Source organism: Kocuria sp. KH4 (assembly GCF_053711175.1).
Map to the genome: position 1 here is coordinate 106,899 of NZ_JBSJYX010000007.1, position 44,281 is coordinate 151,179.

47 protein-coding genes (1 of these 47 running past the window's edge) are annotated in these 44,281 nt (G+C 69.3%); 23 read left to right on the top strand and 24 right to left on the bottom strand.

Going from position 1 to position 44,281, the window contains the following annotated elements:
- Positions 1–271: the 5' end (the start) of an IclR family transcriptional regulator gene (locus tag ACWCOM_RS07620; RefSeq protein WP_454548140.1), read on the bottom strand. 527 nt of this gene lie to the left of the window's left edge; the window shows 271 of its 798 coding nt (coding positions 1–271); it begins with the start codon at positions 269–271; its stop codon lies beyond the left edge, outside the window.
- 257 nt (positions 272–528) lie between these two features.
- The gene (locus tag ACWCOM_RS07625; RefSeq protein WP_454548141.1) at positions 529–1,269 is read right to left on the bottom strand and encodes an alpha/beta fold hydrolase; all 741 of its coding nucleotides are present in this window, start codon (positions 1,267–1,269) and stop codon (positions 529–531) included.
- A 73-nt stretch (positions 1,270–1,342) separates the two neighbouring features.
- Between ACWCOM_RS07625 and ACWCOM_RS07630 the strand changes: the two genes are divergently transcribed.
- Entirely contained in the window at positions 1,343–2,041 is a 699-nt protein-coding gene (locus ACWCOM_RS07630) for a helix-turn-helix transcriptional regulator (RefSeq protein WP_454548142.1), read from the top strand.
- 294 nt (positions 2,042–2,335) lie between these two features.
- Here the strand turns inward: ACWCOM_RS07630 and ACWCOM_RS07635 are convergent, their stop codons facing one another.
- Complete coding sequence (locus tag ACWCOM_RS07635; RefSeq protein WP_454548143.1) at positions 2,336–2,983, bottom strand: NAD(P)H-dependent oxidoreductase; 648 nt, start codon at positions 2,981–2,983, stop codon at positions 2,336–2,338.
- 469 nt (positions 2,984–3,452) lie between these two features.
- Entirely contained in the window at positions 3,453–3,833 is a 381-nt protein-coding gene (locus tag ACWCOM_RS07640; protein ID WP_454548144.1) for a GNAT family N-acetyltransferase, read from the bottom strand.
- A gap of 89 nt (positions 3,834–3,922) precedes the next feature.
- On the opposite strand from ACWCOM_RS07640, the gene ACWCOM_RS07645 reads away from it, so the two are divergent.
- Complete coding sequence (locus ACWCOM_RS07645; RefSeq protein WP_454548145.1) at positions 3,923–5,026, top strand: hypothetical protein; 1,104 nt, start codon at positions 3,923–3,925, stop codon at positions 5,024–5,026.
- A 250-nt stretch (positions 5,027–5,276) separates the two neighbouring features.
- Entirely contained in the window at positions 5,277–5,711 is a 435-nt protein-coding gene (locus ACWCOM_RS07650) for a GNAT family N-acetyltransferase (protein WP_454548188.1), read from the top strand.
- Positions 5,712–5,886: 175 nt separating this feature from the next.
- On the opposite strand, the gene ACWCOM_RS07655 is transcribed toward ACWCOM_RS07650, so the two are convergent.
- From ACWCOM_RS07655 to ACWCOM_RS07665, 3 genes are all read right to left on the bottom strand, one after another.
- Positions 5,887–6,909, bottom strand: a complete 1,023-nt coding sequence (locus ACWCOM_RS07655) for a cation diffusion facilitator family transporter (RefSeq protein WP_454548146.1) — start codon at positions 6,907–6,909, stop codon at positions 5,887–5,889.
- A gap of 336 nt (positions 6,910–7,245) precedes the next feature.
- On the bottom strand, positions 7,246–8,184 hold the full coding sequence (gene gnd / locus ACWCOM_RS07660; RefSeq protein WP_454548147.1) for a phosphogluconate dehydrogenase (NAD(+)-dependent, decarboxylating): 939 nt from the start codon (positions 8,182–8,184) through the stop codon (positions 7,246–7,248).
- Between the two features lie 336 nt (positions 8,185–8,520).
- Positions 8,521–9,933: a glucose-6-phosphate dehydrogenase gene (locus ACWCOM_RS07665; RefSeq protein ID WP_454548148.1), complete on the bottom strand. Its 1,413-nt coding sequence runs from the start codon at positions 9,931–9,933 to the stop codon at positions 8,521–8,523.
- 61 nt (positions 9,934–9,994) lie between these two features.
- Here ACWCOM_RS07665 and ACWCOM_RS07670 point away from each other — a divergent pair, with 61 nt between their 5' ends.
- A complete protein-coding gene (locus ACWCOM_RS07670; RefSeq protein ID WP_454548149.1) occupies positions 9,995–10,327 on the top strand; it encodes a hypothetical protein in 333 nt (110 codons plus the stop codon).
- 350 nt (positions 10,328–10,677) lie between these two features.
- On the opposite strand, the gene ACWCOM_RS07675 is transcribed toward ACWCOM_RS07670, so the two are convergent.
- The gene (locus ACWCOM_RS07675; RefSeq protein WP_454548150.1) at positions 10,678–11,553 is read right to left on the bottom strand and encodes a potassium channel family protein; all 876 of its coding nucleotides are present in this window, start codon (positions 11,551–11,553) and stop codon (positions 10,678–10,680) included.
- 212 nt (positions 11,554–11,765) lie between these two features.
- Here ACWCOM_RS07675 and ACWCOM_RS07680 point away from each other — a divergent pair, with 212 nt between their 5' ends.
- The 5 genes from ACWCOM_RS07680 (at position 11,766) to ACWCOM_RS07700 (ending at position 16,064) form a co-directional block, all read left to right on the top strand.
- Positions 11,766–13,001: a cation:proton antiporter domain-containing protein gene (locus tag ACWCOM_RS07680; protein WP_454548151.1), complete on the top strand. Its 1,236-nt coding sequence runs from the start codon at positions 11,766–11,768 to the stop codon at positions 12,999–13,001.
- A gap of 48 nt (positions 13,002–13,049) precedes the next feature.
- The gene (locus ACWCOM_RS07685; RefSeq protein WP_454548152.1) at positions 13,050–13,568 is read left to right on the top strand and encodes a DUF421 domain-containing protein; all 519 of its coding nucleotides are present in this window, start codon (positions 13,050–13,052) and stop codon (positions 13,566–13,568) included.
- Complete coding sequence (locus ACWCOM_RS07690) at positions 13,565–14,266, top strand: ion transporter (protein WP_454548153.1); 702 nt, start codon at positions 13,565–13,567, stop codon at positions 14,264–14,266. Before ACWCOM_RS07685 ends, ACWCOM_RS07690 begins: the two co-directional genes overlap by 4 nt.
- Before the next feature lie 62 nt (positions 14,267–14,328).
- Positions 14,329–14,730 carry a hypothetical protein gene (locus ACWCOM_RS07695; RefSeq protein ID WP_454548154.1) on the top strand — a complete coding sequence of 134 codons (402 nt, stop codon included), beginning with the start codon at positions 14,329–14,331 and terminating at the stop codon, positions 14,728–14,730.
- 20 nt (positions 14,731–14,750) lie between these two features.
- Complete coding sequence (locus ACWCOM_RS07700) at positions 14,751–16,064, top strand: DUF2254 domain-containing protein (RefSeq protein ID WP_454548155.1); 1,314 nt, start codon at positions 14,751–14,753, stop codon at positions 16,062–16,064.
- Between the two features lie 63 nt (positions 16,065–16,127).
- Here the strand turns inward: ACWCOM_RS07700 and ACWCOM_RS07705 are convergent, their stop codons facing one another.
- The gene (locus ACWCOM_RS07705) at positions 16,128–16,394 is read right to left on the bottom strand and encodes a hypothetical protein (RefSeq protein WP_454548156.1); all 267 of its coding nucleotides are present in this window, start codon (positions 16,392–16,394) and stop codon (positions 16,128–16,130) included.
- Positions 16,395–16,918: 524 nt separating this feature from the next.
- Between ACWCOM_RS07705 and ACWCOM_RS07710 the strand changes: the two genes are divergently transcribed.
- Both ACWCOM_RS07710 and ACWCOM_RS07715 read left to right on the top strand, forming a co-directional pair.
- Positions 16,919–17,551, top strand: a complete 633-nt coding sequence (locus ACWCOM_RS07710) for a Pr6Pr family membrane protein (RefSeq protein WP_454548157.1) — start codon at positions 16,919–16,921, stop codon at positions 17,549–17,551.
- A 334-nt stretch (positions 17,552–17,885) separates the two neighbouring features.
- The gene (locus ACWCOM_RS07715) at positions 17,886–18,713 is read left to right on the top strand and encodes an alpha/beta fold hydrolase (RefSeq protein WP_454548158.1); all 828 of its coding nucleotides are present in this window, start codon (positions 17,886–17,888) and stop codon (positions 18,711–18,713) included.
- On the opposite strand, the gene ACWCOM_RS07720 is transcribed toward ACWCOM_RS07715, so the two are convergent.
- From ACWCOM_RS07720 to ACWCOM_RS07730, 3 genes are all read right to left on the bottom strand, one after another.
- Entirely contained in the window at positions 18,664–19,371 is a 708-nt protein-coding gene (locus ACWCOM_RS07720) for a haloacid dehalogenase type II (RefSeq protein WP_454548159.1), read from the bottom strand. The two genes, ACWCOM_RS07715 and ACWCOM_RS07720, sit on opposite strands and share 50 nt — an antisense overlap.
- A 153-nt stretch (positions 19,372–19,524) precedes the next feature.
- Positions 19,525–20,328 (bottom strand): SDR family NAD(P)-dependent oxidoreductase, encoded by an 804-nt coding sequence (locus ACWCOM_RS07725; protein ID WP_454548160.1) that lies wholly within the window; start codon positions 20,326–20,328, stop codon positions 19,525–19,527.
- 84 nt (positions 20,329–20,412) lie between these two features.
- Complete coding sequence (locus ACWCOM_RS07730) at positions 20,413–21,231, bottom strand: alpha/beta fold hydrolase (protein ID WP_454548161.1); 819 nt, start codon at positions 21,229–21,231, stop codon at positions 20,413–20,415.
- Between the two features lie 335 nt (positions 21,232–21,566).
- On the opposite strand from ACWCOM_RS07730, the gene ACWCOM_RS07735 reads away from it, so the two are divergent.
- Positions 21,567–22,502, top strand: a complete 936-nt coding sequence (locus tag ACWCOM_RS07735; RefSeq protein ID WP_454548162.1) for an NADP-dependent oxidoreductase — start codon at positions 21,567–21,569, stop codon at positions 22,500–22,502.
- A gap of 413 nt (positions 22,503–22,915) precedes the next feature.
- Here ACWCOM_RS07735 and cspE read toward each other — a convergent pair whose 3' ends face one another.
- A complete protein-coding gene (cspE, locus tag ACWCOM_RS07740) occupies positions 22,916–23,122 on the bottom strand; it encodes a transcription antiterminator/RNA stability regulator CspE (RefSeq protein WP_368808419.1) in 207 nt (68 codons plus the stop codon).
- 598 nt (positions 23,123–23,720) lie between these two features.
- Between cspE and ACWCOM_RS07745 the strand changes: the two genes are divergently transcribed.
- A complete protein-coding gene (locus ACWCOM_RS07745; protein WP_454548163.1) occupies positions 23,721–23,957 on the top strand; it encodes a hypothetical protein in 237 nt (78 codons plus the stop codon).
- A 280-nt stretch (positions 23,958–24,237) separates the two neighbouring features.
- On the opposite strand, the gene ACWCOM_RS07750 is transcribed toward ACWCOM_RS07745, so the two are convergent.
- The 5 genes from ACWCOM_RS07750 to ACWCOM_RS07770 all read right to left on the bottom strand — a co-directional run bounded on the left by ACWCOM_RS07750 (position 24,238) and on the right by ACWCOM_RS07770 (position 28,977).
- Positions 24,238–24,870, bottom strand: coding sequence for an NAD(P)H-binding protein (locus ACWCOM_RS07750; RefSeq protein ID WP_454548164.1), 633 nt, complete (start codon positions 24,868–24,870; stop codon positions 24,238–24,240).
- Between the two features lie 659 nt (positions 24,871–25,529).
- A complete protein-coding gene (locus ACWCOM_RS07755; RefSeq protein WP_454548165.1) occupies positions 25,530–26,819 on the bottom strand; it encodes a cytochrome P450 in 1,290 nt (429 codons plus the stop codon).
- Between the two features lie 736 nt (positions 26,820–27,555).
- Positions 27,556–28,032 (bottom strand): DUF4383 domain-containing protein, encoded by a 477-nt coding sequence (locus ACWCOM_RS07760; RefSeq protein ID WP_454548166.1) that lies wholly within the window; start codon positions 28,030–28,032, stop codon positions 27,556–27,558.
- A gap of 142 nt (positions 28,033–28,174) precedes the next feature.
- Positions 28,175–28,615 (bottom strand): hypothetical protein, encoded by a 441-nt coding sequence (locus tag ACWCOM_RS07765; protein WP_454548167.1) that lies wholly within the window; start codon positions 28,613–28,615, stop codon positions 28,175–28,177.
- Complete coding sequence (locus ACWCOM_RS07770) at positions 28,612–28,977, bottom strand: hypothetical protein (RefSeq protein WP_454548168.1); 366 nt, start codon at positions 28,975–28,977, stop codon at positions 28,612–28,614. Before ACWCOM_RS07770 ends, ACWCOM_RS07765 begins: the two co-directional genes overlap by 4 nt.
- Positions 28,978–29,402: 425 nt before the next feature.
- Here ACWCOM_RS07770 and ACWCOM_RS07775 point away from each other — a divergent pair, with 425 nt between their 5' ends.
- The 3 genes from ACWCOM_RS07775 (at position 29,403) to ACWCOM_RS07785 (ending at position 31,310) form a co-directional block, all read left to right on the top strand.
- On the top strand, positions 29,403–30,107 hold the full coding sequence (locus ACWCOM_RS07775; protein ID WP_454548169.1) for a GAF and ANTAR domain-containing protein: 705 nt from the start codon (positions 29,403–29,405) through the stop codon (positions 30,105–30,107).
- 24 nt (positions 30,108–30,131) lie between these two features.
- Positions 30,132–30,503, top strand: coding sequence for a hypothetical protein (locus ACWCOM_RS07780; RefSeq protein ID WP_454548170.1), 372 nt, complete (start codon positions 30,132–30,134; stop codon positions 30,501–30,503).
- A 72-nt stretch (positions 30,504–30,575) separates the two neighbouring features.
- Positions 30,576–31,310, top strand: a complete 735-nt coding sequence (locus ACWCOM_RS07785; RefSeq protein ID WP_454548171.1) for an ANTAR domain-containing protein — start codon at positions 30,576–30,578, stop codon at positions 31,308–31,310.
- Positions 31,311–31,541: 231 nt separating this feature from the next.
- Here ACWCOM_RS07785 and ACWCOM_RS07790 read toward each other — a convergent pair whose 3' ends face one another.
- Positions 31,542–32,129 carry a TetR/AcrR family transcriptional regulator gene (locus ACWCOM_RS07790; RefSeq protein WP_454548172.1) on the bottom strand — a complete coding sequence of 196 codons (588 nt, stop codon included), beginning with the start codon at positions 32,127–32,129 and terminating at the stop codon, positions 31,542–31,544.
- A 50-nt stretch (positions 32,130–32,179) separates the two neighbouring features.
- Here ACWCOM_RS07790 and ACWCOM_RS07795 point away from each other — a divergent pair, with 50 nt between their 5' ends.
- On the top strand, positions 32,180–33,100 hold the full coding sequence (locus ACWCOM_RS07795) for a DUF998 domain-containing protein (protein ID WP_454548173.1): 921 nt from the start codon (positions 32,180–32,182) through the stop codon (positions 33,098–33,100).
- 313 nt (positions 33,101–33,413) lie between these two features.
- Here the strand turns inward: ACWCOM_RS07795 and ACWCOM_RS07800 are convergent, their stop codons facing one another.
- The 5 genes from ACWCOM_RS07800 to ACWCOM_RS07820 form a co-directional block, all read right to left on the bottom strand.
- Positions 33,414–33,896: a hypothetical protein gene (locus ACWCOM_RS07800; RefSeq protein ID WP_454548174.1), complete on the bottom strand. Its 483-nt coding sequence runs from the start codon at positions 33,894–33,896 to the stop codon at positions 33,414–33,416.
- Positions 33,897–34,195: 299 nt separating this feature from the next.
- On the bottom strand, positions 34,196–34,594 hold the full coding sequence (locus tag ACWCOM_RS07805) for a cupin domain-containing protein (RefSeq protein WP_454548175.1): 399 nt from the start codon (positions 34,592–34,594) through the stop codon (positions 34,196–34,198).
- 4 nt (positions 34,595–34,598) lie between these two features.
- Entirely contained in the window at positions 34,599–35,582 is a 984-nt protein-coding gene (locus ACWCOM_RS07810) for an FRG domain-containing protein (protein ID WP_454548176.1), read from the bottom strand.
- On the bottom strand, positions 35,579–36,685 hold the full coding sequence (locus ACWCOM_RS07815; protein WP_454548177.1) for a glycosyltransferase: 1,107 nt from the start codon (positions 36,683–36,685) through the stop codon (positions 35,579–35,581). Before ACWCOM_RS07815 ends, ACWCOM_RS07810 begins: the two co-directional genes overlap by 4 nt.
- Positions 36,686–36,932: 247 nt before the next feature.
- Positions 36,933–37,649, bottom strand: a complete 717-nt coding sequence (locus tag ACWCOM_RS07820) for a hemerythrin domain-containing protein (protein ID WP_454548178.1) — start codon at positions 37,647–37,649, stop codon at positions 36,933–36,935.
- Between the two features lie 341 nt (positions 37,650–37,990).
- Here ACWCOM_RS07820 and ACWCOM_RS07825 point away from each other — a divergent pair, with 341 nt between their 5' ends.
- The 6 genes from ACWCOM_RS07825 (at position 37,991) to ACWCOM_RS07850 (ending at position 43,580) form a co-directional block, all read left to right on the top strand.
- A complete protein-coding gene (locus ACWCOM_RS07825; RefSeq protein WP_454548179.1) occupies positions 37,991–39,166 on the top strand; it encodes a glutamate--cysteine ligase in 1,176 nt (391 codons plus the stop codon).
- 173 nt (positions 39,167–39,339) lie between these two features.
- On the top strand, positions 39,340–39,708 hold the full coding sequence (locus tag ACWCOM_RS07830) for a hypothetical protein (RefSeq protein WP_454548180.1): 369 nt from the start codon (positions 39,340–39,342) through the stop codon (positions 39,706–39,708).
- Entirely contained in the window at positions 39,698–41,104 is a 1,407-nt protein-coding gene (locus ACWCOM_RS07835) for a M20/M25/M40 family metallo-hydrolase (RefSeq protein WP_454548181.1), read from the top strand. The genes ACWCOM_RS07830 and ACWCOM_RS07835 overlap by 11 nt, the downstream gene beginning before the upstream one ends.
- A gap of 42 nt (positions 41,105–41,146) precedes the next feature.
- On the top strand, positions 41,147–41,431 hold the full coding sequence (locus ACWCOM_RS07840; protein WP_454548182.1) for a hypothetical protein: 285 nt from the start codon (positions 41,147–41,149) through the stop codon (positions 41,429–41,431).
- A gap of 188 nt (positions 41,432–41,619) precedes the next feature.
- Positions 41,620–43,095: a carboxylesterase family protein gene (locus ACWCOM_RS07845; protein WP_454548189.1), complete on the top strand. Its 1,476-nt coding sequence runs from the start codon at positions 41,620–41,622 to the stop codon at positions 43,093–43,095.
- A gap of 5 nt (positions 43,096–43,100) precedes the next feature.
- Positions 43,101–43,580: a hypothetical protein gene (locus ACWCOM_RS07850; RefSeq protein ID WP_454548183.1), complete on the top strand. Its 480-nt coding sequence runs from the start codon at positions 43,101–43,103 to the stop codon at positions 43,578–43,580.
- Positions 43,581–44,281 lie beyond the last annotated feature (701 nt).

Consider the following 44,281-nt stretch of genomic DNA (forward strand, 5'->3'; position numbering starts at 1 on the left):
GCATCTCCACCCCGCGCGTGGCCGGAGCGGCCCAATAGGCCATCTTCATCCCGACCCGGAACGAGTCCTCCTCCCGATCGAGGAAGCCCTGGGCCACGAGATTCGTCACCAGCCGCTGCACCGTCGAGGTGGGCATCCCCGTCGCCTCCCGGATCTCCCCCAACGTCAGGGTCGGACGCGTCAACGTGAACGCGTCCAGGATGGCACTGATCTTTCCCAGCACCAGCAACGGGTTGTTGGGGGGTTGAGGCTTTGTGTCCGCCGAGGCCATATCCCCACGCTAGCCCACCCGGCTGACCGGCGAGGGGTTCCTGATCCACGGGCCGACAGAGAACCCCATCGACCATGTCCTTCCCGTGGGCGGTGTCCGGTCATGAGCCACAGGTGCAGTGCTTCGGCCTTGCCCAGCTCGGCTCGAAGGTCACGCCGGATGTTGTGCGAGCAGCGTCGGGATTTCAGGGGTCGCCTCGGGCACGGAAGAAGGGGCCGGCCGGACTCGGCGGACCCCTTCCAAGCGGCGGGTGCGGCTCAGGTGGTTCGAAAGGCCTGCGACCGGATGACCTCGGCGAGGTCGCGGGGACGGCTCCACATGGGCCAGTGCCCGGTCGGGAGGTCGATGACGTCGAGGTGTGCGAGGTTCGCGACGTCGGCGAACATGGGATGGCGTGCTCGGGCCAACTCCAGCACCTGCGCGCTCGGGATCGAGCAGCACACCAGGGTGGTGGGTACCTTGTGGCGGGCGTCGTTGGTGAGCTCGACGGGCTGGCGCAGCACGGGACCCGGCTCGGGCACGGCGCGGGTGCGAAAACGCTCGAGCACCTCGGCGCTGAGGCCCTCGAGGCTCGCCTGCTGCGCGAGGGCGTCGAAGCCCGGCAGCGGAAGCTCTCCCACATCCTCCGGGAGGTCCGGGGCGAAGGCGCTGCCCGTGGCCATGGGGCCGGAGTCGACCCACACCATCCGACGGACCAGCTCAGGGTGCCGGTCGAGGACGAGGCAGACGGGGGCGTTGGCCCCGCTGTGCGCCACCAGCGTCACGGGCCCGTCGTCGGAGGCTCCAAGTCCGGCGATGCGGTCCAGGATCGCTGCGACCTGATCGTCGAGGGTCCTCTGCGCACGCGCGGGATCGTCCTCGTCCAGACCGGGCAGCGTCAACGCGACTGCGCGGGTGCGGTCGGTGGTGAGGTGTTCGAGGACGTCCTCCCACGCCCAGGCGCCCAGCCAGTGACCGGGAATGAGAAGGATCGTCGGAGAGCTCGTCGTCGTTGTCATGGGTCCACCTTCCGAGGTGCCGCGGACAGGTGTGTGTCACTATTTGTGTCATGAATTGGCGGCGGGCTGAACGGTGAAGCGCGCAGAACGACTTCATGCCCTGTCGGAGATGCTGCGCCGTAACGGGTCGCGGGGCTGCTCCGCCGAGCGGCTGGCGAGGGAGTTCGGCGTGTCCGTGCGCACGGTCAAGCGGGACCTCGCTGCGCTGGAGAACAGCGGCGCGCCCGTCTGGTCGCGCCCGGGCCCGGGTGGCGGCTACGGATTGGCCGTCGGCGCGTCCCTGCCGCCCGTCAGCCTGTCGCCGGCGCAGGCCGTGGCGCTCCTGGCGGCCGTGTCCGCTGCCGCCGATGCCCCTTACGCCGATGCGGCCGCAGCCGGGATCCACAAGATCCTGGACGTCCTGGATCCCAGAACCCGGGCCACAGCCGACGAGCTGGCCGGCCGCGTCTGGGTCAACGCGCCTCACTCCTCGTCGCGGGCCATCAGGTCGGCGCTGGAGGAGGCGATGGCCGAGCAGCGAGTCGTCCGTATCCGCTACACATCGGGGAACGGGACGACGACCACCCGCGACGTCGAACCCGTGCTGTTCGCCTCCACGAACGGCCAGTGGTACCTCGTGGGGTGGTGCCGACTGCGCAGCGCGATGCGATGGTTCACCGTCTCACGCATCGAGCGGGCCAGCGTCACCACGACGGCTTGTGCCGGCCATACCGTCCACGAGGTCGGAGAACCCCCGGCGCACGCCAGACCGGTGCACGGTCGGGGCGAGTGAGTCACTCAGTCGACCTCTACTGCGACTGCGTTGACCGGTGCCGCGTCGTACAGGACGCTCATGTGTCGTAGGGCAGCACGCTGGGGAAGGCTACGCGTGGCCCTGGACTGAGTCCGGCAGCAAAGGCCGGCACAGGGGCTGACACCGTGATCTACCCTTCGGGCGCCTGCACGGTTCCCGCCGGTGTCCTTGGGCAGCTCTACGCCCATCGCCACAACACCGCTGTCGCTGGGCGTGCAGTGTGCAACGAGCGCCGCCTCGTCCAGCACAACAGGCACGACCGGGGCAGGCACTTCAGATGGCCCTGCTTGCGCAGCTCCCCTGGCGTCGACCGGACGGGGCAGCAGCGTGGGTGCCGCTGGAGATCGCGGAGGCGATCGTGGCGGTCGCGGTCTCCACGGCGCCGGCGACCGCCTCCCGGTCGTCGGACTCGGAGTCGTGGACGAAAGCGGTGACTCCGCGCTGGATACCGCAGAAGTCGATGATGCCGTGCTCGATCTGCGTGCTGAACGACTGGGCATAACCGTGGCGGGCGAAGGACTGCGCGGCGGTCCCGGAGATGGGCAGCAGATGCATCGTCAAGCGCTGCAGTCCCGGCACGACGCGATCCTCCTCGTCGAAGTCGAAGGCCCACCCGGCGATGAAGACCCGGTCGATCCATCCCTTCAGCAGCCCCGGCATGGACCACCAGTAGACGGGAAAGACGAGCACGAGGTCGGTGGCCTCGTCGATCCGCTCCTGCTCAGCGGTCACGGCAGCCTCCGGGCGGCCCCGGGTCAGGTAGGCGGCGCGGTCCCCGCCGCTGAAGCGCGGGTCGAAATCCTCCTGGCCAAGATGGGCGATGACTGCTTCCTCGGCGCCGAGCAGCTCTTGCAGCCGTCCGGCGGCGTGGTGAGTCAGTGAATCGGGATCCGGGTGCGCGGTCACGATGAGGGTTCTCATACTTCGCATTCTCCGGCCTCGGCCACTCAGTGAGGATCAGACACGTCGACCTCACCGCTGTCGGTCGCTTCACCCTCCTGGTCCGACCCCTCATGGCTCTGCCTCCTGTTGGTCCCGTCGTCCCCACTCACGGATGTCCGACACGCAGGGGCCGGCACGGCCCTTGAGGATCAGCCGTAACTCCGTAGCGTGGAACGCCCCGAGCCAGGAGGTCCGCCATCACCCTCACCTCCCTGGCCGTAGCCGGGGTCAACCCCGCTTTCGACAACTGGGGCCTGCTCCTGCTGGCTCTCCTCTTCCCAGTGGTCGTGTTCGTGACGTCGCTGTTGATCTTCTGCTGGGGGGTACGCAATGACGTGACGGCCGGCATCAGGGGGTACGTGCGCCAGCACGGCGACCGCGCCGGCGCCTGGCGATCACAGATCACCGCTGACCGGGACGAGGCTGCTCCGTCACGCGCCGACGACGTTCACCGCCTCGAGCGGAAGATCCGGCACAGCCGGCCCGCGGCCACGACCTCGTCCACGAGCTCCAGCCCCGCCTTCTCGAGCACCCGCTGCGAGGCGATGTTTCCCGCGAACGTCTCCGCCCAGACCGGCAGACCCAGCTCCTCACCGACACGGACGAGCTCAGTGACCACCTCGGTCGCCAGGCCACGCCCCCACATCTCCCGTCGCAGCGCGTACCCGATCCACAGCTGCCACGCCTGACCCGCGGGATCCGGCGCGCAGAACCTGTGGTGTCGCCTCAGAACCCTTTCGGGCATGGAGTGCGTCGGTCCGCGTACCAGGCCGGACCGCTCGAAGAACGGCAGGGACCCAGGCCTCATCCGAGTCGTGGCGGCGCCCATGTCCTGCTGCTTTGGGGGCCTCTGGTGTGACGGCGCCCTCCCCCACCGACGCACCAGCGCACCGCCCCACCCCCTCGCGCGCTCCGTGGGTGGTGCTGGTGCTTCTCATCGCGTTGGTCGCGGCCGGGGTCTGGTATCTGGTCTCGCTGATCAGCGTGACCGCTTCTCTGGACCCCTGGTGGCGGCACCTGACACGCGTGGAACGGCAGATCGGGCGCCTCGAAGGCATCGATCGGGCCATCCTGGAGATCGGAACACCGGTCTTCCACCACCGCACGTTGCGCGGGGACTGGCCCCCCTCCACCGGTGTCCTGCACCTGGAGCTCGACGAGAACATCAGCCTAGCCCGTCTGTTGGAGCTGCTGCCGGAGATCCATCAGCTCATCACCGACCACGACCGGCCGGTGGAACACGGTCACCGCATCGGCCCCTCCGATGGTTCCACCCGGCCGGGGTTCCCGATCGACCCGAGCACCTGGTCCGTGGTCGTCACTTCTGCAGAGGACCGGCTGGAAACAGCCGAAGGTCCCTTGTCGTTGCTGCCCGACGCCCGGCTGGGGACCGACGACGCCCGCGCGGTCACCGACCGTTGGGAAACCGCCCCGGGCTATGGCACCCACCGCACGAGCCTGGTGGGCTACCGCGGCGTGGACACCAACTCGGTGTCCTCGGTCGAGGAGTTCATGGCCGCCCGGGAGGAGGTGCCCGATGACGTCGACGTGATCGGCCGCGACGGCAAGGGCTTGGGCATTTGGACCGAAACCCGGGACGACGTCGGGGCCTATCTGATCGACCCCTTGCCGGAGTCCATGATCACCCTGGCGGCTGACCTCCACGGGCAACTCACCGACCGCCGCATACCTCACCACATCATGATCCAGGACCAGGCCTACGTCTGGCCGGCCCACGATGCCTGGCTGCCCAGCACGGCGGCGGGGTTGAACTCCAGGAACCATCGATTCCCGGAACAGGAACCCCTCCTGCAGCACGGCCCTGTGGATCTCGGGCGAGGCCGGTTCCACCGCTGGGACCATCCCGATGAGCTCACCGGATGCCTCTCATCGGCCATATGTGAAGTGGCGGCTGCTCGTGCATTCAAGGTACGGGCAGCCGGCGACACGGAGGGGGGAGATGCACTGATCGAGCGGACGCGTCAACGCGCAACGCGTGCCCTCATCGACGTCGCCGGCTGATGTTCCCGCGCCAGTCGGCAGAGGTTGCTTCGTGCATCTCCCGAAGACGTTGGATACCTCTCTGCGGACACTCCACCCGGGGATCGAGCGGTAGAACGCGGCCCGCGGATGGGTCGAGGCACGCGGTGCGTTGCGTAGGCTTGTTGCCGTGGCCGCGGAACAAGCCTCCCCTGTTGTGCTGGTCGCCGTGGATGACACCGTACTGGCGCAGCTCGTTCGTGCCGCGACCACGGACGCCACGGCTGACGAGGTGACTCCGCCGCTGACGGCCGGCCGAGCTTGGACATCGGAGCGAGTCGCGTGGCTACGGAACTTCCACCGTGTCCGTAGGGCTGGACTGGCCGGGCCGTCTGGAGAGGCAACCTGGGCCGTGGTCGTCGGCGAGCTGGTCGTGGGTTCGGTGCGCCTCAAGCACACCGATGAGCCCGGCGTCCTGGAGATGGGCATATGGCTGACTCGAGGTGCCCGTGGTCGCGGCGTTGGACGAGCAGCCACGGCCGCAGCTCTGCGTCAGGCCGACTCACTCGGGGTGTCTGCGGTGCGGGCAGAGACCACCGTCTCCAACGGGGGTGCCCTGGCCGTGCTGCGCCGCTTTGGCTTCGCCCTCACGCCAGCCGATGACGGTCAGAACGTCCGGGCGCTGCTCCTGCTCGATCCCACAGGGAATGGAAGCACGATCAGGTGACGGATGAGTCGGCTTTCTCGTGGAGCGGCATGAAGGGAGCTCGCGGGTGCCCGCGTACCAACGTGTGCTTGACACAGCGGGTGAGGGCATCGCCATGACTCGATATGGCAGCAGCGGCGTTCCACGACCTTGCGGTTCCGATGGTCCCCGGCCGGGCAGCAGTTCGGGGCCGGGGTCAGGGTGTCCGGTCGCTGGACGTGGTGGTTGAGGAATCGTGCTGGGTCGCAGAAGTGCGGAGTCGTAGGGCGGGGGCCTGGGGCAGAGAAAGGGTCAGGACAGCGTCCTCGATGAGCTCGTGCTCCTCCAGGCGCGCCTCGACGGTGCGCAGCCGGGCGGCGAGATGGTGTTCGGCGTCGTCACCGGTGAGGTCCACGGCCGCGACGAGGAACACCTTGCGGGCGCCGACGAACTCGGTGTGCAAGTAGGTCACCCGCTGGACTTCCGGGTCCGTCAGGATGGCCGCCAGCAACCGCTCGTGCAGCCACGGGTCGGTGGGCTGCCCGGTGAGGAAGTCCTTGTTGCGGACGATGAGGAAGACGGCGACCACGCCCAGCAGCACACCGACCACGATGGAGCCGGCCGCGTCCCAGACGGGGTTGCCGGTGAGCTGGTGGGCGGCCATCGCCGCGGCGGCCACCACGATGCCGATCAGGGCGACCGCGTCTTCCACGAAGACGGCGCGCAGGGTGGGATCGGAGGTGCGCTGGATGAAGCGCAGCGGGTGCAGCCCCAGTTCACCGGCCAGGCCGCGGGTCTGCCGCAGAGCTTGGGCGAAGGACACCCCTTCCAGGACGAAGGACACCGCGAGCACGACGTAGGCGGGCAGGTAGTCGGCCTCGGTCTGCTCCGCGCCCAGCTCCTGCACCCCGTGGGTGATGGAGACCACCGAGCCGGCGATGAACAGTCCGAAAGCGGCGAACATCGACCACACGTATCCCTCCCGCCCGTAGCCGCGCGGGTGGCTGCGGTCGCGGGGCCGGGCGGAGCGGCGCTCGGCGACCAGGAGGAAGACCTCATTGCCGGTGTCGGCCCAGGAGTGGGCGGCCTCGGCCACCATCGCGGCTGACCCGGTGATCACGGCGGTGATGGTCTTGGCGGCGGCGACGAGGAAGTTCGCGCCCAAAGCCACCAGCACGGTGAGCAGACTCCCTCCCGGGGGCCGCTCCTGAGAGGTGGCGCCTTGCTGGTCTGCTGTCATTCTGGTGACTCCTCGTGATCGATGTGACCGCCTACAGCCCAGCATCCTCCCTACGCGGTTTCTCGTCATGGTTGCCACATCTGGCGGAAGGCGTCGTCATGGCAGGAGAAGGAACACATTGCAGCTTCAGCTGTTCTACGGGCTCTCAGAAGACCCCCATCACAACCTCACCCTCGTGGAGATGTCCGGTAGTTGGACATATGTAAAGCCGCTCTGACGTGCTGATTCACGAGGCGGACACTTTCATCGTGGGGAGATCCTACGGCGGTTCCATCGACGACCGGGCGTCAGCCGCGCTCAGTGTTCCCGGTCTCCGCAGGGGTGGTTGGTGCGGCTCTACTGGTCGGAGGGGTGGGCCGGGTCCTCACCGGGGCCGGCCTCGACGTGCTCGGGCCCGGCCGCGACGTCCTTGACGGCATGGCCACCGAACTGTTGGCGCATCGCCGCGATCATCTTCATCGCGGGGGCTTCGTCCTGGCGTGAGGCGAAGCGGGCGAACAGAGCGTTGGAGACGGCCGGGACCGGGACCGCCAGATCCAGGGCGGCTTCCACGGTCCACCGGCCCTCCCCGGAGTCCTCGGCGTATCCGGCTAACCGGTCGAGGTGCTCGTCCTCATTCAGGGCGTTGACGGCCAGATCCAGCAACCAGGACTTGATGACCGAGCCTTCACGCCAGGAGTTGAAGGTCTCCCGCACCGACGTGACATGACCGGCGGCCTCGAGCAGCTCCCAGCCTTCGGCGTAGGCCTGCATGATGGCGTACTCGATGCCGTTGTGGACCATCTTCGCGAAATGGCCTGCCCCGTGCTCCCCGGCGTGCACGAACCCGAACTCCCCAGCGGGCTTGAGGGAATCGAAGATCGGCTGGACCTTCGCTACGGTTTCCTCGTCCCCGCCGACCATCAGGGCGTAGCCCTGGGTGATGCCCCACACCCCGCCGGAGACCCCGCAGTCGAGGTACTCGATGCCCTTCTCGGCCAGCTTCTTCGCCCGAGGGGTGTCGTGGATCCAGCGGGAGTTGCCGCCGTCGATGATGACATCGCCGGCCCCCAGCAGCCCGGCCAGTTCTTCGATCACCGGGTCCACCACCCGGTCCGGGACCATGACCCACACAACTTGGGGCTCACGGTCGATCTGGGCCACCATCGCCTCAAGACTTTCGGTGTCGGAGAGCTCCGGGTTGGTGTCGTAGCCGATGATGGTGTGCCCGGCCTCACGCAGGCGTTCGCGCATGTTCCCACCCATCTTGCCCAGTCCTACCAGTCCCATCTGCATGGTGGCCCCTACCCTTCGTCTCGCCCACTGCTGTCGATCACTGGTTGCTGCACGCCCGGCGCGGCTTCGAGGATCACCCCCTGACCAGCCGACCAGTCCTTCGTGTCTCATCATGCCGTGGTGCTGCGGTGGGCAACAGAGTGGCCGGCCCCAGCGCTCCGCTCCGACCCGTGTACGAACCGGTCCCCGAGGCCCATGAGAGAGCCCCTGGCGAGAAGTCGATCAAGGCCCGATCAGATCAGCCAGGATCGCGGCGTCCTGATCCGCGGGGTCCTGGTGGCAGTGATTCAGTGTCAGTGGCCCGCGCGAAGTCCCGGGAGTGGCGGTTGTGTGGTCTCAGGCCTGCCAGTTCAGCAGCCCGGAGGAGCCGGCGGCGTATTCCTCCAGGGGCACCTGCCCGGACTGCCAGGCGGCCCGGATCTGGTCGACGACCCGCCAGGCGTGCTCGGCGGCTTCTCCGGAGAGGGACAGGGAGGGGTCCCGCTCCAGGATTCCGTGCAGGACCTCCCCGTAGGGGTTCAACCGGCCGGCGCCGAAGTCGGCGGTGAGCCGGCCGCGGTCCAGGACGAAGGGATCGCCGGGGCCATTGACGTTGAGCTCCAGCACCATCGCGTCGGGTTTCAGGCAGATGCGCAGCACCGTCGGCTCGAGATGGCCCTCCAGGCCGGTAGGCAGGTGCGGGACCTCACGGAAGGCGATGGCGATCTCCCTCCGGGCGACTCCTAGGGCCTTGCCCGAGCGCAGCACGAACGGCACCCCGGACCACCGCCACGTGGTCGACTCCAGGGTCACCTCGGCCAGAGTCTCGGTACCCCGGTCCGGGTCCACCCCGTGCTCGTCGGTGTAGGAAGGAAGGCTACGGCCATCGACTGATCCGGCGGTATACCGCGCCCGGTGGCCGGCCGCTACGGCATCGCCGCCGAAGGGGTGGACCGCGCGCAGGGCCTCGGTCGTGGCCGCGCGCAGATCGGTGGCGTGCACCGACTGCGGGGCGTCCATGGTAATCAAGGCCATGACCTGCAGCAGGTGGGACTGGATCATGTCGACCATCGCCCCGGCCCGGTCGTAGTAGCCGGCGCGATCCTCCAACCCCAGTTGCTCCTCGTAGACGATCTCGACCTTCGCGACGTGATCGCGGTTGAGCAACGGTTCGAACAGGTAGTTGGCGAAGCGCAATCCGAGGATGTTGAGCACCGTGGACTTGCCCAGGAAGTGGTCCACTCGAAAGACCTGATCCTCGTCAACCAGCGAGAGCAGTCGCCGGTTGAGCGCAGCCGCACTGGCCCGGTCCACGCCGAAAGGCTTTTCCAGGGCGAGCACGGTGCCTTGCGGCAGCGCCACCCGGTGCAGCGCGTCAATGGCCTGGGCCGTCACCGCCGGTGGCAGGGCAAAGTACAACGCCGGGATGCCCGCGGCTGAGGCCAGCACCTGCTGCAGGTCCTCGGCCGACGACGCGTCGGTGACCAGGTACTCGGCATGAGCCAGGGCGTGATTCACACCCGGACCGGTGGCATCGACGGATCTGAAGGCCGCGCGCACGGTCTCTGCCCATTGCCGGCTGTCACGCGGGGCGAGATCGGCGCCGATCACCCGGAGCCGCCGCTGAGGCTGATCGGTGAGCAACCGCCCCAGTCCGGGCAACAGCAACCGGGAAGTCAGATCTCCAGTGGCACCCAGGACGACGAGGGTCCCGATGCTCTCCGTGCCGGTGTTCTCCGCGTTGCTGCTTCCCGCGCTGGTGGTCTCCATATCAGCACGCTACGCCGCCCACCTCTAGGTGTCGCCAGGGGCCCCTTGATCCAATGACCGCATGGACACCGACTCAACCGCACCCGTTTCCACCCGGCTGGAGGACTACGCCCTACTGTCGGAGTTGCACACCGGCCCGCTGGTGTTCCGGGAGGGCAGCATCGACCGGGTGTGCTTCCCCCGCTTCGACTCCCCCGCCGTTTTCGCCGCCCTCGTGGACGGGGCGGTGGTGTCCCGCCGCTATCTGCCGCGCACCGTCGTGCTGTCATGTCCCCGCATCATCTGCAGCAGACCCGCACAGCCCCCTGCACTTGCACCGTCGCTCTCGCGAGAACCGGCTGGTAGCCGGCCATATGCAAGGCTCGCTCTCGACACGGTGCGGGTTATGTTCTGACTCAATCGACCACTGCACTAACCCATGGCAGTTCGGCGCTACCGTAGCCTCGATCCTCGCCAACCGGCGGGTCAGTCTGACCAGTATCCCTAGCGTCAGTGCGGCGTTCTTCTTCCACGGTGCTTCACTCATCGTGTCCCGCGCCGAGAACCCTTGCCGTATCCCTTAGTGATCGTAGCTTGGGGCCTTGAGGAGAATCGGGGCGACCTGAAAAGATCAGCGGCGAGAGGACCACATCCGCGCCCCGGACCGATCCTGCAGCTCCGGCCGGTCAGGCGCCCATGCCGATCGCGATCAGGTCTGACCGGTGCGCAGCCAACCTGCGGCTGGTCGCAGGTGCCGGTCCCGACTCAGGTACGAGGAGTGCGGGCGTGGTCGGTGGCGTAGGAGGTGAATACCTCCTGCAGGTCTGAGCCGGCGTCCACAAAGTCTTCGCGCAGTTTGGTGCCGAGTTGCTCCAGTGCTCGGTCGAGCACCCCAGCGCCGGCCTGCAGTTCCGGAGCAGGGCTGGCGGCAGCGACATCGCGCAGGGTGAGGGCGTAAGGCAGGTGCCGGGCCAGGGACAGGTCAGGGTCTTCTTCTTGGAAGAAGTAGCTCTCGGTGTGCTGGGTGAAGTCGATGCGAGCCTTGGTGATCTGAGCGGCCAGGGTGTGCAGCACGGCGGCGGCGGCCACGGGGTCCAGCCGTGGGAGCTGGTCGGCGTAGCCGGTATCGGCCAGCCCCTTCAGCTCCAGGGCCAGGGAACGACCGCGGGACAGGGGCGGGTAGACCTGGGTGAACCAGGTCAGGGCGGTGGTCAGCAGCGCGAATCCGGTCAGGGCCTCCAGCGGGGCGGCCATGCGCACCCACGGGTCGGTGGCCACCACGTCGCCGAAGCCCAGCGTCGCCAGGGTGACGAGGGAGACGTAGAGAGACTCGACGAAGACGTTGTAGCGGGCCGGATCGATCCCGGAGGAGTAGACGAAACCGCCGGGCAGGTGCGGGGCATAGACCAGCGCCCATCCCAGGCCCTGCATGGCCACCCACAGCAGGACCACGGCCACCATCGCGGCTGGGCCCACGGTGGAGCCGAAACGGTGCCCCGTGGCTTTTGAGGCCTTCCACACCCCCAGCATCACCGCATGACTGATGGGTCCTTTGCCGCTGGGGTGCAGCAGGCTGTGGTACATGTCGCGCAGTCCGACCACGATGATCACCACACCGAGGATTGTCAGGACGACCTGCATGGACGTTCTCCTTCGGATCGGCGTTGAGCTGTCGCTGGGGCGGCGCACCTATGATGCGCTGGGCCGCTGTGATCGGTGGCATTTGCTGACCCCACCATTGATAAGGCTACTGTGGGACTGTCGGTGGGGGCTGCGCCGGGTCCGGTTCTCGCCGCTGCCGTGGCCGTACCCGTTGCCGATCATCGGCTGGCACGCAGGAGGGAGAACCCGTCATGGAGAACAACCTGGTGCTGGCCTTATTCTCCGGGATGGTGCTGGCCCTGTCGGCGTTCTCCTCGGTGCTGCAGCGGGCGAGCCTGCCCGGTCCCGTGCTGGCCCTGGCCTTCGGGGTGCTGATCGGCCCCCACGCCTGGGGGTTGGTGCGGGTCGAGGACTTCGGGGTGCCCACCGGCACCCTGTTGGAGCAGGCGGCGCGCCTCACCCTGGGGGTGGGCCTGGCCGGGGTGGCCCTGCGTCTGCCCCACGGGTACTGGCGGGCCAACGCGCGGTGGATCACGGTGATCATCGGGGCGGGCATGGCCTTGATGCTGGTGATCGCCACCGGGGTGCTGTGGGGGCTGCTGGGGGTGCCGTTCCTGCTGGCGCTGCTGCTGGGGGCGATCATCACTCCCACCGATCCGGTGGTGACCACCCCGGTGGTCACCGGATCGCTGGCCGAGCAGCGGATCCCGGAGCGGGTGCGGCACAATCTCTCGGCCGAGAGCGGGATCAACGACGGGCTGGGCTACCTGTTCGTCATGCTGCCGGTGCTGCTGCTCACCACACCCGGTGAGGCGTGGCAGGAGCTGTTGACGAAGGTGCTGCTGTGGGAAGTCCTCGGGGCCGGGCTCTTCGGGGCGGTGGTCGGGTACCTGCTGGGGAAGCTCTTCGTGGCCGTGCGGAACAAGGGTTTCATGGAGGAGAGCTCCTACCTGGGGTTCCTGGTGCCCTTCGGGCTGTTCGTGCTCGGGGCGGGAAAGCTGGCCGGCACGGACGCGGTGCTGGCGGTGTTCGTCGCCGCCGCGGTCTTCGGTCAGGTGATCCCGCAGTGGGAGGAGGAGCAGGAGGACAAGGTCGACGACGTGGTCAACCGCTTCTTCCTGCTGCCGATCTTCGTCCTGACCGGCTTGGCTCTGCCCTTCCAGGAGTGGATGGAGCTGGGGTGGTCGGCTCCGGTGATGGTGCTGGTGCGCCGGCTGGTGGCGCTGTGGGCTCTGCGCCCGTTGCTGAAAACCGTGCACGACCGTCCCGAGACGGCGTTCTTGAGCTGGTTCGGGCCGGTGGGGGTCTCGGCACTGTTCTACGCCACCTTGGCCGAGCGCCACACCGGCCACCACGAGATCTTCCTCTACACCACCATGGCCATCACCGCCTCGGTGCTGGTCCACGGGCTCTCCACCGCCCCGTTGAGTGCGTGGCTGGCCCGCCGGGGACCACACCGCAAGCAGCACGAGGAAACGACCGCATGAGGCCTCACTGCCTTGTCGCGTGCTCGACCACGATAGAAGGAGATCCTCATGTGGTTTGACTCCTGGCCGGCCCTGGCCCGGATCCTGCTGGTCGGGGCGGCCGCCTACCTCGCCCTGGTGGTAATCCTGCGGGCCTCGGGCAAACGGACCCTGGGGCAGCTCAATGCCTTCGACTTCGTGGTGACCGTCTCCCTGGGCTCAACCCTGGCCACCATCCTGCTCAGCGCGGACGTCTCCTTCGCCGAAGGTGCGACCGCCCTGGGCCTGCTGGCCGGGTTGCAGCTCCTGGTGGCCTGGGTGTCGGCGCGGTGGCCGCGAGCCCGAAGCGTGTTCACCGCCGAGCCGGCCCTGCTGCTGGCCGATGGCCGGATCCGCCACGACGCCCTGCGGGCCAACCGGCTCACTGTCTCCGAGCTGCGCCAGGCGGTGCGGATGCAGGGCACCGGGGACCTGGCGCAGGTCAAGGCGGTGGTACTGGAGACCAACGGCAAGCTCAGCGTCATCACCACCAGCCAGTACGGCAACGGATCCGCGCTCGAGGACGTGGGCGGGGCGGAGCAGCTGTGAGCAGCCGCCCGGCCCACGCCCCGGTGGAGAGAATGGCCGCGGCCGAGTCCCTGGCCGCCCGCTTGGACCGGCCGATGGGCTTCCTCGGGATCGTCTTCCTGTTCGTGGTCCTGGGCCAGTTGCTGGTCACCGAACCCGGGTGGAGCCAGGCTCTGAGCATCATCGGCTGGGTGTTCTGGGTGGTGTTCGTGGCCGAGTTCCTCCTGAGGGCCTACATCGCCGGGTTCCAGACCGCGTTCTGGCGCCGCAACTGGTGGCAGGTGCTGTTCCTGCTGCTCCCGTTCCTGCGCTTCATCCGGGCCCTGCAGGCCCTGCGACTAGTGCGCCTGGCCCGGCTCAGCCGCCTGGCCCGGGCCGGGGGCATCGTCTCGGCGGGGGTGCGCGGGTCCCGATCGGCCGGGCGGTTGCTCTCCAGCCGCATCGGCTGGCTGGCGGCGGTGACCGTGGTGGTGGTGCTGGCCGCCAGCCAGCTGCTCTACGCCGTCGAATCCCACACCGACTACGGCACCGCCCTCTACGAGGCGGCCCTGGCCACCGTCACCGGCAGCGGCATCACCACCACCGATCCCTTCTCCAAGGTCCTGCAGGTGGTCCTGGCCGTGTACTCCGTCGGTGTCTTCGCCACCCTGGCCGGCACCGTGGGCGCCTACTTCCTCCGGGACCACCCCTCCCCCACCGCACCGGACAACCGGCAGTAACCCACCGCGGGTGGGCAATCACCCGCCCTCAACGTCGAGGAGGAAAAACCGCATCGAAGCCCTTGAACCCTCCACCCACCGCCAGCGTGGGGATCGCTGCGGCCCTGACCATGCTGCTGGCCGGTCTGCACCCAGCCGCCCCGCACTCCCACAGGCTGCGCGTCGTGCTCACGGACCACGGGCGAGGAGAGCACGCTCGGCACCGGTTCCGCATCCTCGGCCGGACCCTGCTGGCCGCTTCCCGGGTGGCTGGATGGGTGCTGACCTCGATCTCCACCCCCGGTAGCGTCCTGCCGGCGGTTCCGCTCACCGCCCTGCTGAACGCTGTCACGGAGGTGCACCACACCAATCGGTTCTCCGGCGTCGGGCGGTTCTCCATCGGCCTGATGCTCCACCCGGCGCGGCTGGCCGTGAGCACCGCCCCTGGGAGGTGGGCCGTGGGCGACCGTGGACCGTGGCGGTGACGGTTCTCTAGTCTGAGGCGATGACACAGCCTGCTGGATGGTGGCGCCGGGCAACCGGGGCCTTCTGGTTCCTCCCGAGCCTGTGCCTGCTCACCGCCTTCCTCCTGGCCCAAGCCGTGGTGGCCCTCGATCGAGTCTTACCGGACGACCCGTCCTCCCCCTGGGTCTCCTGGGTGTACGCGGTGGGCATCGACGGGTCCCGGTCCATGTTGGCGGCCATCGGCACCTCCATGCTCGCGGTGGCGGCCACTGCCTTCTCCATCACCATCTCCGTGGTCGCCACCGCCAGTTCCACCTACGGTCCCAGGCTGGTGCGCAACTTCATGGCCGACCGCGGCAACCAGCTCGTGCTCGGGGTGCTGGTGGCCACGTTCCTCTACGCCCTGCTGGTGCTGCGCACCATCCGCTCGGCCGGTGACGATCTGACCGCCCCCTTCGTCCCGCACCTGGCCGTCAACCTCGCCGTGGCCCTGGCGGTGGCCGACGTCGCCCTGCTCGTGTGGTTCATCCACCACATCGCCGCCTCCATCCAAGTCGACACCCTGGTGCACCGGGTACGCCGCGATCTCCACGACGTCCTCGACCGGTGGCACCCCGAAGAGCCCCCCGAGGATGCGGCGCGCACCAGCGCCCCGCATGCCGGCGGGGCCGGGATCCCCGCCGGAACGACCGGCTACCTCGTCGAGGTCAACCTCGAACGCCTCCGGGACCTGGCCGCCGACCAGGACGCTGTCCTGGAGTTGGTCCCCCGGGTCGGCGATCACCTCCTCGCCACGGAACCTCTGGCCCGGGTATGGCCAGAAGCGCGCGCCGAAGACCTCGCTGAGCAGGTGCGGCGCTGCGTGCGCACCGCTGACGCCCGCACCTGCGACCAGGATGTCCGCTTCGCCCAGCAGCAGGTCGTCGAGCTGGCCGTGCGCGCCCTGTCCCCGGGCACCAACGACCCCTACACCGCGATCAACGCCATCGAAGAACTGACCGCCGGGATCGCGATCGCCGTCTCCCGCCCCGCCCCAACCAACACCGTCGTGTCCGAGGGAACAGCGCGGGTCCACTACCGCCCCGTGGAGCTGGACGAGATCGTGGCCATGCCCTTCGACCACATCCGCCCCCACGCCCTGAAGCAGGTGTCGGTAGTGCTCGCTCTGCTGGATCTCGCGGCACGGGTCCACCGCAGCACCACCCACCCCACGGTGACCGACGCTCTCCGACACCACGTACAGGTGCTCCTGGAAGAGTTCAACGGCACCAACCCGCACCCGCACGATGTGCACCGCGTGGAGCAGCACACCATGCACCAAGACAACGCCGGCACGGACCCGCGCCACCCATGATGCGAAGACACCGATGAGCGTGCCGGAGAACACCGAGGACGCCCGGCGTGGAAGACTCCCCGGTCACACGCTGTCCGCGCCCTCCGCGCACGAGTCGGCCAACCATTCCCGAACGGACTCCAAAGACGATTCCAGCCCCTCGTCGTCGAACCGGGCAGCCGCGGCGCCGGGATCGGCGGTGGCCTCCGGGGCCGTGGCGAGGTCCTCGCCGTAGGAGTCGATCAGCAACTGGATCCGGGCGAACTCCGCGACCAGCTCGGCTGGGACGGTGGACACCATCTCGGCCACCTCGTCCTCCACCCGTTGCACGTCCTGGACCCGCTCGCTCACCCTCAAACTGGAGGGGAGCACGGACAGCGTCAGCACCTCACCGGCCACCGCAGCACACGCCTCTTCCTGACTGCCATAGGCTCCCCACCGCTCGGTGACCAGGCGTCCGTCCCCGGTGACCGTAGCGCGATCGGGTGTCATGGTCGGGGCCTGCGACCCCACACCCGTTGAACCCTTGCCGCCGGATGGTGCGCACCCTATGAGCACCGCGCACAGCACCCCTAGGAGACACCCGCCCTGCAGGCGCGATAGAGGGCTCTGCCGCCGTGGAGTCGATGACGCGCGCCTCAACGAACCCTCCTCCTGGTAGCAGGGACACTGGTTCCCGCCAGCCTAAGCGCCGGTGGAACGGCGCGGCACCGCATATCGTGCGGATTGCCGAAGCCATCGCCGACCACAGCATGCCGCTGGCCGTCTAGGGTGGATCGGGCGCCATGGTGTGGTCACCGCTGCGGATGGTCACTGGCACGCGGGGTCTTGCAACGGATCGACACGGGCATGTCTCCGGTCGGAGAAGAGGGACCATGAGATGGGTCGTGCTGCTGGTACGCATCGTGGCACTGGTCGTGGCGATCTGGGCCCTGACCATGCGCGCCGGCTGCGCCTTCATCACCCGCACCTGTCTGGGCACGAACCTCTTCAGCTATTTCACCGTGCACAGCACCATCCTGCTGATCCTTGTCCTGGGATTGGTGGTGGTCTACTACACCCTCTACGACAAAGAACCGGTGTGGCTGACCGCTCTGCGTGCTCTGGCCACCACCTACATGGTCGTCTCCGGGGTCGTGTTCACGATCATGCTCGCCAACGCCAACTTGTTCGGCTACCTCTTCCTTGTTCCCGCCTCCTCGAAGGTGCTGCACTTCGTGCTGCCCGTCTATGCCGTAACCGATTTTCTGTTCGGGCCGGGGCGGCACCGCCTGGCCGTGTCGACCGCGTGGGCCTCAATGGTGTACCCGGTGCTGTGGGCGGCCTACACCCTTGTGCGCGGCCGGCTGGTGGGTTGGTACCCCTATTTCTTCCTGGACCCCCACCAGGTCGGCGGCTACACCGCCGTTGGCCTGTTCTCCCTGGGCGTCTCGGTTCTCATCCTGAGCACAGCGCTCCTCGTCACCGCCGCCACCCGCTTGCCAAACCCCTCGGCTCTCCGGCCTTAACGACACAGAGGTCACCCGGTCGACGAGGACACCTGCGGTGCGGGCCCTGACCCGGCGCGAACCCGGGAGTGTCCGGTAGCCAAGCCTTATGTCAATCCATACCCCTCGCATCTCATGCGGAACCATTTTCGGATGCTCTCATGGTGCCGGTGTAGTCGGGTCTTTATGAGTGACTAGGTTCAGGCTGAACGTGCACCAGGCGCACCGGGGTGAAGGACCCGCTTCCACGGTCGGAGCCGGCGCTACCCCCGAAAGGATCGGCCGCAGGGTGACATCCCGGGCATGAGAGGACGCGGTCATGGAAGCCCAGTAGCGCAGCATCGGTGACCACACGGTGCGCTGGCTCGAGCACGGCACCGGGGCCCTGGTAGTTCTGGTCCACGGCATTCCGACCTCCCCACGGCTGTGGCGCCATGTCATGCCGCTGGTGGCGGGCCGCTCCCTGGCCGGGGAGATGCCCGGCTACGGCAGGAGCATGCCCGAGGGCCGGGGCCGGGATCTCAGCCTCGCCGCCCAGGCCCGCTACCTGCTGGAGTGGCTGGACGCCCTAGCACTGGAGCAGCAGCCGGTCCTGGTCGGCCGCGACCTCGGCGGTGGGATGGCCCAGATCGCCGCCACCCGTGCCCCCGGCCGGTTCGCCGGGCTCGTGCTGACCAACGCGGTGGCCTACGACTCCCGGCCCATCCCCAGTGTGAAGGCCATGCAGCGCGTCGCCCCGATCCTGGCGCACACCCCCGAGGCCCTGCTGTACCCGACCTTCGCCCAACTGATCCACCGCGGCCACGACGACCACCGGATAGCGCTGGAGCCCCTGGGCGAGCACTGGGCGCCCTACGTCACCCACGGTGCCGCGGCTGCGATGATGGCCCAGGTCCGCGCCCAGGACGTGCAGGACACCCTGGACATCGCCGGGCAGCTGCCCGCCCTGAGCCTGCCCGCCCGCGTGGTGTGGGGGTGTGGTCGGCCGGTTCCAGAAGTTGCCCTACGGTCAATGGCTGGCCGACGACCTCGACACCGCACTGGTCCGCATCGAGGGTGGGAGGCACTTCACCCCCGAGGACCACCCGCGACTGGTCGCTGCGGCCGTCAATGCCCTGCTCGGCCGAGCATGATCAGCGGCTCCGTTGTGTGGGTCTTCTGGGTTGGTTGCCCTCGGCGGTGAGCTGGTTCGCCAGCGAGGGCAGGTCCGCGGCTTCCAGGTCGGGACGGGTGAAGTAGGCCGGGTACTGGGCCCCGGTGCGATTGATCCAGGCGGTGCGCAAACCGGCCTCGTGAGCGCCGTGGATGTCCCAGGGGTGCACCGCGATCAGCAGCATGTCCTGCGGGTCCGTGCCGCGATGGGTGGCGGCGTAGTCGTAGGAGGACCGTGCCGGCTTCCACGCAGGGGCGTTCTGCACGCTGAGCAGCTCGGAGAAGTGATCCCGGAGCCCGGCACGGCTCAGCAGCGTCTCGGCGACCTGCGTGGCCCCGTTGGTGAGGGTTATCAGCTCGGCGACCTGGCCCAGGGCCTTGATCCCGGCCACCACGTCGGGGTGCACGTCCAGGCTCTTGAAGGTGCCCATGATCCGTTCGACGGGCTCCTCCGGTGCGTTGATCCCGTGCTCGCTCAGCAGCCGGGTGAGGCTGTCTTGGGCGATCTCGGCGAAGGCGGCGTTGCCGCCGGTCGCCGCTACCGCGAACCCGTCCCGCAGGATCCCGGTGAACCACGTACGCGCCAGGCCCTCCGCAACTCCTTCCTGAGCGAACGCCTCACCGAGCGGGGACATGTCCGAGAGGGTCTCGTTGACGTCGAACACGATCAGGTTCGGGGTGCTCGCCATGGGTATACCTCGTTTCTCGTTGCGGATCTTCTCAGTGCTTCTGGGTGCTGCTCGCCTCGATGGCGCACCGCCGCCCAGACGATGCGGTGTGCCATCGCACTTAGGGGGCGCGCCGGTTGCGGACGGCGTTGCGCCCTTCACCCGGCGCCCGGTTCAGGGGCTGGAGTGGCCAGCCACGGCCTTCTCCAGCTCGTGCTTGCCCTCGGCCAGCTTCCGATCCAGGGCGGCGGGGTCCTGCCGGTTCAACTCCAGGGCCTGGGTCATGGACTCTCCGCGCACCACGGTGAGCTCTCCACCGATCATGCCCGCCACCGTCGCGGCGGCCACCTCTTCGGGGCTTTCGTAGTCGAAGCCGTGCTCGGTCCGGGCATCGGAGCTGTCCATCATCGGGGTGTCCGTGGCCCCGGGGAAGACGTTGAGCACGTGCACGCCCTCGCCGTAGAGCTCCCGGCGCAGAGCCTCCCCGAAGTGGGCGATCCCGGCCTTGGTCGCCCCGTAGGTCGCGTAGAAGGGGCTCCCGAGCAGGCCGAAGCCGGAGGAGACGTTGACCACCAGCCCCGCGCCCGAGGCCCGCAGCGCCGGCAGCGCGGCCCGGGTGAGCAGGATCGGGGCGGTGAGGTTCAGCGCGATCTGCGCCAGCACCTCGGACTCCTCGACCGCCTCCAGCCGCCCGGCGCGGACGTTGCCGGCGTTGTTGACCAGCACGTCGATCCCGCCCAGCTGCTCCTGGGCCGCGACCACGACCTGGGCGGGGGCGCCCTCGGCGGTCAGATCGGCCGGCATGACGACGGCCTCGCCGCCCTTCTCCCGCACCAGGGCGGCGACCTCCTCCAGGGGCTCGCGGCGCCGGCCTACCAGCGCCAGGCGCGGGGCGTACTGGGCCAGCTCCAGAGCCAGAGAGCGGCCGATGCCGCTGCCGGCGCCGGTGAGCAGGATCGAACGGTTGGTCATGTCCATGAAAGGTGCCTCCTGTGAGATGTGGTGCCGGATGAAGATCCACGCCCGGATGAGTGCCGCCGCACACGGTCAGGCGGGAGCGAGCTAGTCGGTGAGGTGGTCGACGATCGCCGCGGCGACCGCGGCCGGGGAGTCCTCGGTGGGGATGTGCTTGCCGTCCACCTCCACCAGGTCCGCCCCCGGGATGTTCTCGACGTAGCGGCGTGCGAAGCCGATCCTCTGGAAGTCGTCGTCGCGGCCCCACACCAGCCGGGTGGGCAGGGCCGCCTCCTGCAGGGCCGGCACCAGCTCCAGCGTGTACCGCGGGTCCGCCGCGGCCGCCAGCGCCGTCCAGGACCTCACCCGGGCCGCATCCCGCCAGGGCGCCAGGTACTCGGCGAGCTCCTCCTCCCCCAGCTCCCGGGCCACGCTGCCGCGGGTGGAGGCCTCCCGGGCCGCCAGCAGCTCCTCCACGGTGGTGGCCGCCCGCACCTGCGGGTCCCGGAACCGCTCGACCGCAGGCACCGGCCAGGAGTCGAACATCACGGAGTTCATCAGCACCAGCTTCCGCACCCTCCCGCTGGTGGCGGCCACGTGCTGGGCGATCCCGCCGCCGATGTCGTGGCCGGCCAGGTCGAACTCCTCCAGCCCCAGCGCGTCGGCGGCGGCCAGCACCGTGTCGGCCAGGGCCGGCACGGTGGCGTGCGCCACGTCGAGCTCCCCGCCGCTGGCGCCGAAGCCGGGCAGGTCCAGGGCCAGGCACCGGGCGGCCTCCCCCAGGGCCGGCAGCACCGGCTGCCACACCCGGCTCCAGAAGGTGCCGTGCAGCAGCAGCAGGGGCCGGGCCTGCTGATCCCCGGAGGCGAGGTAGGACAGCGGCGCGCCGCCCACCTCGACCTGCTCATGAGTCACGGGGTAGGTCATGTGATGCTCTCCTGTTCCAGTCGGGGTCAGGGATCCGACGGTGTCGGAGCGCGGACCCTCACCGGAAGGTCCGTCAGCATGCTGTGCACTCTACGGGCATAGCACCTCAAGGGGTCAAGCCCCCGGGAGTGCATGCTCCTTGGGTGAAAGCAAAGATCCCAGCCCATACGGCGAAGAGGCCCCGACCGTAACGCCTCCTCCGGAACGCCGAGGGCATGCGTCCTGAGTGCAGCAACACGCTCTCGTACGGAATATGCACCGAAAAGCGCCGGTTGCCGTCACCGGAAGACGACAAGCCCCGACGTCTGGGGCACATGATGCGGAGAAGGAGCACGATGAAGGCAGTGTTTTACGACAACTACGGTGATCCCGACGTCCTCCGATACGGCGAACAACCCGACCCGAAGGTGGGCCCGGACTCCGTGCTCCTCGACGTGCGGGCATCGTCGGTCAACCCGGTCGACTGGAAAATCACCGCCGGCTACCTCGACGCGGTTCTGCCCACCTACTTCCCGGTCATCCCGGGGTGGGACGTGGCCGGCGTCGTCGTGCAACCGGGTCCGTCAGTGACCGAGTTCCAGGCCGGTGATGAGGTCATCGGCTACGTCCGCATGGACACCGTGGGGCTGGGCACCTTCGCCGAGCAGGTCGCCGCTCCGGTGCGGGCTCTGGCCCGGAAACCGCGCAACGTGTCCTGGGCCGAGGCAGCCACCATCCCGCTGACAGGGCTTACGGCCTACCAGTCGTTGGAGGCGGTTGGGGTGACCGAGGGTGAGACCGTTCTGGTGCACAACGGAGCCGGCGGTGTGGGTACCTATGCCATTCAGATCGCCACAGCCTGGGGAGCCCGCGTACTGGCCACCGCGTCCGAGAAGAACCACGAGTTCCTGCGCTCACTCGGGGCCGAACCGCTGACCTACGGCTCAGGACTCGCCGAACGCATCACCGAAGCAGCACCCGAGGGCCTCGACGCCGTCGTCGACTTCGTCGGAGGCGAGGACTGGGTGACCTCGCTGGAGCACCTGAAGACCCCCGAGCGGGTTGCTTCCGTGGCCGATGCCGAGGTCAAGGACAGGGGCGGCCGGTACATCTTCGTCCGCCCGAATCCTGCCGATCTGCTGGCGCTCACTGAACTCGTGGAAGCCGGGAGCGTGACGCCCGTTCTCGCCGGGACCTTCCCGCTGGAGCGTGCGGCCGACGCCTTCCGTACCAGCATCGAGGGACACGTGCGCGGCAAGATCGCCATCACCATTGGCGACCAGAGCCAGTAGGACGCATCGGAGCCTGGACAGGGCCCTGCACCGGCCGCTGATTCCGGTGCAGGGTCCAAGCGCCCCCCCTGTTGGGCATCGGGGAGTGGGCTTGCCGGTGCATTCCCATTCGCGCGCCTTCGGCAGGAGAAGATTGCGGACGCTGGGCCCGTGCGCCGCGACGCAGCGGGCGCACGCCGCCGCACGGAGTTCCGCCCCCGTCTCCTCGGTGTCGAGATGTCCGAGGGTCGGCAGCCGTCTGCTGGGTGGGCGACGCCCCGAAGTGCTGCACCCGTGATAGAGACCCAGCACTACCGCAGCCGCAGCGAGCGACGACGCAGGAAGCGCCCCTCGGTGGTCCGGGGGGCGCTTCCTCAGGGTGACGCCGCCACTCAGGCGGACGTCGGAGATCTCAGACGGAGATCAGTGCGGTCTCAGGAGATGACGGTGATGTTCGCGGCCTGGGGGCCCTTGGGGCCGTCCTGGGTCTCGAACTCCACGCGCTGGTTCTCCTCCAGGGAGCGGTACCCGCCGGAGTTGATCGCGGAGAAGTGCGCGAACACGTCCTTGGAGCCGTCCTCGGGGGTGATGAAGCCGAAGCCCTTGTCGGCGTTGAACCACTTCACGGTGCCAGTCGTCATGGGGAACCTGTCTTTCTGAAGAAACGGAGCGTCCCCGGCGATCGGGGTGCTCGGGCGTTGCGATGCCTGCCAGAACGTCTTCTCAGAAAAACTGCTGCACCCGATGTGCGGGCGAACTGCTTGCAATGCGAAAAACGAAACGTCAACAACTGGGTTCCACTGTACGCGGGTTGGCCCGAAAGCACAGTGACGGGTGACACCTGCAGTCCCGGCGATGAACCGGAGCGGCAATGGCGGCACGCGCAGGACGGGCCGGTCCGGGTGCCCACCGAGCGCCCTGGCTGCAACACGGTCCACTTGGACCATGGCCAATCCCGGACCCACGGCCAGAATCACCTCGATGGCTTTGGCCCGAAGACCAGCCTCCACCTGGGCCATATGCAGGGCGGCGTCTCCGGCCCCTGGCTCGGGACGGTTCGCACAACGGTGTGCGGTGGCCCCGGCAGGTCGGTCACTGCCAGCCGGGGTCCATGGGCGGATGGTTCCTGCAGGTCGGCGCCACTTTTGGTCACAGTTCCCGGCCGCTGCGTTCCAGTGGCGAGGATGGATCATGAGCTGGCATGAAGCCGCAGACGACGGTGCAGGCACAGGGAATGCGGTGCCGCACCGCCCGGCCGACGACGCGCCCGGTGCTATCGGCGCGACCGTGCAACAGCTGCAGCTGGGTCAGCGGGTGCAGGCCCAGCTGCACGGGGCGGCGCACTGGACGGGGACGGTGGAGACCGTCTCGGTCTCGTTAGGTGTGGTGTGGATCCGCGAGGACGGGCTGGGGGAACGCAAGCTCCTGGACCTGCAGGAATACCAGGTACACCCTCAGGACCCCACCGGCAGGTGACCTGGACCGATCCACCCCGGAAGACCCCCGCACTGAGCCATACCCGGCACCTTTCACACCGCCCCTGCGGGTGCCGGCCGGTCCCGGCTCCGCCGTCTACGGCTGCGCTCGGGAGGATTCTGAGGACCGCACCGTCCCGGCCCTGCGCGGGCTGGGCTTTCCCACGGACAAGGACCCAGTACACGAGCGGCCACGGCTGCGCTCCTCGGGCATCGGTGCTGTCGTCCAGTACCCGAGGAGTGCAACCGGAAGGTCGGTGGTCGCGGGGGCACCGTGCCGCTCAATTGCTCACAGCCGGGGCGTTCGTGATGTGGCGGGCATCGAGGAGCTGGGTGACGGCGAAGGCGGCGATGTCGCCGGCAGCCGCCGAGGAGCCGAGGGCGTCGTGGCCGAAGTACCCGACGTACTTCAGCCCTCGTCCTCGACCAGGGGTGTGGCGCAGGAACCGCACGATCGTCCAGTCCAGGTCAGCGCCGGTGACCGTGGCCATCATCTGCTGCATCTGCCCGTGCACACGCGGGTGCAGGGCTCTCAGCAGGACCCGGTGGGCTTTCACCACCGGTGTGGGTTGCTCCTTCGGGCACAGCCCGACGGCGGGGCTGCCCAGGCCGATGTAGCGGTGCACTCCGTGGTCCCGCATCGCGGCCACCAGGCGGGCGGTGCCTTCCACCAGGTGCGCTCCGGGACGATCCGGGCGTGGATCCAGGGCGTTGATCACGGCTTCGGCTCCCGCGACGGCCGCGGCCACGGCCACCGGGTCGGTGAGCTGCCCGCTCACCACTTGCACCCAGTGTCCCCAGGTGCCGGGCACCGTGGCGGGGTCCGAGACGAAGACCCGGGGCTCATAGCCACGCCAGATCAGCTCTTCGACGACCTCGCGGCCGATGTCGTTGTCCGCACCGAAGATGCTCACGCGCATAGGGTCCCCCGATCCCTCGAAACATGCACACGCTGTGCTTCCAGCCTAGGCGCCCGGTGTTGTGCGCCGACGGCGACCGAACGAATCCCTTCGTGACCAGGCGCGATACCGGGCCGCAGCGCATCACACTCGAACACCGACACCCGTTCGGCCGACGGCCAGGCTCCCAGCGTCCCCGGACCGGAGGACAGCCAACACCAGGACAGCGCCCGCACACTCACCACGGAAACGGCGGCGCCAGGCCGGCCGGTTCCCGACCGCAGAGCCGGATAGAAACCTCCCCGCACGGTTATGCAGAGAGGGCCTCGGCCGGCGTCTGAGGCTGCGCTCACGGGAACACTCGACGCCAAGCCTCGGCGTGGGATCTGGCGACGACGGAGATCACCGAGAACCACCGGTGCATCAATCATGGTGCTGGCGGTGACGTCGACCCGACACCAGGGACACGTGCGTGCGCAAACGCCCATGTGTCGGTGACCGACTTGCCCCCAGGCCTTGTCTGTTCTGATCAAGTGCTCTTCCGCAAAGAAGTCGTAGATCCGACTCCCACTGTTCCTGCTGCGGTACCGGCACGCTCGGCCCGTGATGACGGCGAGTCCGGTGGGCGCCGCGGCTGTGTTAGCCGGCTATGAGGGTGGAGGGACGGGCTGGTATCACGGGGTGAACTGCAGCACGGGGCCGCCCTGGGGGCGGGTGGGCATGCGGTGCAGGTCGAAACTCATGCCGGCGTCCTCCGCGGTCCAGTCGCGTCCGGCCAGGTGCGCAGCGGTCACCGCCATCAGCCCCACCGTGATGTCCTCCCCGGGGCACCGGTGTCCGGCCTCGGCTGAGCCGCCGCCCTGGGGGACGAAGTTCTCGATCTCGGTCGGGTCCAGGTCCAGGAACCGCTCCGGATCGAAATCAGCAGGGCGCTCCCACTCCCCGGGGTCGTTGTTGGTGCCCAGGATGTCCAGCAGCACCCGCTGACCCGCCCGGATCTGCTGCCCGCCCCACTGCATGGGACACCGGGCCCGGGCGGGCAGCATCGGCACGAATGGATACACCCGGCGCACCTCGTGGGCGAAAGCACGGGCCAGGGGACCTCCCACCGCGGTGCCGCGCTCGGCGGTCTCGGCCCGCAGGCGCGCGACCCAGTCCGGGTGCTCGTGCAGGGCCAGCGCGATGAAGGCCGCGAAACGGCTGACCGCGATCGTGGGACGGACCACGTTCTGCAGCTCCACCCCGGCGGTGTGCTCGTCCAGCAGCTGCCCGTCCGCATCACGGTGGGATGCGACCAGGTCCAGCACGGGCGCCTGCCCTGCCTCGTGCTCGGCCTGACCGATACATCCCTCGTCCGCGCGGGCCTGGGTGATCAGGTCCTTCGCCCAGGCGTCGCTGTCGCGGCGGGCGAGCATCGCCCGGACCCACGGGGATCCGGGCACCCCGAAGCCCTCGACGATCGCCGCCAGTCGCCGCGCCCGCTCCTCCATCCGGGGCGTGTCCATGCCGGTGCCCGCCCAGGACAGCACCGCGTGGCCGAAGACCCCCACCGAGGCCTCGTAGACATTGAGCGTCTCAGCGCCCTCCAGCACCCGGGCCCATTCCCGGTCCACCTCCGCCACCAGGACTTCGACCCGCGCGGGCGTGGTGGCGTGCAGGAACAGCTGCTTGCGGTGCCGGTGGGTGTCGTCGTCGAGCCCGTGCACGGCACCGCGCCCGAACAAAGGTGCCTTGACGACCATCGGCATCGCCCCGGCCCGGCGGAACTTGTCGGTGTCGTAGAAGAAGCGCACCGCCTCCGTTCCACGGATCAGCAGCGCCGGCCCGCCCATCAGTTTCAGCGGCGCAGCCCGGGCCGCGAGGTTGCCGATCCGCGCGCGCACCGCGTCGGCGAAGGTGTAGCCCTCGCGCAGCAGATCGACGGTGCGGTCGCTCACGGGCGTGCGCGCATGGACGGTTCTCATGGGATCTCCGATCGTGGAACGGTGTCGGTGCTCGGCCGGGACGCTCGTGATGCCTGGTTCCTCATCGTAGTGATCCGCCTTGTCCGCCCTTGCCTCGGTGCTGAAGGCAGACACCGCACCGAGGTCCTGCCCCAAACCGCACGGACTCCCCCAGACGACCAAGCCCCGGATAGGCCATATTGAGAGCCCGTGGCGAGGGCCGCTGGTCTGACGTGGATGGTGCAGAAGCCGTTCTCAGGGGGCGGTGCCAACACCGGGTGTGGTGTGCCGTCAGTGCAGGCCGCGCAGCCGGTAGCAGCGCCGGCCCGTCAGGGTGCCGTTGATCCGTACTCCCGCCCACACCGCGACCGGACACACCGGCCCGGCGACCACGATCCGGCGCGTCTATGCGGCATCGAGGGCGCGCAGCGCTGGGGTCGACCCGTGCGGACGGTCGGCCCCGGCCAGGTGGATCTGCTTCGTGCTTATCCCCTCGCTGCGGCCCTGTGCCCGGGCTGCAGCGCCACCGCCTGTCCCGCCGCATTGTTCCTGGGTGTTCTGCAGTGGTGGGGCCGGGCATCATCCCGTTTCCCACGACCTCTGCTGCCCGGCAGCAGGAGGTGCCCGCCCGTCCCGCATGACAGGGAACGGACGGGCACAGCCGGAAGGGTTTCCCGAGCACGGTGCGGTGAGGCCGATCGGTGCCGGGACAGCGGACTGATCACCGCTGTCGTGCTCCCCTGCCAGGAACTGCTGGTCAGGAGGCCGGGCCGGTGGTGTTGCGCGTGGCGTTCCGGTCGTGGGTGTCGCGGCGCAGGAAGGACAGCCCCACCATGGTCACGCCCAGGACCAGGTGCAGCCAGTCGTCGGCGGTGTTCAGGGGCACGAAGTTGGCCTGGGACTCCGGGCCCACGAGCAGGCCGTAGATCCACAGGACCAGGTAGACCAGCCCGCCCCACAGCAGGTAGCTGCGGGCCCCGGCGGCGGAGCGGGCCAGGGTCACGCCGGCCACACCGTAGAGCAGGTGGACGAGGTTGTGCAGCCAGGAGACCTGGAAGATGCCCAGCAGCATCGCCTCGGAGTGGTGGCCGGCGACCGCGAGCTGGTCGTAGTTGGAGGTGAGGCCGGGGATGAAGCCGGCCAGGCCCACGAGCAGGAAGACCGCCCCGTAGAGGAGGGCGGCGGTCTGGACGGGGGAACGTCGACTGGTGGTGCGGTGGGTGGGAACAGTCATGGTCTTGCCTCGTTTCGATCGTGGTGGGCAGGGCCCCTGGTCAGGGGGTGCGGTGGCCGGGTGCCGGTCGGTGTGGCCACGCCTGGTTGCTGGCGTGCTGGAGATGGTGGCGGGTTGGGTCAGGGGTTGGTGGTACGCAGTGTCATCCACGGGCGGCGTGGTGGTGGTGGCCTGCCGGTGGTGCCTCCTCACCGGTGGTCATCAGCAGTGCGGTGTAGGCAATCAGCAGGGGCAGGAACGGTACGGCCAGCACCCCGGCGACCTCGACGGCCAGCATCACCGTCAGGGTCGAGGCCCCGGTGGTCAGCAGGCCTGCCGCTCCGAGGCGGTGGGTGGTGGTGTCGCGCCGGTCGGGCAGCATCGTCAGCATCGGCACCAGACCGGCTGCGCAGATCAGCCACAGCAGCGCTACCCATTCCTGGGCGGGGCCGGCTGCTGCCAGCAGCGACCAGCCGACCAGCCCGAGCAGCGCCCCCAGGGCCATGGCGAACGGCAGACCCTGGGCCGGGTGTGTCCTGGCCGCTTCGGTTCCCCTGTCCGCCGCCGAGGCAACACCCTTCACTCCCGACATCGCCGCGCTCATGCCGTAACCTCGGCTCCGGGTGCTGCCTGCACCATGGGAAGGCCCGCCGGCGTCGTGGTCTCAGGATTTGAGTCCGCCGGTGCGGTACCGGGGTCGGTGAGCAGGAACTCGACCTTCGGCGACCCTACGCCCGAGTTCTCGTGCTCGGCCGACCAGCGCAGCAGATCCATCGCGGCCGGCTCCACGGACTCGGCCGCGCTGAGATCGACCACCACCCGGATGCCCGGCACCAGCCGGCGGGCGCGGCCGATCAGCGGGCGCAGACCGCGCTGATTGATCTCGGTCACCGCACCGGTGACCACGATGCGCACCTGCCGTCCGTCCAGGTCGACCTGCACGACAACAGCGATTTTCGGTTCCATGGCAGCACTTGCTTCCGAACAGAAGACGGGCGGCCACTTCTCAACCGCCCCCCCTACCCTAAGCACACTTACCTTGTGCTGACCAGCGCCTCACGACACCGGATACCCCTATCACCTGGAGGTGCCGCCACGGTCTGCATGGTTGGGCGCTGACCCGGCTCGTGGTGCCCGGCGTCCCTGCCGCGCGGCCTCCGGTGCACGGAGAACGGCCACCGATACGGCATCGGCGCCGGGCCGGACTCCCGCGGTGCCCCTGATGACCGGCCCGGCGAGGACTCCTTCGCCCGGGCTCCTTCCCACCGGCACCGCGACAGGAACAGTAGACTGATCATCAAGAGGGGGTCGAGACGGGGCGCTTTCTTTGCTGACGGCGTCGGCAGCGGCCATCGCGCCAGCCCGACCACCTCTGCCGAACGGCTTCTCCCATGTCCCCTGATCCTTCTCCCGGTGAGTTGACCACGGTCTTCGCCCAGCTGCACGGCCTCCTCCTGAGCCAGGACGACGCCACCACGGCCGTGGCCCACCTGGCACGGGTGGCCCACCAGGTGATCCCGGCCGCAGCCGGGGCCGGAGTCTCCCTGCTCGACGATGCCGGCACCCGGATCTCCACCGCGGCCACCGACCCGGCCGTGGAGGCCGCCGACGCCGCCCAGTACGAGCTCGGGCAGGGGCCGTGCTTGAGCGCCTGGGCCACGCAGGAGCCCCAGCGCATTGAGGACACCATCACCGAGACCCGCTGGGCGGGCTGGGCCGCCTCAGCGGCGGAGACCGGGATCCGCTCGGTACTGAGCGCCCCCCTGGTGCACCGGGACCGGGCGTTGGGGGCGTTGAAGGTCTACGCCACTGTTCCTGATGCTTTCGGGCAGACCGAGCAGGACCTGCTGGGACAACTGGCGCAGGCGGCGGCCACCCTGCTTGGGGCCGCCCAGCCCACCGAGGCCCCGGTGCGCCTGAGTGCGTCATTGAAGGACGCCCTGGCCACCCGGGAGGCCATCGGGCTGGCCACCGGAGTGCTGATGGCCCGGGACCACCTGGGCCCCGAGGCCGCGAAGTCAGTGTTGCTCGAACAAGCTCGCGCTCAAGGCCGGCGGGTGGCCGAGGTCGCCGCCGAGGTCCTGGAAACCGCTTAAAACCGCCTGCGAGGAGGATCACCGATGGCCACGCCACTGGGTGCCGACGACGAGGCAGTCGTCCACGAGCAAGCTCGCCGCCTGCGGGTCACGATGGTCGCCGCCGGCATCGACCGGGGCCGGCTGTGGCTGTACTACTTCAGCATCGGCGGGGAGGCCTCCGAGTTCGAGGTCGATGCTTACCTGCACCACTCCCTGCTCCTGCCCCGGTTGCAGCGGGACCTGCTGGCCCAGGCCGCCAACGAGATCCTCCTCGATATCGCCCCGCCCCAGGCCCCCTACGCCGCCGACCTCACCGGAACCCGCACCGCCTCTGCCCGGGATTCCCCGGCAGAAGAGACCAGGGCGCCGGTTGAGGACGGTCACGTGCTGGACCGCGACGACCTCGAGAACTAGACGTGCACGGCGCCCACCGGGCACGGACCGGGCAGCCTGGGCATCACATCGACCCCGGACGAAAGGCACACCATGACCGATCACCCGACGGGCAACGCCCCTCTGGCATCCCTTCAGGAGCTGCTGCTCGAGAGCGAGGACATCACCGGCTTCCTCCACACCTTCACCGCCGCCATCGCCGGAGCCCTGTCCGCCGACGGGGAGCAGGTGTGGTGCGCGGTGACCCTGCTGCGCCCCAAGCGGTCCACCACCGTGGCCGCCTCCAGCCCCGCCGCCGAGGCTTTGGATGAGATCCAGTTCCACTACGGCGACGGCCCGTGCCTGACCGCCGCCCGGGAGCACCGGATGGTCTACGTTCCCGACACCCGCACCGACGCCCGCTGGCCGGCCTACGGGCACGCCGCTGCCGAGGCCGGGATCCTCTCGGCTCTGGGCGTGCCCTTCGAGCTGGCCGGGGAGGCCGCCGCGGGCCTGGACGTCTACGCCGACCACCCCGAGGCCTTCGACGAGGCCATCCTGAAGGTGATCCAGGGACAGGTGGCCGCAGCCTCCACCACGCTGCGGCTGGCCGTGCGCATGGCCCGCCACCGCGACACCGAGACGGACCTCAAGACGGCCATGGCCTCCCGGACCACCATCGACCTGGCCGTGGGCATCATCATGGGCCAGAACCGTTGCACCCAGGAGAAAGCCTTCGAGATCCTCCGGGCGGCCTCCAGCCACCGCAACGTCAAACTACGGGACCTGGCCGCCGAGCTGGTCGCCACCGTGGGGAAGGGTCCGGCCAGCACCCACTTCGACGCCTGAGCACCCACCACGGGCTTCCTACCGCAGCACGGTCCGCCGCTAACCGGCCATATGCAAAGCGCAGGTGACGAAACCGCTGTTGAGACGGCCCTCCGCCAACCGGCCTTCCGGTCCAGCGCCATGGTTGGCGGATGCGCACGGGGAGTCGGGAGAGGGGCTGGGCGGGAGGATGCCCTCGTGGCAGGACGTGGGCGCCCTGCCACGCTTGTCTGGGCACCACCGTGTGATCGGTCAGGCGGTCTTCTCGGATGAGCGGAGGCGGTGCCGTACGAGTCGCTGCACGTAACCCGTGATGATGGCCTCGGCGCGAGCGGCCGTCATCCGCTCCGGTTCCGTGGCACGGGCGATGGCGACCCCGTCCAGCAGCGCCAGCAGCGCCGCCGCATCATCGGCCGTGCTCGCCGGGTCCAGCTGGACCAGCAGATGGGCCAGTCCGTTCTCCAGGGTCTGCCAGGCCGACCGGTGGGCGGCAGCGATGACCGCATCGGTGCAGGCCAAAGAGGTGAACGCCAGCCACACCACCGCTGCCGGGCGCCCGGCCTCCTCCACTCCGCCGAGCATCCGGGCGATCGCCAGTAAGTTCTCCTGTGCGGACCGGTCCGCATCGATGGCCTCGAGCAGCCCGGCGGTGACCCGGGCGGAGACATGGTCCATGGCCGCGTGCACCATCTGGGCGCGGGTGGGATAGGCGTGCTGGACCGCCCCGACCGACACCCCGGCCTGCTGGGCCACCGCTCGGACCCGGAGCCGGTCCACGCCCTGCTCGACGAGGACGCCCACCACGGCCTCGAGAATGCGATCCCGGGTGCCCTCAGCCACAACATGCCCCCTTCTCTCGGTTCAATACATCTGTATTGTACGGTGTTGGCATGAGCAAACAGCAGGTGGGTGGGTGGTGCTGGGTCCTGGCCGCGGTCCTGATCCCGGTGCAGGTGCTGGTGGCGGCCCGGTGGCCGCACCCGTATTCGTGGGGCTCCCACCTGATCAGTGATCTCGGGGCCACAATGTGCGGGATCGCCGATGCCGGGGCCCGGGTGGAGCGCTACGTGTGCTCCCCCTGGCACGTCCTGGCCAACGCGGCCACGGTCGTCAACGGGCTCACCCTGACCCTGGGGGCGGTGCTGCTGTGGTCGGTGTGGCCCCGTCGGCGCAGCGGCCGGGCCGGGTCCGTGCTGCTGGCCGCGGGCGGGCTCTGTGTGGTGGGCGTGGGGTTGACCCCATGGGATCTCCACCCCGACCTGCACAACTCCTTCGCCCTGGTCCAAGCACCCTTGCAGTGGGCGGGCATGATCCTGCTCATCCGGGCCACCTGGCACACGACGCTGCCCCGGGTAGTGCCGGTGGTCACCGCCGTGGGCGTCGTCGTGTCGGTGGCCGGCTTCGCCCTCTTCCTCGACGCGGTCAGCGGCGAAACCTCCCTGGCGCTGGGCCTGGGCCTGACTGAGCGCCTGGCTTTCGACACCCTCACGCTGTGGAGCGCCGTGGTCGGGGCCATCCTGCTGGCCTCCGGCCGGCGACCCCTCACGCACGCCACGGAAGCGCGCACCGCGCTTCCCCCATCGCCTGAACCTGGGAATGCCCGACCAAGAACCGGAGCGCGAGGAAACCCTTACTGCTCCACCGGACAAGCAACGGGTGGGGACTCGTCGATGAACGTGAACATGACAGTCATCACCGGCCCCGAGGGGTCCTCGGGGTCCGTGGGCGCCATGGCCGCCCGCAGCCGGGCCGGCAGATCGAGGACTGGTTCCTCCCACGGGATGAACCCTTCCCTGGTACCACAAACATAGGTGCCGACACGGATCTTGCCCTGCCCGTGAAGTCCCACGATGTAGTCGATGGCGTGCTCTTCGGTTCTTGGAAGGCCGTAAGCGGTGGCATCGTCGATCACGTTGGCGACCATCACCCAGTCGATCTTGTTGCGCTTCCGCAGCACACGCTCGAGCCCTGCATAGTCCGGGCTGCCCATCGCGCCTCCTTTCCTCCACTGTTCCCGTGGTCCCTGCGCCTGAAGTCGCGGGGCCAAGCCTGTCGCCCCGCCGTGACGACACGACGCCAGCGGTCACCGGTACGATCGCCGGGCTCCCAAGGGCCGTCGCAGGTTTACGGGATCTGGACCGCGCAGGTCTGACCCGTTGGTGTCCCGTCCAGGATGAACTGGAGTCTGAGGATCCCGGCCGCTTCCGGGGGCTGGGGCACAAACTCCCAAGCCGCCTCCCACTCGGTGCCGTCCCCAGCCGCCTGTCCGGCGACCAGCCGGTACTCGGTGCCGGCCTCATCCGTAAGCACCACCCCGACCCGGTCCAAAACGGCGAATCCCGGCATGAGCGGCACCGGCTCCTCCTCGGCCGCCTGGTCCTGCCGCCGCTGGGCCCAGGCCAGGCGGGCGTCCTGGAACTGCCCGTCCCGGCGCATGATCTCGGCTCCGCGCACCGCAGCGAGACTGACTCGCACACCCTGGACACCTGGCGGCTCCTGCGCGTGGGCAGACAGCTCGGCGGCGAGATCGATCTCGGCGAAACGCACAGCGATCCCGTCGCTGGTGGCGATCACCAGATCGGCAGGGGCAGACACGATGAATCCCATGCCCCCACCGTCAAGACATCGACACGCCTCAGGCTCTCCCGCCACACGCCCCCGCCCTGCACTCGTCGGCCGAACTCAAGAAGCACCGCAAGCGACCACAGGACACTACCCCGCACCCCCAGGCACGAACCCCTGCTGCAACATCGCTTGCGTGGGATCCGCGCCGATGGAGGTCTTCGATAGAGTCGCCCCACGGTATGGCCGACCTGTCGGCAAGGACTACTCGCGGGTTTCGTCCGAGAGGGCGAGAGAACGGGTCTACCGGACCGTCCTCGGCTCCAGGAGCCACCGGAGGGGCGTCAGGAGAAGGTGTACTCGACGTCGGCAAAGTCGTCGGCGGCGATGACGTAGAACACGCGCAGCACCTCGATGCCGGTGTTCCGGGCGCCGTGCTCGTGGCCGCCGGGAATGAAGACGTTGGACCCGGGGCGGACCGGGTGATCGATGCCCTCGAGGGTGACCACACCCTCCCCGGCGAGGACATAGTACGTCTCGACCTGGTTGTGACGGTGCAGGGCGAGGAAACCGCCCTCGGGCAGCTCGGCCACCCCGGTGACCAGAGATTCGCTGGGCGTCGTTCCGGCGGAGAACAGGATGCGCCAGGTGAGGCGTCCCCGTTCGTCGTGCCAGCCCTCAACGGGGTGGTCGTCGTCCTGGAGAACCAAGGAGGCGTCAGCGGCGTCGGGGTCGATGTCCATGTCTTCACTGCACATTGTCGGTCTCCTGCCCGTTCGTCGGCTGCCCGTCCATCTCCTGCCCCCGAGGCCCCGGCTGGGGCATCTCCGGCGGGCCGAGCAGCGACCCTGGCTCGTCGCCCATCGCCGGTGAGGCCGGCTCCGCTCGGCCCTCCCCTTCCGGACGGGGCCCGTAGTAGCGGCCCAGCCAGCGGCATAGACCGTCGAGGCCGGGAAAGAGGACGCGCTCGGTCATATTCGCCTGGTCCAGGTGATCACGGATCCGCCACTTCAGCCCGGGGGGAATGACCACCTTCCGGTAGAGCTCAGGATGCTCGCCCAGCCACTCGTGCAGGGAGCCCGTGGCCGCGGACATGGCGGAAAAGACCGCCGCTTGGTTCACGATCCGCTCGTCCAGGGACGGGGGCTCGAAGAACAGCGGGACCGGCCGCCCGTGCTGGTCCTGGAACCGGTCGAAGTCGGCCATGCTGTAGGCGACCCGCCCCAGCATGTCGGTGGTGAACAACCCCGCCGCATGCGCGGTGATCTCTTCGCGCAGCGGCGCCGGCAACAGTTCGTGCACCGCGGCGTAGTCCACGCACCACACCGCGCCAGGCATCTTGTAGCAGTGCGGGTCCGCGGTGGCGAAGTGCAGGGCCACATAGGGAGAGTTCGACCAGTCCAGCAACCGGGTGGGCAGCCCGTGGTGCTGCGCCACGGACAGCCAGTTCCAATCCGAGTCTCCCGGGGAGGTGTCCCGGGCGGCGTACTTGCGGAAGTTGCGCAGGATGTGCGGCTCGATCTGCTCGCTCGAGGAGCCCCGGAGCCGGAAGAGACTGGTGTCCAAGTCCCGGTCGGCGAGGGCGTGGCCACGGTACACCACGTTGATCCGCAGGCTTCCGCCGGAGGGTTGCCAGTCGTTGTGGGTCAGGGCCGCGATCAGCCCGTACAGGTCGTCGTCGTCGATTTCGATGACCGAGTCCGCACCAGCGGCATCCTTCCCCGTGCTCACCACCGGCTCTTCGCCTGCCCCGTGCCGGCGTCGAGCAGCGGCGGTTCCTTGCTCCGGTGACGCAGGCGCTGGCGCAGGGCGGCCCGGGAGTGCCCGGCGGTGCGCAACCGGGCACCCGCGTAGGTCACCCCGCCGCGCGCCCGGACAGCCACGGCCGCCCACACGCACACCGACCGCTCCAGCACCCACAGTGGAGCCCACAGCACGGTGCCGGCAGGAAAGACCCGGACACCCTCGGCTTGGCGTCGACCCGTCTCGGCCACCGCGCACACGGCGAGGGCCCCCGCGGTCAAGCCAACCGGGTACCGCACGGCCCAGCACATCAGTGGCAGCAGGGACAGCTCGGCGAGCAGACGATGAGGCTGGGCGAAGTCGTCGTAAGCCTGGCGGACGCGCTGGCCGAGGAAGTGGGACACCGTGGGAGGCACCCGGCCGACCAGCACGTCCGGGGCCACTCTTTCCCGTCCACCGGCCGCGCGCACGGTACGGACGAGCTCGAGGTTCTCGAACAGGACGTCACCGTCGTAGCCGCCGGCGGTGAGCAGGATCGAGCGGCGCACCCCGAGGGTGCCGGGCCAGTCCCCGCCCAGGGCACGTTTGAGCAGGGCGCGCCCGGAGTCCCAGCGGGCCTGCCAGGGCAGTTCCAGGTAGTAGTTCTGCGCACGGACCTCCTCGGCCTGCTCCAGCAGCCCCACGATCCGTTCCAGGGTGACCCGGGTGTGGCGCACGTCGTCGTCGGCCACCACGATCCGCTCCTCACGGGCACGGAGCACGCCGTTCATCACGCCCGCGACCTTGCCGTTGGCTCCCGGCCACGGCTCGGGGCGGACGTGCTCGACCGACTCCGGCAGCGCCCGGCGATGGGCGGTGAAGAGCTCCGCGGCGGAGCCGTCGACGACTGTGACGGGCAACCACGTCACGACCTCGGCCAGGTAGCGGGCGAGCCCTGCCAGGTCGGCGTCGTCGGCCCACTTCAGCGGCAGGACGTAACGGGCATCGGCCAGAAAACCGGAAGCGGGGGACTCCGCGACGGGGCGCCCGGGAGGCCCCTCGGCCGGGGCTTCATCACGGCGGTCAGCCTTCAGGAAGACGGTGTGGTCCACAAGAGCATCCTTTGTCGACAGAGACGCACTGCGGGCCGGCTGCTCGACCACTCCTCACCCTAACCACATGCATCCCCGGCAGGCCAAGCATTCTGCGGATAACGGCTGCTTCGATCCCCCGGGCCCGTCCGGAGGCCGCAGACGGTGCCCCAGGGAGTCCACAGGAGCCGGCCACGACGACCACTCCGGCGCGAGGGTTCCACCGCCGATGTCCTCGGCCCGATGGCTGATGCCCCGCGGTGGGGACTCAGCGGCCCGTCGGGCGCGTGGAAGGATCCTCGCCCCGGCGCATGGCCGGCAGGCGCTCGACCCGGTGGGTGAGTCCGGTCAGACCCGTGCTCATCCGGCGCAGTGCGGGAGCTGCCCGCTCCGGTCCGCGGGCCACCGCCCCGTCCACGAGATCTCGGACCCGGTCCAGCACCGACAGGGGCACGGCCGCGACCACGTTGCCGGGCGGGCGCCGGGCCACCACGGGGTGAGCCCGGGTGGGCGCGGTGCGCCGGACCACCTCCCAGGCCAGCCCGAGTCCGCGCAGTCGAGCTCGGCACAGGGCCGTCTGCAGCCGCGGGAGCAGGACGTCCTCCTCGTCGCGCACGTCCTCCCGCAGCACCTCGACCAGCCGGGCCAGCACCGGCTCCCGCGCCGGATCGCCCTCCTCCAGGCTCTCGAGGGCGGTGACCAGCTCGTTGACCTCTTGGTGCTCCCGCTCCACCTGCAGCGTCAGCTCGTGCCCGTCCGGCAGGACCCGGCGCATCACCGGCCACAGCACGGCCTCCTCGGCGAAAGCGTGCGGGAACACCAGGCGATAGACCTGCAGCAGCACCCGCCCCTGAGCCGACCCGGTGGTGGCTTCGAGGTCCTCCAACAGGTCCTCCAGTTTGACGTGGTCACGCCGCTGCCGGGTCAGCACGCTCAACCGTCCCCCGAGCTCGTCGACCTTCTGCTCGGCGATGGATCTCATCATGACGACCTTTCCGAAAGGGCCCGTTCCAGGGCCGCCTCACCAGAGACACTCGTCGGGGTACGGGCGGGCGCACGACCCCGGCCACGTCGCACCGTGGTGGCGTTCTCACCGATGACCGCACCTGCAAAACACAGTAAGAATACTTAGATAAACGTCATCATCCAGCGGCCAGTCGTCAAGCACACGTGGACCCCATCCGCACAGGAATCCCCTGCTACAAGACTTGCGGCGGGAACCGGCGTGTTTGCGTCCTCGTGGTCTCCGGTTTCCGGTTGGCGGCTTCCACCTGCTCGTTGTGGGGCCCACGATGGTGGAAAGGCAGTCGACGAGGAGCGGATCTGGTGCGGACTTTCGGTGTGGAGGAGGAGCTGTTGCTCGTCGATGCGGTGACTCTGATGCCGTTGGCCGCCGGCGAGGCGGTGGTCGACCACCACGAACAACACGCGGGTTCGGCGACGCACCTTCCTGGCGCCGTGCCCCCGGTCGCGGAGCCGGCCGACGTGTCCCCCGGTCATGGCCTGACGATGGAGCTGCAGCAGGAGCAGATCGAGGTCGTCAGCCCGCCCCAGCACACCCTGGACGACCAGATCGCCACCATCCGGGCCGGCCGGACGTTGGCCGATGCGGCCGCCCGCGCTGTGGGTGGGCGGGCGGTGGCGTTGGCGACCTCGGTATCGGCTGACCTGCCGCACCTGGTGCCGGAGGCCCGCTACCGCCGGATCCAGCAGCACGTGGGATTGCTGGCCGCCGAGCAGCTGACCTGCGGGTTCCACGTGCACGTCGGCGTCGCCTCCCGCGAGGAAGGGGTGGCGGTGCTGGACCGGATCCGGGTGTGGCTGCCGGTGCTGCTGGCGCTGAGCGCGAACTCCCCGTTCTGGTACGGCGTGGACACCGGTTTCGCGTCCTACCGGTACCAGGCCTGGTCCCGCTGGCCCACCGCCGGGGCCGGTGAGATCTTCGGATCGGCGGCCGGGTACGACTCACAGGTGCGGTCCCTGCTGAACTCCGGGGTCCCGCTGGATGACGGCATGATCTACTTCGACGCCCGGCTCTCGGCCCGTTTCCCGACCGTGGAGGTGCGGGTGGCCGATGTGTGCCTGGACCCGGTCCACGCCGCAGTGATCGCCGCGCTGGTGCGCGCCCTGGTGGAGACCGCCGCCCGCGCCTGGGCCGCCGGGGAGCCACCGGCCCCGGTGGGGGTCACCCAGCTGCGGGCTTGGTCCTGGCGTGCGGCCCGTTCCGGGGTCGAGGCCCAACTGGTGAGCCCCGTAACCGGTACGGCGGCCGCGGCTGGGGAGGTGGTGGCCGAGCTGCTGGAGCTGCTGCACCCGGTGCTGTCCGAGGCCGGGGAGGAAGAGCACGTCCAGGCCGTGGTCGCGACCATTCTGCGCGAAGGGACAGGGGCCCGCCGACAGCGCGAGGCCTATGCGTCCCGCCACGATCTCCACGACGTGGTCGCCGCCGCCCTGGATCTGGGCGGCACGAGCACGGCAGCACCGCACTCCAAGCCGATGTGAGCGTGCACCACCGGCCACGCTGGAGCCGGCCCCCTATCCGGTAATCCGCACCTGATGCTCCGAGGTGGGCACCAGCAATAGGCCTGCCCTGGTCAGCGCGATGCCGGGCGCCTAGCCTGGGACCAGGTCCAGCAGCCGGCCTCGCATGTTCCCGTGGCGAAGGAGCCACCACCATGGATCTGCAATTGAGCGTGCTTACCGGCATCGACCCGGTCACCCACGGGGTGCATCTGGTTGTTACCGGGACCTTGACCGAGGACAACCATCAGCTCGTGCTACGGGTGCTCCAGCAGGCCCAGGCTCGCACCGCCGGTCTCAAGGTGCTGGTGGATCTGACCGGAACCACCTCGTGGGAAGCCTCCGCGGTGGACCTTCTGCTCTGGGAGATTGACCACCACGACCCCGACGGGTCCCTCTCCCCGGTGGGGTTGGTGGTTCCAGCGCCGCCGACGTCCTCGTCGAGCTCGGGAGCCGACGCTGTCCCGGCGCCCCGGACCCTGTGGGCCGGTGCGATCCGGAGAGGAGCCGGTCATGTCCGCTGATGAGGCCATCACGACCTACCTGGCAGACCACACCGATCAGCTGCTGGCCGGATTGGTGGAGTGGGTGCGGATTCCCTCGGTGGCCGGGGTCCCAGAACGCAAGCACAACCTTCTGCGGTCGGCCCACTGGTTGGCCGGGCAGTTGCGCGAGATCGGGTTCCCGACCACGGAGATCTGGGACGGGGTGCAGGGCCCGGCCGTCTACGGGTCCTGGTGCGAGTCCCCCGGGGCGCCGACGGTGCTGGTCTACAGCCACCACGACGTGCGCGCGGTCAAGGAGCAGAACTGGGACCAAACCTCCCCCTTCGACCCGGTGGCCCGCGACGGGCGGCTCTACGGCCGGGGCACCTCCGACGCCAAAGGCCAGGTCACCGCCCACCTGTGGGGCATCCGGGCGCACCTGGCCGCCACCGGGCGCAAGGTCCCGGCGGTGAACGTCAAGTTCCTCGTCGAGGGCGAGGAGGAGGCCGGCTCCCCCGCCCTGGCCGGGCTGTTGGACGAGCACTCCCGGGAGCTGGCCGCCGATGTGGTGATCTTCTCCGACACTCTGCTGTGGCGCGCCGACCACCCGGGACTGTGCACCGGGGTGCGCGGGATGCTCGGGGCGCGCCTGGAGGTCTACGGTCCGTACACCGACATCCACAGCGGGGCCGTCTCCGGGGTCGCCCCCAACCCCGCCCTGGAGATCAGCCGGTTGCTGGCCCAGCTCTATGACGAGCACGGCCGGATCACCCTGCCCGGCTTCTACGACCGCGTCCCCGAGATTCCCGCGGCCCGCCGGGCTGAACTGGCCGCGCTGCCCTTCGACGAGGCCGACTGGCTGGCCCGTTCCCACACCCGCAGCATCGGCGGCGAGACCGGCTACACCGTGCTGGAGAGGCTGTGGGAACGCCCGGCCCTGGAGGTCATCGCCCTCGTCGCCGGGGACCCGGCCGGAGTCTCACGGGCGACGATTCCCTCGATGGCTGCCATGGACCTGAGCATCCGCACCGTGGTCGGGCAGAAGGTGCACGAGGTGGCCGAGCAGTTGCGCCACTGGGTGGACGATCGGGTCGGGGACGGCTACGGGTACGAGTTGTCGATCTCGGTCGAGACCGCCCAGGAGGCCTACCGCACCCCCGACACCCCGATCCTCGGGGCCCTGGAGCGGGCCATGGCCGCCGGCTTCGCCGTGGAGGAGGTCGGGCGGATGGGCAATGCCGGCGGCGGGCCGGCCGCGCTGCTGGCCACGGCACTGGATGCGCCGGTGGTCTTCTTCGGCACCGGGCTGGTCGAGGACAACTGGCACGACAGCGACGAGAGCGTGCGCATCGACCTGCTCACCGCCGGGGCCGCCACCTTGGCCCACCTCTGGGACGACCTGGGACACCACGACACCGGACACACCACCAGGTAAGACCCAGCACAGGATTTCGGACCGACATCGTGGGAGGGACAGATGGACGACACCACCGCCGGGTCCACCCAAGCCTGGCTGCTGAGCGAGGCCATGGATCGTGAGCAGTTCACCTTGCACGTCCTGTGGTCGGGCTACCGCGGGCAGGGTGTGAGCGTGGAGCAGTTCGAGATCGAGGCCTACCTGCACCAGTGCCTACACCTGCCGGCCTTCCAACGCGACATCCTCATCCACGCCGCCAACCACCTGCTCGAGGCCCACCACCAGCCCCTGCTGCCCTACACCCGGGACCTGCTCCACGGCGCCGACACCACACCCGAGGAGTAAAACTCGGCCCCGGGGCCCCGCCTTCAGGAGGACATCGACATCGCCGGTGACCTGACCTGCCGGTGCCAGAGGGGGCGCAAAGCGCACCACCCCTGGTCAGGAGAGTCTTCCGGCTTTAGCCTGGGTGGGGTCCAGCAGGCGGCCACGTCACCTGTCGTCGCCAGGAGCTGATCACCATGACATCGTTCATGCCTCCCTGTGGACCCGTCCACGGCTGGACCGACGGTGAAGTCATCCGGGCGACCGGGATTCCTTATGCCACGGCCGGCCGGTTCACCGCCCCCACCCCTGCACCGGACTGGGCGGAACCCTTTGCCGCCACCGCTCCGGCCCCGGCCTGCCCGCAAGTTCGTTCCCCTTTTCTGGAGGAGGTCCTCGGCGGGGCCATGGGCGATCTCCCCCGGGACGAGCACTGCCAGCGGCTGTCGGTGACCTTGCCCCGCGATGTAGGAGCAGGAGAGATGCTGCCGGTGATGGTGTGGATCCACGGCGGCTCCTACACCACTGGGGCCGGGGACGCCGCGATCATGGACCCGGCCCGTCTGGTCGCCGAACAACGCGTGGTGGTCGTGACGGTCACCTACCGACTCGGGCTGTTCGGCTATCTGGGCTCGGGCCACCACCGCCCGGCCAACCTCGGGCTCCTGGACCAGATCGAGGCCTTCCGGTGGGTGCAGCGCAACATCGCCGCCTTCGGCGGGGACCCGGACAATGTGACCGCGTTCGGTCAGTCCGCCGGGGCCGATGCGGTGGCCCACCTCATGGCTACGCCCGAGGCCGCCCCACTGTTCCGCCGAGCCATTCTCCAAAGCCCCCCACTGGGCATCACCCGCGGACGAGCCGCGATGAACGAGGCCATGAACCGTGCGGCCGAGATCGTCACCGCCGACACCCCCGTGGCCGAGGTGGTGGCCCTTCAAGCCGAGGTCGCCGCCCACGCCGCAACCTTCGGGCTCATGGGCGCGATGGCCTTCGGCACCCAGTACGGCCACCACCCCCTGCCCGAGGAAGAAGAGATCGAGGCGGCCTGGGACCGCGCCGCTCCGCACATCGACGTCCTCATCGGCCACACCACCGAAGAAGCACGACTGCACATCCCCACCGCCACCACCCTGCAACGGTGGATCCGCCTGCCCGTGGTCGGGGCGCTGATCCGCCGCGCCGTGGTGCGCTACGTGACCGCAGCGGTCTACTCCACCGCGATCCGCCGCTTCGCCGCCCGCCATGTGCTCGCCGGAGGCACCGCCCACACCTATCAGATCTCCTGGGCCGCTGCCGGCAACGAGTACGGGGCGGCCCACGCCATCGACCTGCCGCTGCTCTTCGGCCACGAGCACACCTGGGCCGGCACCGGACTCGTGGCCGGCGCCGAGTGGGAGGAGATCGACGCCCACGGCCGCCAGCTACGCCGGTTGTGGGCCGATTTTGCTCGCGGAACCCCACTGGGAGCCAAGGGCGGAGTGCCGGGGGCACTGAGCTACCGGCGTGCCCAGAACCTGCCCTGGACAACGGCGAACGGGCGGACCAGCGCCACCTGGGCTGGGGGCACCGCGGTGGCGTCGGCCCCGCCCACCCGCTGTGTGCCACCCTCACAGGCAACATCGAACTTGGCGACGCCCCCCGCGCAGAACCATCATCCTGTGGAAGTCACACCGCTATCGTGACCGGAATGGGAACAGATCAGGCAGACCAGCACGGTATGAGACCGACCACACTCAGAGCCCTGCGCAGCACCGTCGGCCGGGAGAGCACCACGTTCGGGTTCTCCATCCTCGTCACGGTGACCTTCGCAGTGATGCAGAACCTGCACGGCACACCCGGGATGGCCGAGATCTTTGCCTACGCGGCCGGTGCTGTCCTGTCGTTCACGGTCCTGGAAGGCCTGCTTTCCGGAGGTTTCCGGCGTCCGATGCCCCAGCACCCCACCCAGACACTGGCCCTGGGCACGAGCATGAACGTCCTCTCCGTCGGGTTGGGCATGGGGGCAGGATGGCTGGTGGGGACGCTACTCACCGGCTTGCTCGCCTGGATCCTCGCCCCACTGACAGGCAGCATCGTCTATCTGCTGCTGGAAAGCGCCGAAGCCGCCATCGCCGAGAAGATCCTCCTCGCCAAGGGAGACCCCGACGCGGACCGCACCACACCCTAGGTGCTGCACAAGCGACTGGAGACCTGCACAACAGACAACCCTCGCGGCGACACGGTCCGCGCCAGGCATGATCGGTGCTGGTTCCACCGCAGGGTCAACCCCGGATTTCCGTGGCGATCAGCCTGTAATGCGCCACACGTGAGGCGGCGGACGTCGAGCCACTCAGGCACCGCCGTTCGCAGTCGAGACAGCACCTATCGAGCGGAGCCCCGTAGCACCGGCAGTCCCCTAACCGGCCATATGTAAAGTACTAAACTACTTCGGCAGTGCCGCGAGACGATCTACCAGGCGCTCTACCAAGGCACCCGTCGCGGACTGCACCGGCGGCTGATAGCCCGGATGCGCACGGGACGGTCAATGCGCCGGCGCCGTCGGCGCCCGCACTAGCGGACCCCGTGCTTCATCGCCCCGAGGCTGCTGATCGACCAGCGCCCGGACGTGGTCCAGGAGCGAGTTCGGATCGACGACTGGAAGAACGACCTCATCGTGGGGCTGAAGGGACGCTCGGCAATCGGGACGCTGGCGGACCACACCAGCCGCTACGTCTGCCTAGTGCACCTGCCGCACGGCCACGGGTCAAGCCCCGAGAAGTGGTGTAGCGATCTTTCGTAGGGGTCAGGCGGTGAGGGCGGTCAGGGGGTCGGGGATCACCTCGCTTCCGGTGCGGGCCACGGGGGTGAGCCGGCAACGGGTGAGGACCT

Excerpts from the sequence above, each read along its gene's own strand:
- ACWCOM_RS07625 (WP_454548141.1), bottom strand. The coding sequence starts at position 1,269 with ATGACAACGACGACGAGCTCTCCGACGATCCTTCTCATTCCCGGTCAC.
- ACWCOM_RS07635 (WP_454548143.1), bottom strand. The coding sequence starts at position 2,983 with ATGAGAACCCTCATCGTGACCGCGCACCCGGATCCCGATTCACTGACT.
- ACWCOM_RS07640 (WP_454548144.1), bottom strand. The coding sequence starts at position 3,833 with ATGGGCGCCGCCACGACTCGGATGAGGCCTGGGTCCCTGCCGTTCTTC.
- ACWCOM_RS07655 (WP_454548146.1), bottom strand. The coding sequence starts at position 6,909 with ATGACAGCAGACCAGCAAGGCGCCACCTCTCAGGAGCGGCCCCCGGGA.
- gnd (WP_454548147.1), bottom strand. The coding sequence starts at position 8,184 with ATGCAGATGGGACTGGTAGGACTGGGCAAGATGGGTGGGAACATGCGC.
- ACWCOM_RS07665 (WP_454548148.1), bottom strand. The coding sequence starts at position 9,933 with ATGGAGACCACCAGCGCGGGAAGCAGCAACGCGGAGAACACCGGCACG.
- ACWCOM_RS07670 (WP_454548149.1), top strand. The coding sequence starts at position 9,995 with ATGGACACCGACTCAACCGCACCCGTTTCCACCCGGCTGGAGGACTAC.
- ACWCOM_RS07675 (WP_454548150.1), bottom strand. The coding sequence starts at position 11,553 with ATGCAGGTCGTCCTGACAATCCTCGGTGTGGTGATCATCGTGGTCGGA.
- ACWCOM_RS07680 (WP_454548151.1), top strand. The coding sequence starts at position 11,766 with ATGGAGAACAACCTGGTGCTGGCCTTATTCTCCGGGATGGTGCTGGCC.
- ACWCOM_RS07685 (WP_454548152.1), top strand. The coding sequence starts at position 13,050 with ATGTGGTTTGACTCCTGGCCGGCCCTGGCCCGGATCCTGCTGGTCGGG.
- ACWCOM_RS07700 (WP_454548155.1), top strand. The coding sequence starts at position 14,751 with ATGACACAGCCTGCTGGATGGTGGCGCCGGGCAACCGGGGCCTTCTGG.
- ACWCOM_RS07710 (WP_454548157.1), top strand. The coding sequence starts at position 16,919 with ATGAGATGGGTCGTGCTGCTGGTACGCATCGTGGCACTGGTCGTGGCG.
- ACWCOM_RS07720 (WP_454548159.1), bottom strand. The coding sequence starts at position 19,371 with ATGGCGAGCACCCCGAACCTGATCGTGTTCGACGTCAACGAGACCCTC.
- ACWCOM_RS07725 (WP_454548160.1), bottom strand. The coding sequence starts at position 20,328 with ATGGACATGACCAACCGTTCGATCCTGCTCACCGGCGCCGGCAGCGGC.
- ACWCOM_RS07730 (WP_454548161.1), bottom strand. The coding sequence starts at position 21,231 with ATGACCTACCCCGTGACTCATGAGCAGGTCGAGGTGGGCGGCGCGCCG.
- ACWCOM_RS07735 (WP_454548162.1), top strand. The coding sequence starts at position 21,567 with ATGAAGGCAGTGTTTTACGACAACTACGGTGATCCCGACGTCCTCCGA.
- cspE (WP_368808419.1), bottom strand. The coding sequence starts at position 23,122 with ATGACGACTGGCACCGTGAAGTGGTTCAACGCCGACAAGGGCTTCGGC.
- ACWCOM_RS07755 (WP_454548165.1), bottom strand. The coding sequence starts at position 26,819 with ATGAGAACCGTCCATGCGCGCACGCCCGTGAGCGACCGCACCGTCGAT.
- ACWCOM_RS07760 (WP_454548166.1), bottom strand. The coding sequence starts at position 28,032 with ATGACTGTTCCCACCCACCGCACCACCAGTCGACGTTCCCCCGTCCAG.
- ACWCOM_RS07765 (WP_454548167.1), bottom strand. The coding sequence starts at position 28,615 with ATGAGCGCGGCGATGTCGGGAGTGAAGGGTGTTGCCTCGGCGGCGGAC.
- ACWCOM_RS07770 (WP_454548168.1), bottom strand. The coding sequence starts at position 28,977 with ATGGAACCGAAAATCGCTGTTGTCGTGCAGGTCGACCTGGACGGACGG.
- ACWCOM_RS07775 (WP_454548169.1), top strand. The coding sequence starts at position 29,403 with ATGTCCCCTGATCCTTCTCCCGGTGAGTTGACCACGGTCTTCGCCCAG.
- ACWCOM_RS07780 (WP_454548170.1), top strand. The coding sequence starts at position 30,132 with ATGGCCACGCCACTGGGTGCCGACGACGAGGCAGTCGTCCACGAGCAA.
- ACWCOM_RS07785 (WP_454548171.1), top strand. The coding sequence starts at position 30,576 with ATGACCGATCACCCGACGGGCAACGCCCCTCTGGCATCCCTTCAGGAG.
- ACWCOM_RS07795 (WP_454548173.1), top strand. The coding sequence starts at position 32,180 with ATGAGCAAACAGCAGGTGGGTGGGTGGTGCTGGGTCCTGGCCGCGGTC.
- ACWCOM_RS07800 (WP_454548174.1), bottom strand. The coding sequence starts at position 33,896 with ATGGGATTCATCGTGTCTGCCCCTGCCGATCTGGTGATCGCCACCAGC.
- ACWCOM_RS07805 (WP_454548175.1), bottom strand. The coding sequence starts at position 34,594 with ATGGACATCGACCCCGACGCCGCTGACGCCTCCTTGGTTCTCCAGGAC.
- ACWCOM_RS07820 (WP_454548178.1), bottom strand. The coding sequence starts at position 37,649 with ATGATGAGATCCATCGCCGAGCAGAAGGTCGACGAGCTCGGGGGACGG.
- ACWCOM_RS07830 (WP_454548180.1), top strand. The coding sequence starts at position 39,340 with ATGGATCTGCAATTGAGCGTGCTTACCGGCATCGACCCGGTCACCCAC.
- ACWCOM_RS07835 (WP_454548181.1), top strand. The coding sequence starts at position 39,698 with ATGTCCGCTGATGAGGCCATCACGACCTACCTGGCAGACCACACCGAT.
- ACWCOM_RS07840 (WP_454548182.1), top strand. The coding sequence starts at position 41,147 with ATGGACGACACCACCGCCGGGTCCACCCAAGCCTGGCTGCTGAGCGAG.
- ACWCOM_RS07845 (WP_454548189.1), top strand. The coding sequence starts at position 41,620 with ATGCCTCCCTGTGGACCCGTCCACGGCTGGACCGACGGTGAAGTCATC.
- ACWCOM_RS07850 (WP_454548183.1), top strand. The coding sequence starts at position 43,101 with ATGGGAACAGATCAGGCAGACCAGCACGGTATGAGACCGACCACACTC.